The organism is Marinomonas sp. THO17 (assembly GCF_040436405.1).
Classification (GTDB): domain Bacteria; phylum Pseudomonadota; class Gammaproteobacteria; order Pseudomonadales; family Marinomonadaceae; genus Marinomonas.
The window spans coordinates 1692501-1750171 of the sequence record NZ_AP031575.1; the positions used below are offsets into that span (position 1 = coordinate 1692501).

Annotated in this window: 49 protein-coding genes, 7 tRNA genes and 3 rRNA genes (2 of these 59 cut by a window edge); 24 read left to right on the top strand and 35 right to left on the bottom strand. The window is 43.7% G+C overall.

Annotated elements, in window-relative coordinates:
- From ABXS85_RS07975 to tyrS, 3 genes are all read right to left on the bottom strand, one after another.
- A protein-coding gene (locus ABXS85_RS07975; RefSeq protein WP_353669508.1) for an acyl-CoA dehydrogenase family protein crosses the window boundary here: on the bottom strand, positions 1-1652 show its 5' portion. It extends 376 nt beyond the left edge of the window; the window shows 1652 of its 2028 coding nt (coding positions 1-1652); its start codon is at positions 1650-1652; its stop codon lies off the left edge, out of view.
- Positions 1653-1798: 146 nt separating this feature from the next.
- A complete protein-coding gene (locus ABXS85_RS07980) occupies positions 1799-2818 on the bottom strand; it encodes an AraC family transcriptional regulator (protein ID WP_353669509.1) in 1020 nt (339 codons plus the stop codon).
- A gap of 110 nt (positions 2819-2928) precedes the next feature.
- Complete coding sequence (gene tyrS, locus ABXS85_RS07985; RefSeq protein WP_353669510.1) at positions 2929-4233, bottom strand: tyrosine--tRNA ligase; 1305 nt, start codon at positions 4231-4233, stop codon at positions 2929-2931.
- A gap of 105 nt (positions 4234-4338) precedes the next feature.
- Here tyrS and ABXS85_RS07990 point away from each other — a divergent pair, with 105 nt between their 5' ends.
- A complete protein-coding gene (locus tag ABXS85_RS07990) occupies positions 4339-5739 on the top strand; it encodes a peptidoglycan DD-metalloendopeptidase family protein (protein WP_353669511.1) in 1401 nt (466 codons plus the stop codon).
- 85 nt (positions 5740-5824) lie between these two features.
- On the opposite strand, the gene trxA is transcribed toward ABXS85_RS07990, so the two are convergent.
- From trxA to ABXS85_RS08020, 6 genes are all read right to left on the bottom strand, one after another.
- Complete coding sequence (gene trxA, locus ABXS85_RS07995) at positions 5825-6151, bottom strand: thioredoxin TrxA (protein WP_353669512.1); 327 nt, start codon at positions 6149-6151, stop codon at positions 5825-5827.
- A 105-nt stretch (positions 6152-6256) separates the two neighbouring features.
- Positions 6257-6970: an HAD-IA family hydrolase gene (locus ABXS85_RS08000; RefSeq protein WP_353669513.1), complete on the bottom strand. Its 714-nt coding sequence runs from the start codon at positions 6968-6970 to the stop codon at positions 6257-6259.
- Positions 6967-7632: a DUF484 family protein gene (locus ABXS85_RS08005; protein WP_353669514.1), complete on the bottom strand. Its 666-nt coding sequence runs from the start codon at positions 7630-7632 to the stop codon at positions 6967-6969. The genes ABXS85_RS08000 and ABXS85_RS08005 overlap by 4 nt, the downstream gene beginning before the upstream one ends.
- Positions 7633-7640: 8 nt before the next feature.
- Entirely contained in the window at positions 7641-8471 is an 831-nt protein-coding gene (gene dapF / locus ABXS85_RS08010) for a diaminopimelate epimerase (RefSeq protein ID WP_353669515.1), read from the bottom strand.
- A gap of 11 nt (positions 8472-8482) precedes the next feature.
- On the bottom strand, positions 8483-9736 hold the full coding sequence (lysA, locus tag ABXS85_RS08015; protein ID WP_353669516.1) for a diaminopimelate decarboxylase: 1254 nt from the start codon (positions 9734-9736) through the stop codon (positions 8483-8485).
- Positions 9737-9746: 10 nt separating this feature from the next.
- Positions 9747-9869 carry a lipoprotein gene (locus ABXS85_RS08020; protein WP_353669517.1) on the bottom strand — a complete coding sequence of 41 codons (123 nt, stop codon included), beginning with the start codon at positions 9867-9869 and terminating at the stop codon, positions 9747-9749.
- A 177-nt stretch (positions 9870-10046) separates the two neighbouring features.
- Here ABXS85_RS08020 and ABXS85_RS08025 point away from each other — a divergent pair, with 177 nt between their 5' ends.
- A complete protein-coding gene (locus ABXS85_RS08025) occupies positions 10047-10682 on the top strand; it encodes a hypothetical protein (RefSeq protein WP_353669518.1) in 636 nt (211 codons plus the stop codon).
- A gap of 62 nt (positions 10683-10744) precedes the next feature.
- Here the strand turns inward: ABXS85_RS08025 and argH are convergent, their stop codons facing one another.
- Positions 10745-12145 (bottom strand): argininosuccinate lyase, encoded by a 1401-nt coding sequence (argH, locus tag ABXS85_RS08030; protein WP_353669519.1) that lies wholly within the window; start codon positions 12143-12145, stop codon positions 10745-10747.
- A 155-nt stretch (positions 12146-12300) separates the two neighbouring features.
- Here argH and hemC point away from each other — a divergent pair, with 155 nt between their 5' ends.
- Genes hemC through ABXS85_RS08050 form a run of 4 tightly spaced genes read left to right on the top strand, consistent with a single transcriptional unit; the run spans position 12301 to position 16543 of the window.
- On the top strand, positions 12301-13224 hold the full coding sequence (gene hemC / locus ABXS85_RS08035) for a hydroxymethylbilane synthase (RefSeq protein WP_353669520.1): 924 nt from the start codon (positions 12301-12303) through the stop codon (positions 13222-13224).
- Between the two features lie 25 nt (positions 13225-13249).
- Positions 13250-14002 carry a uroporphyrinogen-III synthase gene (locus ABXS85_RS08040; protein ID WP_353669521.1) on the top strand — a complete coding sequence of 251 codons (753 nt, stop codon included), beginning with the start codon at positions 13250-13252 and terminating at the stop codon, positions 14000-14002.
- A 1-nt stretch (position 14003) separates the two neighbouring features.
- On the top strand, positions 14004-15308 hold the full coding sequence (locus ABXS85_RS08045; RefSeq protein WP_353669522.1) for a uroporphyrinogen-III C-methyltransferase: 1305 nt from the start codon (positions 14004-14006) through the stop codon (positions 15306-15308).
- Entirely contained in the window at positions 15305-16543 is a 1239-nt protein-coding gene (locus ABXS85_RS08050; protein WP_353669523.1) for a heme biosynthesis HemY N-terminal domain-containing protein, read from the top strand. The genes ABXS85_RS08045 and ABXS85_RS08050 overlap by 4 nt, the downstream gene beginning before the upstream one ends.
- A 54-nt stretch (positions 16544-16597) precedes the next feature.
- Here the strand turns inward: ABXS85_RS08050 and ABXS85_RS08055 are convergent, their stop codons facing one another.
- From ABXS85_RS08055 to ABXS85_RS08065, 3 genes are all read right to left on the bottom strand, one after another.
- The gene (locus ABXS85_RS08055) at positions 16598-18145 is read right to left on the bottom strand and encodes a PAS domain-containing methyl-accepting chemotaxis protein (protein ID WP_353669524.1); all 1548 of its coding nucleotides are present in this window, start codon (positions 18143-18145) and stop codon (positions 16598-16600) included.
- Positions 18146-18239: 94 nt separating this feature from the next.
- Positions 18240-19151 carry a hypothetical protein gene (locus ABXS85_RS08060; protein ID WP_353669525.1) on the bottom strand — a complete coding sequence of 304 codons (912 nt, stop codon included), beginning with the start codon at positions 19149-19151 and terminating at the stop codon, positions 18240-18242.
- Positions 19152-19196: 45 nt separating this feature from the next.
- A complete protein-coding gene (locus ABXS85_RS08065) occupies positions 19197-19382 on the bottom strand; it encodes a hypothetical protein (RefSeq protein ID WP_353669526.1) in 186 nt (61 codons plus the stop codon).
- A 91-nt stretch (positions 19383-19473) separates the two neighbouring features.
- Between ABXS85_RS08065 and yaaA the strand changes: the two genes are divergently transcribed.
- Positions 19474-20256: a peroxide stress protein YaaA gene (gene yaaA, locus ABXS85_RS08070; RefSeq protein ID WP_353669527.1), complete on the top strand. Its 783-nt coding sequence runs from the start codon at positions 19474-19476 to the stop codon at positions 20254-20256.
- Between the two features lie 52 nt (positions 20257-20308).
- Here the strand turns inward: yaaA and prmC are convergent, their stop codons facing one another.
- From prmC to hemA, 3 genes are read right to left on the bottom strand one after another with little or no spacing between them, the layout of a single operon-like run.
- The gene (gene prmC / locus ABXS85_RS08075) at positions 20309-21151 is read right to left on the bottom strand and encodes a peptide chain release factor N(5)-glutamine methyltransferase (protein ID WP_353669528.1); all 843 of its coding nucleotides are present in this window, start codon (positions 21149-21151) and stop codon (positions 20309-20311) included.
- Between the two features lie 7 nt (positions 21152-21158).
- Entirely contained in the window at positions 21159-22247 is a 1089-nt protein-coding gene (gene prfA / locus ABXS85_RS08080; RefSeq protein WP_353669529.1) for a peptide chain release factor 1, read from the bottom strand.
- A 1-nt stretch (position 22248) separates the two neighbouring features.
- Positions 22249-23517 carry a glutamyl-tRNA reductase gene (gene hemA / locus ABXS85_RS08085; protein ID WP_353669530.1) on the bottom strand — a complete coding sequence of 423 codons (1269 nt, stop codon included), beginning with the start codon at positions 23515-23517 and terminating at the stop codon, positions 22249-22251.
- 251 nt (positions 23518-23768) lie between these two features.
- Between hemA and ABXS85_RS08090 the strand changes: the two genes are divergently transcribed.
- The 13 genes from ABXS85_RS08090 (at position 23769) to ABXS85_RS08150 (ending at position 31594) form a co-directional block, all read left to right on the top strand.
- Positions 23769-25544 (top strand): tetratricopeptide repeat protein, encoded by a 1776-nt coding sequence (locus tag ABXS85_RS08090; RefSeq protein ID WP_353669531.1) that lies wholly within the window; start codon positions 23769-23771, stop codon positions 25542-25544.
- A complete protein-coding gene (gene lolB / locus ABXS85_RS08095; RefSeq protein WP_353669532.1) occupies positions 25541-26119 on the top strand; it encodes a lipoprotein insertase outer membrane protein LolB in 579 nt (192 codons plus the stop codon). Before ABXS85_RS08090 ends, lolB begins: the two co-directional genes overlap by 4 nt.
- Before the next feature lie 5 nt (positions 26120-26124).
- Positions 26125-26982, top strand: coding sequence for a 4-(cytidine 5'-diphospho)-2-C-methyl-D-erythritol kinase (ispE, locus tag ABXS85_RS08100; protein ID WP_353669766.1), 858 nt, complete (start codon positions 26125-26127; stop codon positions 26980-26982).
- A gap of 60 nt (positions 26983-27042) precedes the next feature.
- Positions 27043-27990: a ribose-phosphate diphosphokinase gene (locus tag ABXS85_RS08105; protein WP_353669533.1), complete on the top strand. Its 948-nt coding sequence runs from the start codon at positions 27043-27045 to the stop codon at positions 27988-27990.
- A gap of 69 nt (positions 27991-28059) precedes the next feature.
- Complete coding sequence (locus ABXS85_RS08110; RefSeq protein WP_353669534.1) at positions 28060-28638, top strand: 50S ribosomal protein L25/general stress protein Ctc; 579 nt, start codon at positions 28060-28062, stop codon at positions 28636-28638.
- 17 nt (positions 28639-28655) lie between these two features.
- Positions 28656-29240, top strand: a complete 585-nt coding sequence (gene pth, locus ABXS85_RS08115; protein WP_353669535.1) for an aminoacyl-tRNA hydrolase — start codon at positions 28656-28658, stop codon at positions 29238-29240.
- A gap of 25 nt (positions 29241-29265) precedes the next feature.
- Positions 29266-30357, top strand: coding sequence for a redox-regulated ATPase YchF (gene ychF / locus ABXS85_RS08120; protein ID WP_353669536.1), 1092 nt, complete (start codon positions 29266-29268; stop codon positions 30355-30357).
- A gap of 111 nt (positions 30358-30468) precedes the next feature.
- A tRNA-Gln gene (locus ABXS85_RS08125) sits at positions 30469-30543 on the top strand.
- Positions 30544-30553: 10 nt separating this feature from the next.
- A tRNA-Met gene (locus tag ABXS85_RS08130) sits at positions 30554-30630 on the top strand.
- 13 nt (positions 30631-30643) lie between these two features.
- A tRNA-Gln gene (locus tag ABXS85_RS08135) sits at positions 30644-30718 on the top strand.
- A gap of 11 nt (positions 30719-30729) precedes the next feature.
- Positions 30730-30806, top strand: a tRNA-Met gene (locus tag ABXS85_RS08140).
- An 11-nt stretch (positions 30807-30817) separates the two neighbouring features.
- A tRNA-Gln gene (locus ABXS85_RS08145) sits at positions 30818-30892 on the top strand.
- 102 nt (positions 30893-30994) lie between these two features.
- Entirely contained in the window at positions 30995-31594 is a 600-nt protein-coding gene (locus tag ABXS85_RS08150) for a TIGR04219 family outer membrane beta-barrel protein (protein ID WP_353669537.1), read from the top strand.
- A gap of 70 nt (positions 31595-31664) precedes the next feature.
- On the opposite strand, the gene clpB is transcribed toward ABXS85_RS08150, so the two are convergent.
- The 3 genes from clpB to rluD all read right to left on the bottom strand — a co-directional run bounded on the left by clpB (position 31665) and on the right by rluD (position 36146).
- Positions 31665-34244, bottom strand: coding sequence for an ATP-dependent chaperone ClpB (gene clpB, locus ABXS85_RS08155; protein WP_353669538.1), 2580 nt, complete (start codon positions 34242-34244; stop codon positions 31665-31667).
- Positions 34245-34363: 119 nt separating this feature from the next.
- The gene (gene pgeF, locus ABXS85_RS08160) at positions 34364-35104 is read right to left on the bottom strand and encodes a peptidoglycan editing factor PgeF (RefSeq protein WP_353669539.1); all 741 of its coding nucleotides are present in this window, start codon (positions 35102-35104) and stop codon (positions 34364-34366) included.
- Between the two features lie 58 nt (positions 35105-35162).
- Positions 35163-36146, bottom strand: a complete 984-nt coding sequence (rluD, locus tag ABXS85_RS08165) for a 23S rRNA pseudouridine(1911/1915/1917) synthase RluD (protein ID WP_353669540.1) — start codon at positions 36144-36146, stop codon at positions 35163-35165.
- Between the two features lie 160 nt (positions 36147-36306).
- Between rluD and ABXS85_RS08170 the strand changes: the two genes are divergently transcribed.
- Positions 36307-37149, top strand: a complete 843-nt coding sequence (locus tag ABXS85_RS08170) for an outer membrane protein assembly factor BamD (protein ID WP_353669541.1) — start codon at positions 36307-36309, stop codon at positions 37147-37149.
- 18 nt (positions 37150-37167) lie between these two features.
- On the opposite strand, the gene ABXS85_RS08175 is transcribed toward ABXS85_RS08170, so the two are convergent.
- On the bottom strand, positions 37168-37833 hold the full coding sequence (locus ABXS85_RS08175) for a glutathione S-transferase (protein ID WP_353669542.1): 666 nt from the start codon (positions 37831-37833) through the stop codon (positions 37168-37170).
- Positions 37834-37934: 101 nt separating this feature from the next.
- A complete protein-coding gene (locus tag ABXS85_RS08180; protein ID WP_353669543.1) occupies positions 37935-38147 on the bottom strand; it encodes a cold-shock protein in 213 nt (70 codons plus the stop codon).
- 549 nt (positions 38148-38696) lie between these two features.
- On the opposite strand from ABXS85_RS08180, the gene ABXS85_RS08185 reads away from it, so the two are divergent.
- Positions 38697-39155 carry a tRNA-uridine aminocarboxypropyltransferase gene (locus ABXS85_RS08185; protein ID WP_353669544.1) on the top strand — a complete coding sequence of 153 codons (459 nt, stop codon included), beginning with the start codon at positions 38697-38699 and terminating at the stop codon, positions 39153-39155.
- Here ABXS85_RS08185 and ABXS85_RS08190 read toward each other — a convergent pair.
- From ABXS85_RS08190 to guaB, 14 genes are all read right to left on the bottom strand, one after another.
- The gene (locus ABXS85_RS08190; protein ID WP_353669545.1) at positions 39145-39852 is read right to left on the bottom strand and encodes a fumarylacetoacetate hydrolase family protein; all 708 of its coding nucleotides are present in this window, start codon (positions 39850-39852) and stop codon (positions 39145-39147) included. The genes ABXS85_RS08185 and ABXS85_RS08190 overlap by 11 nt on opposite strands.
- 16 nt (positions 39853-39868) lie before the next feature.
- Complete coding sequence (locus ABXS85_RS08195; RefSeq protein ID WP_353669546.1) at positions 39869-40504, bottom strand: cupin domain-containing protein; 636 nt, start codon at positions 40502-40504, stop codon at positions 39869-39871.
- Between the two features lie 276 nt (positions 40505-40780).
- Complete coding sequence (locus ABXS85_RS08200; protein WP_353669547.1) at positions 40781-41731, bottom strand: porin; 951 nt, start codon at positions 41729-41731, stop codon at positions 40781-40783.
- 377 nt (positions 41732-42108) lie between these two features.
- Positions 42109-42654 carry a DUF2058 domain-containing protein gene (locus ABXS85_RS08205; RefSeq protein ID WP_353669548.1) on the bottom strand — a complete coding sequence of 182 codons (546 nt, stop codon included), beginning with the start codon at positions 42652-42654 and terminating at the stop codon, positions 42109-42111.
- Positions 42655-42773: 119 nt separating this feature from the next.
- A complete protein-coding gene (locus ABXS85_RS08210) occupies positions 42774-42983 on the bottom strand; it encodes a cold-shock protein (RefSeq protein ID WP_013795215.1) in 210 nt (69 codons plus the stop codon).
- A gap of 1511 nt (positions 42984-44494) precedes the next feature.
- A 5S ribosomal RNA gene (gene rrf, locus ABXS85_RS08215) occupies positions 44495-44609 on the bottom strand.
- A gap of 236 nt (positions 44610-44845) precedes the next feature.
- Positions 44846-47739: ribosomal RNA gene (locus tag ABXS85_RS08220) — 23S ribosomal RNA — on the bottom strand.
- Between the two features lie 335 nt (positions 47740-48074).
- A tRNA-Ala gene (locus tag ABXS85_RS08225) sits at positions 48075-48150 on the bottom strand.
- Positions 48151-48633: 483 nt separating this feature from the next.
- Positions 48634-48710 (bottom strand) — tRNA-Ile (locus ABXS85_RS08230).
- Positions 48711-48898: 188 nt separating this feature from the next.
- Positions 48899-50439, bottom strand: a 16S ribosomal RNA gene (locus tag ABXS85_RS08235).
- Together the 16S, 23S and 5S rRNA genes with 2 tRNA genes alongside form the textbook arrangement of a ribosomal RNA operon.
- Positions 50440-50839: 400 nt before the next feature.
- On the bottom strand, positions 50840-51106 hold the full coding sequence (locus ABXS85_RS08240) for a hypothetical protein (RefSeq protein WP_353669549.1): 267 nt from the start codon (positions 51104-51106) through the stop codon (positions 50840-50842).
- 292 nt (positions 51107-51398) lie between these two features.
- Entirely contained in the window at positions 51399-52100 is a 702-nt protein-coding gene (sfsA, locus tag ABXS85_RS08245; protein WP_353669550.1) for a DNA/RNA nuclease SfsA, read from the bottom strand.
- Between the two features lie 101 nt (positions 52101-52201).
- Entirely contained in the window at positions 52202-53779 is a 1578-nt protein-coding gene (gene guaA / locus ABXS85_RS08250; RefSeq protein WP_353669551.1) for a glutamine-hydrolyzing GMP synthase, read from the bottom strand.
- A 132-nt stretch (positions 53780-53911) separates the two neighbouring features.
- Positions 53912-55378 (bottom strand): IMP dehydrogenase, encoded by a 1467-nt coding sequence (gene guaB, locus ABXS85_RS08255; RefSeq protein WP_353669552.1) that lies wholly within the window; start codon positions 55376-55378, stop codon positions 53912-53914.
- Between the two features lie 93 nt (positions 55379-55471).
- On the opposite strand from guaB, the gene xseA reads away from it, so the two are divergent.
- Both xseA and ABXS85_RS08265 read left to right on the top strand, forming a co-directional pair.
- Complete coding sequence (gene xseA, locus ABXS85_RS08260) at positions 55472-56821, top strand: exodeoxyribonuclease VII large subunit (RefSeq protein ID WP_353669553.1); 1350 nt, start codon at positions 55472-55474, stop codon at positions 56819-56821.
- Positions 56822-56936: 115 nt separating this feature from the next.
- Positions 56937-57671 carry the 5' portion of an EamA family transporter gene (locus ABXS85_RS08265; protein WP_353669554.1) on the top strand. The gene runs 159 nt beyond the window's last position, so only the first 735 of its 894 coding nucleotides appear in the window; its start codon is at positions 56937-56939; its stop codon lies off the right edge, out of view.

Consider the following 57671-nt stretch of genomic DNA (forward strand, 5'->3'; position numbering starts at 1 on the left):
AAATGCGGAGTTAAATGCGTGGGTATCTTTTGGTATCGACGACACCATTTACCGGGAATCCATTGAGCACACCGATCCACCAGACTCACTAAAGCATTACCAGCAATCCAGCCAAGCAATCGCCAAAAACCGCTCTTCAATACCAGAGATAACAAGATTTTTGACATTCTTTTAGGAGATTGAATAAAACCACCTAGCGACAGTTTTAATAGGCGTTTTTCGTGAGCAACAGGCTTACCCTCTTTGTCTGTGTTTGCTTGTTGTAAAATACCCAATAAGCCCGCCATATAATTTTCGGTAAATGACTTAGTTAAGTCCCTAACCATACCCAATCGAATCAGATCGTCTTCCCCCTCAACGATACCAAACGCATGGACAGTTGCTCTGATATCAGAAATACGAGACCCTTTATCTAGACTGCGGCCTCCCATGACTTTTTCACAAGCAATTAGGGAATCTAATAAAGACTGAGCACTGGCCGATTTAGTGATGTCCCTTAATCCTGCCAAATCTACTTTGTTTTGGTCCTGCGCCAAAGCCAAATGCGATAATGCTTGTGCTGTCAAAGCACCACCCAGCATTTTTACTAACGCCAGCTTAGGCAACTCATGCTTAATCACCTTACCGCCCACGCCTTCTCTTTGTTTTGCGTAATGCAAAGCATCGGCTGCCATCATACGTTGGAAACCAGCCGCTTGTGCTGCCAACATACAACGCCCCATTCTTAGACAGTAAAATAATACCTCTACGCCATTGCCTAAAATTTCTTGCTCATAGGGGATGGGAAAGTTCTTAAAATGCACTCGGGAATTAATATTTTGTGGGAAAGCACTCACATTGGAGCTTTCACAGCGAAACGAAACGTCACCCTCAAGGTCTTTATCTGGTAACTCAATCACAAATAAGGCCAGCTCTTTGCTAACTTTTCCCTTTCTAGCAACAATCGCCATTAAACCACCATGAGTCGCACTGGTGATGTAGAGTTTATTACACTCCCCTTCTGCGAAAAGCCGCCAGCAAGCATGGTCTTTGTCTTCTTCAACATAGGCCTTCACGCGCTTAGCATTTACCCCTACGCCCACCTCGGTCAAAGCAAATGCAATCAGCTGCCCACCACTTATTGCTGGCAAATAGTGGTTCTTTTGTGACTCTGTGCCATAACCCAATAAAGCACTGGAACCTATGGTCAATTGGCCTGAAATTTCAACCGATAAAGCTCCTAATCCATTGGCAGCAAAATCTTCGGTTAAACAAGCAAATTCACTGTAACGCTTGCCTTGACCACCATATTGAGTCGGCACAGTAAAACCATAAGCGCCTTCTTCTGCAACCGCATTACGTAATCTTGAGGTGATTTTCCCATCCTCTCCAAACGCTTGATCTTGCTCCAAGCATGCTAGGCCAGCTTGCAAAATCCTTGTTGCATCAGGGGTATAGGATTGCTTCATATTATTCACCCCAGACTGTAACTCTTCCATATCTGGCTTAGGGCCATAAATCATACGCTGAAGTAAGCTGGATTGAGTGGTATCAAGATGACGTCCTGCCGCATCTGCCGCCTGTTCTAACGCGGCAATGTCTTCCGCCTGAGAATGATCGCCCGCCGCTTTAAGTGCTTGAGCAGAAATGGAAGTGCGTGACTCTTTAGACATGACATATTCCTCAAACTTTTTTAGATAAAGTTACGTGAAGAAGTGCAGTAGAGGAATGGCACAAGATGCCGACTTAAAATGCTAAAAGTGACATTAAGATACATTGCGCATATAGAATGCGCATTACGAAATAAAAGAAGAACACCTTAATCGCGATCTTGCTGAGCTCTATACTGAGTTGGACTCAATCCCGTCCAACGTCGAAAAGCGCGAGCAAACACCGCCGCATCCGAGAAACCCACCTTCTCCGACACCATTGCAATGGGAATAGCCTCTTGCAGCAACCAATAACTGGCGCGATCTTGACGCATTCGATCTTTAATTTCTTGAAAAGACGTACCTTCTTTTTCTAACCTACGAATCAATGTTCGACGCGACATGTATAAACTTTTCGCCACCTCATCAATATCAGGGAAACCGTCAGCAAAAGCACGGTTCAATAATGCACGTACATCACTCGCTATACTGATGTCTACAGGCTGTTTTAGAAAGAGCTCGATAGGACAACGCTTCATGTAGGATTTTAATGCATCCAAGCTTTGGGTATTTTGTCGGTCCAGAAAATCTCGACCAAAGACCAACCTTAACGCCTTTTGGTTAAAGAGACGCTTACAAGGGTAGAGTTTTGCGTAATCATGACATTGAGGTTCAGCATAGGGAAAATGCACCGCCATTAAGGGGATACGCTGTTGAATCAACCAAGATGCGTAACTGTGCCAAGCCAATAAGGTGATATCGGCAAATAAGTGAGTTGGATCCAACTCTACATCGGCAAATTCAAATTCCAAGACAGCGCTTTTACCTTTTTCTATTAAGGTCATTTGGTATGCATCGGACACCATAGTGTAGAAACGACAAGCAAGCTGAAGAGCCTTACCCAATGTTGCTTCATGCACTGTAGCTCGACCCATCATAAAAAAAGCTCCCGCTGGCAAGGGTGAACGAGCCAGCCCCATGGCTTCGTCTTGCAACAAATTCCAAATACCTTCCACAATACCCGCTAACTTTTCAACCTCTATCTCAGCATGTAGATCATCAATCACACTTGGCGACAAATCAGCCTGTTTAAAAAGCGCATCTGCATCCAAGCCTTTTGCTCGTGCTAAATGATACAAACGACCTATATAGTGATTTGGTGTAGTTAAGGTTTGTCTATCGCGAGACATAAGGTTTCCTTTATAAGTCATTCCTTAGTTTATATAACATGTGTCCAAGAAAGGCCTCGCTAAAAATAAAAAAAGACGCCGTAGCGCCTTTTTCACATTACTAAAATAGCTTACAAAGTAAACAAGTGATGCTTTTTCTTACCCAATTTTACGAGGAAGAATTTGCCATAGTAACCTTTAACAGAAGAGAAGATGTCGGCAGCAGACATGTTATCGTCCATGCCTTTTGCTTCACCATTTACAAATACAGAGTTACGCTGCAATGCATCTTTTACCTGTTTACCAGAAGCTGCTAATCCAGCTTCTGCCAGCAAACTGGTTAAAGGCGTTTCTGCAAGATTTGCCTCAGCAAGTGAGCTGCTTGGCAAACCATCTAATTGAATTTGCTCAAGATCTTGCTCACTTAATTGTTCAGCTTCACCACTAAACAAGGCTTGAGTGATACGTTCAGCCGCTGCCAACCCCTCTTCACCATGCACCAAACGTGTTGCCTCACGCGCCAAGATAGACTGAGCTTGTGGCTTACCCATACTTTCTTTATCAGCTTGTTCAATGGCATCAATATCTTCCATGCTCAGGAAGGTGAAGTATTTCAAGAATTTATACACATCGGCGTCAGCTGTATTCATCCAGAACTGGTAGAAAGCATATTGAGAGGTTTTCTTCGGATCCAACCAAACAGCACCAGACTCAGTCTTACCAAATTTAGTGCCATCCGCTTTTGTCACCAGTGGAACTGTCATACCGAACACTTGAGCTTGGTTTTGACGGCGAGAAAGGTCAATACCACCCACTATGTTGCCCCATTGATCACTACCACCAATTTGAATTGTGCAATCGTATTCACGATTCAATTCAGCAAAGTCCATCCCTTGTAATAAGGCGTAAGAAAACTCAGTAAAAGAAATCCCAGCACCTTCTCGATTCAAACGCTGTTGTACCGATTCTTTATTGATCATGGCATTCACTGAAAAGTGCTTACCAATTTCACGTAGGAAATCAAGCACATTCATTTGCCCCGCCCAATCAAGATTATTGACCACACGAGCTGGGTTAGACACCTCATCAAACTTTACAAACTGACTGACTTGATCACGGATTTTCTGCGCCCAGCCTGCCACTACATCTGAGGTATTTAATTGACGTTCTGCCGCTTTAAAACTTGGGTCGCCAATCAAACCTGTCGCGCCACCAACAAGTGCAATCGGATTGTGTCCAGCATCTTGAAAACGCTTCAATACCAATAAGGGAACTAGGTGACCAAGGTGTAGGCTATCTGCAGTTGGATCAAAACCACAATAAAGCGTACGACTGCCACTCGCTAAATGGGATTTCAGCTCTTCTTCTGAGGTCATCTGCGCGATCAAACCACGAGCTTGCAAGTCGGTTAAAAGATCGTTACTGCTTACTGTCATTTTTTAGATCCACTTCTAATAGAGTTAATTTCGTCAAAGCATTCAATTATAAAAGTAATATTGGTACGATTACAGAGCTTTAATAAAGAATTTTAGGTACGTATTTTGATTAAATTTCTACCCACTAAGCACCTACTTCTTATTGCTGTGGTATGCGTCTTCTTAGCTATTGTCCTAATTGCTATTCCAGCAGACGAAGCTATTGAAGAAACACCCTTTTCTATCAGTGCCAACCTACAAATGGTGGATCAGTCTGAAATTAACTTATCAAATCAACAAGAATTAACCCCCAAAAGTCACATTATGCCGTCCATTACCAATACCGGCATTATTTCTGGCTACGATGTTCCAGCGCCTGAAAATCTCATAAAAAAGAATAGCCCTGCTACTTTTAAAGATCATTCTATTACCGTAAATGCTGGAGATTCTTTATCAAAACTGCTTTCCAGCAAAGGCATCACTCCCCAAGACATATACAAATTGTCTCAAGCAGACAAAAAACAAAAATCTTTACTGCGCATGATGCCGGGTCAAGTACTTAACTTCACGACCAATGAAAAAACCGGTGAACTCACCAAATTAATCTTGGTACAAAATCTTTTAAACAGTGTCACCTTTGAACGCCAAAACAATGCTTTCAAGCGCAGCGCTATTTCGCGCACGCCAGACATAGTACATACTTACAAAGAAGCTGAAATCAATAGTTCTTTATTTGTTGACGGTCTAAAAGCGGGCATTAGCCAACCTCTCATCATTGAAATTGCTAATATTTTTGGCTGGGACATCGACTTCGCCTTAGACATTCGTAAAGGAGATAGTCTAAGCGTGCTTTATGAAGAAAAATTTCTCGACGGAGAGAAAATCGGCAATGGCAACATCATAGCTGCCCAATTCATCAATAATGGTCGTACCTTTCAAGCCATTCGTTTTAAAACCAAAAAAGGTGCGCATTATTACACACCTGATGGTCTAGCGATGCGCAAAGCCTTTATTCGTACACCTGTCGATTTCACTCGTATTTCTTCAAAATTCAATCCAAACCGCTTACATCCAATCTTTAAAACCAGCCGTCCTCACCGGGGTGTTGATTATGCTGCTGCAAGTGGCACACCTGTCAAAGCAGCTGGTGATGGCAAAATATCTTTTGTTGGTAAGCAGAATGGCTATGGGAATGTGGTCATTATTGATCATGGTCGTGGCTACCAAACCCTTTACGCCCACCTAAGAGGCTTTGCTCGAGGCGTCAAACGCGGCGCGAGAGTCAAACAAGGTAAAATCATTGCCTATGTTGGACAGACAGGCTGGGCAACAGGCCCTCACCTACATTACGAATTCCGTATCAATGGTGTACATAAAAACCCTGTGACAGTAAAACTGCCTAACGACGATCCGATGCCAAAGAGTGATTTGAAAAGGTACTTGCCTTATGCTCAACAAGTAATTGCCACGTTAACCAATTCACATTCTCCCTCCTTTGCTCGTAAATTAGCGGCGCTGAAACAATAACGAGGCAAGCATACTCTCATGAACAAACACAAAAAAAGCAGCCGAAGCTGCTTTTTTTAATGAACGACAACAGGTTAATGCTTAATTAAAGTGCGCCGTTAACGAATTCGATCAATTGAGACTTAGAGACAGCGCCGACTTTTGTTGCTGCCACTTCACCACCTTTTACAACGATCAAGGTTGGAATACCACGAACATTGTATTTAGGTGCTGTTTCTGTGTTTTCATCAACGTTCAACTTAACCACTTTCAATTTGCCTGCGTACTCATCAGCAACATCTTCAAGAACAGGCGCAATCATTTTACAAGGGCCACACCAAGGTGCCCAGAAATCAACTAGTACAGGCACATCAGAGCTCAATACTTCTTCTGCGAATTGAGCGTCTGTGATTTGGCTAATATTCTCACTCATATACTTTTCCTTAAAATCTATATTGGATCAATGAATGCGGCCTAGTGTAACACTAAATCACTAGGGTAAAAATCGCTTCGCTTTAATTAACTTAATACAAAGAAACTATAGTGCTAATGATTGAATAGCGGAAGGCAACTCTAATAAAGAATGGACTTCAGCATGAGAACTTGTCCCCCAATCTTCCGCCCAGCGACGCGCGCCATGTCGGTTAAACCAGATACTTCTGGCGCCAGCGTTGGCAGCACCTTGTACATCATCAATAGGATGATCACCAATATGTATCACTTGCTCCGGCGTAACATCAGCCTGCTTCGCGGCGTGCAAAAACAATTGAGGTTCAGGCTTGGCAACACCAAGATGCTCAGCACGTACCGCAAATTCAAAATATTGTCCTAAGCCTACATAAGGATGGAAAACATCAGCATTACCATTGGTAATCACAGCAAGACGATAGTCTTGAACCAGTTCGCTCAGCACTTCATTCACATGAGGAAACAGATCCACTTTTTGACGCCACTCACAAAAATGCGCTAGAGCAGATTGTGCAACTAAATTCGCTTCTTCACTCGGCAAACCAAAAGATTTCAACACTTGCTGATACATTTTTAGACGTAAATTAGTTAAGTCCGCCGACAACTCAGGTTGCTTATTAAGTATATGTTGACGAACCGTCAGCTGATAGTCACCTCCGAAATTACGATAAAAGCCTGGGAAACGTTCTTCAAACCAAGACTCCATAGCATATTCTGCACGAGTAATCACCGGCATCACATCCCACAAGGTATTATCAAGATCAAAAGTAATCAGCAAACTCATGGTACTAGCCTCAATAAAAGAGCACTCAGCAAATCGGCTAAATGCTGAAGAAAGAAAGTACCCTTGTCTTTATCAAAGGCGGTGGCTTTTTCTGATCCTAGAACCAGTACACCACGCTTTTTCAATTCACCACCAGCGCGTGACAGCAATGGCAACACTGCAACCGATTGAATTAACTCGGCATGATCATCTAACAGATAAGCCATTTCTGCGGCCGGTAAAATACCACAATAACAATCCGTCATCTTAATGGTAAATGGTATTCGATTATCTGCTTCATTAAGACTTAACGAACGCACTGCACTATCAGGATGTTCACCAAATAACAATAAAGTATGAAAAGAGACTTCAAAGTCATCTCGTACCATATCATCTACTGCAACCGCCAGATCATCCAAACTGCGGCAATTTAAACCTGCTAAGATAAGGCGTCGACTTTTTTGCATGGTCGACTCATTTTCACGGGCGACCTCTACCAAGCGTTCAAACTGACTACGATATTGCGCAGTCGATTTCCGCATATGGTCAACCTGATACTCCAATAATGAAATCGCCCGTCCATTCACGGGATGAGGAATGGTAAGATCGTCCAATATCTCAGCATTACGTACAAAAAAATCTGGGGTACTGACTAAATACTGAATGACTTCCTCTTCGCTCATACCACTGCCTATAGGTAAATTTGACCTTCAAAAACTTTTTCGGCTGGGCCTGTCATTAAAATAGGATGGCCTTCGCCAGCCCATTCAATGTGCAAATCACCACCTCGTAGATGAGCGGTTACTTTCGGACTAAGCCAACCCTGTTTAATACCTGCCACAACAGCTGCGCAAGCACCTGTTCCACAGGCTTGTGTTTCACCAACCCCACGTTCAAACACGCGCAAATTAATTTCCTCTGGGTTTACTACTTGCATGAAGCCCACATTAACATTTTGAGGAAAGCGCTGATGACACTCAATTTTAGCACCAACAGATTGCACTTGTTCATCAACCAAAGTATCTACTTTCAATACCGCATGAGGATTACCCACAGACACTGGGGTTAGTTGGTATTCTGCGCCATCCACATCAATAGGGTACAAGCCTTGTGTTTCTTGTGCTTCGAAAGGTAAATCGTTTGGTATAAAACTCGGCGCCCCCATATCCACTGTCACCAAACCATCCTCCAGCACCCTCAGTTGTATGGCCCCACGCTTGGTTTCTACGTTAATAATACGTTTATTGGTCAACTCTCGATCCAACACGAACTTGGCAAAGCAACGAGCACCATTTCCACAATGCTCCACCTCGCTGCCATCGGAGTTATAAATACGATAACGAAAATCCATCTCTGGATCAGAAGGCGGCTCGACGACTAATAACTGATCAAAGCCGATTCCCCAATTACGATCACTTAAACGCTCAATTTGTGGTTTGTTAAAAAACACCTTGCGAGACACTGCGTCTACCACCACAAAGTCATTGCCCAGTCCATGCATTTTAGTAAATTTCAATAACACAACAGGATTCCTCAATCAGGCAATACTTGCTCACCAGCCAATTGATGCTCAATGGTTTCACGAGCACGAATCAAATACACTTTATCACCATCCACCATAACTTCGGCAGCTCGATTACGACTGTTGTAATTTGAAGCCATAGTGAAACCGTAAGCGCCCGCCGAACGTACAGCCAACAAATCTCCTGCTTGAATATCTAATTCACGCTCCTTACCAAGAAAGTCGCCCGTTTCACAAACTGGACCAACTAAGTCGTAAACACGTTTACCTTCTGGTGTCGCCTGTTGTGAAACAGGGACTATATCCATCCATGCGCTGTATAAAGATGGACGAATCAAATCATTCATCGCACCATCAATGATGGCAAAATTTTTATGATCATTACACTTAAGGAATTCCACCTGAGTCAACATAACGCCTGCGTTTGCTGCAATAGAACGACCTGGTTCAAACGCCAGCGTGACATCCATGTTTTTGACTTTTTCCAATAAGAGTTTGGCGTAGTCAGCAGGCTTTGGTGGCACTTCATCACGGTAACGAACACCAAGTCCCCCACCCAGATCCAAGTGCTTAATCTTGATGCCCACAGCAGCCAATTCGTCCAACAGGCCAACTAAACGATCAAAGGTATCCAAGAAAGGTTGCAGTTCTGTTAGCTGCGAACCTATGTGACAGTCCACTCCCATCACCTCTAAATTAGGCAGTTCGTTGGCGATTTGATAAATGCGTACGGCATCCTTGATATCGATACCAAACTTATTTTCTTTTAAACCAGTGGAAATATATGGGTGCGTTTTGGCATCCACATCTGGATTAACACGCAACGAAATCGGCGCTTTTTTACCCATTTCACCCGCCACTTTATCAAGGCGATACAGCTCGGCTTCCGATTCTACGTTGAAGCAATGTATACCCACTTCCAACGCACGACGCATTTCAACTTCTTGTTTGCCTAACCCAGAAAACATCACTTTGGCCGGATCGCCGCCAGCTTTTAACACTCGCTCTAACTCACCAATGGAAACAATATCAAAGCCTGCACCAAGGCGTGCCAAGACATTCAAAATGGCAATGTTTGAACAGGCTTTCACCGCATAACAAACTAAAGTGGGATGAGAGGCAAAGGCTTCCGCGTAATCTAAATAATGACGCTCAAACATAGCACGAGAATAGACATAACAAGGGGTGCCAAATTCTTTAGCAACATCAGACAATGACACTTTCTCAGCGTGTAATGTCTGATTAGAATAAGTAAATAAGTCCAAAAGGGGGTCCTCAATTAACCGATGATTCTTGCTGTGATAGGGTATTATTATCCGGCAAATACAGAGCGCCCTTGTTTCCACAAGCGACAATGAAAGCACTAAAGACCAACACCACAAACCACTTTAACATCATCTTATCTCTTTAAATTTTGATGCGCTTAGTATACCTTGCCACCAGCGGCATCCCAACCCTAGTGCACGAATTACATGGATATTCTTTACGCAGAAAGCAAGCATCATCGACTTGATTTTTATTCCCTTGTCACCAAATTAACAAAATGAATTCATATAAGGGTTGTCATACTGCGTAATGAAAAAAGCCATACTGCCACTTGGGATTGCTCTAAGCTTTGCAATCGGACTTCATCTCCTTGTATTAGAGCTCTCTCAACCTCAATTATGGTTACCCTCTAACACACCACCCAAAACCACTGAGCTCTTTCTTTTAAAGTCAGCAAGCCAGTCTTCCTTAAACAACAAAGCCGCAAACTCTTTGCAACACGACTCTCCATCGACGCCATTACCAGACACACAACAAGGCACAGATCAAAACCTTTCAGAATCAACTGACATGGACCTAAGCCGAAAACCGAATCTCCTAAAACTGGATAATATGGCTTCAACCTCTAAGGAAGATACCATTTTGATGCCCGAAGTGTTTTCCAATAAATTACGAGAGCAAATTGAGCAGGCCAAAAAAGATCAACAGGCCTATTTGAAAGGACAATTAAAAGAGACCGAATACCAAATTACCGAAGACGCTGACGGCACAAAATACGTCAATATTGAAGGCGTTTGTTGGCGTATTCCAGAACCCGGTAGTGAACAAGCTTGGGCGATAGTATTAGCAGGCTGCAATGGTCAAACTGACACCTTTCATTTCGAATTCAACATAGACCCTCGCACCTTCTTAGGCTCTGATGCCATTTTCCCCATCAATGAATAACATGAAAAAAGCGACTATAGTGTGTAGTCGCTTTTTGGGTATAACTTAGATGGTTTGAAATCTTAGCGAGCTGCTAACTCACTTTTGGCGCGCTCAACCGCTTTCAATACTTGCGCGGGCGCTGTACCACCAACGTGGTCACGAGCAGCAACAGAACCTTCAAGAGTCAATACTTCAAACACATCTTGTTGAATCATGTCGCCAAAGGATTGCAATTCTTCTAACGTCATTTCCGACAAATCCTTGCCTTCTTGAACACCATAACCTACTGCTTTACCAACGATTTCATGGGCATCACGGAAGGCGACACCTTGACGCACTAGATAGTCAGCTAAGTCTGTCGCCGTCGAGAAACCACGACGCGCGGCTTCATACATGTGTTCTTTGCGAGATTCTATCGCCGGAATCATATCGGCAAAGGAACGCAGAGATCCTTTTAAGGTATCTACAGTATCAAATAAAGGCTCTTTGTCTTCTTGATTATCTTTATTGTAGGCCAAGCACTGTGACTTCATAAGAGTCAACAGCCCCATCAAATGACCATACACTCGACCTGTTTTGCCGCGCACCAATTCAGGCACATCCGGATTTTTCTTCTGCGGCATAATAGAAGAGCCAGTGCAAAAACGATCAGGCAAGAAGATGAAGTTAAACTGTGCAGACGCCCACATAACCAACTCTTCCGCCCAACGGGACAAATGCATCATGATGATGGACGCTGTTGAGGTAAATTCAATAGCAAAATCACGATCACTAACGGAGTCAAGAGAGTTGTAAGTTGGACGCTCAAAGCCCAACAAATCCGCCGTCATATTCCGGTCAATTGGATAAGTGGTTCCTGCTAACGCCGCCGCACCGAGCGGCAAAATATTAATGCGTTTACGACAATCTATCAGACGCTCATAATCACGCTGCATCATTTCATACCAAGCCATCAAGTGATGCCCAAAGGTTACCGGCTGAGCGGTTTGCAAATGTGTAAAACCGGGCATGATGGTAGCGGCTTCTTTTTCCGCTAAACTCAAGATACCTTGTTGCAAACGTGTGATTTCTTCTAATAAAAAGTCCACTTCATCACGCATATACAAACGAATATCGGTCGCCACTTGATCGTTTCGAGAACGCCCCGTATGCAACTTTTTCCCAGTGATGCCAATTTTTTGTGTTAGGCGCGCTTCGATGTTCATGTGCACATCTTCTAGCTCAATCGACCATTGGAATTCACCACGTTCAATTTCACCTTCGATTTCCGTCAAGCCTTGAATAATCTGATCACGTTCTTCTTCTGTTAAAACCCCAACACTGGCCAGCATTTTACCATGAGCAATCGAGCCTTGGATGTCCTGCTTTGCCATGCGTTGATCAAATTCAACAGAAGCCGTAAAACGGGCAACAAAAGCATCAACAGGCTCAGAAAAACGACCACCCCATTGCTGGTTTGTGGTTTTATTAGCATCAGTCATTCAATTCATTCCTACACTCGGTTCAATTTGCTGCAAAGAGTACCTCAAGCGCCCCCACTTATAAAGCCTGAAAGATGACGAAGGCACCTCGAACGAGTATCATGGCGATTAAATTTTCCCGGTCTAAATTGACCGACAAGGCATTAGGAGACACAGTGAAAGAGAAACTTGTGATCGCTACCCGCGAAAGTCAACTCGCCCTTTGGCAAGCCAACAATGTAAAAGCCAAACTTGAGAGCCTATACCCTGAATTAACGGTGGAATTATTAGGCATGACAACCAAAGGTGATCAGATTCTCGATTCTCCCCTGTCCAAAATCGGTGGCAAAGGTTTATTTGTCAAAGAATTGGAAACGGCGTTACTCGATGGCCGTGCTGACATCGCCGTGCATTCCATGAAAGATGTACCTATGGCCTTTCCAGAAGGTCTTGACTTAGCCGTTATTTGTGAACGTGAAGAACCGACCGATGCCTTTGTCTCGAATCAGTATCAACAGCTTGATGAATTACCCGCAGGTGCCATTGTAGGAACTTCCAGTTTACGACGTTCTTGTCAGCTAAAAATGCAGCGACCAGATCTGCTCATTAAAGACTTACGCGGTAACGTGAATACTCGCCTTAGAAAATTAGACGAAGGGGAGTACGATGCTATCATTCTAGCGACCGCTGGCTTAATACGTCTTGACATGCCTCATCGCATCGCGCAAAAAATACCTACTGAGGTGAGTTTGCCAGCAGGCGGCCAAGGAGCAATGGGCATTGAGTGTCGCAATGATGATCAGGCTACGATCAAGATGCTAATGCCATTACAACATGAAGAAACCGCCCTAAGAGTAACCGCCGAGCGCGCCTTGAATAAGCGCTTAAATGGAGGCTGCCAAGCCCCCATTGCTTGCTTTGCCGTATTAGAAGGAATGGAATTATGGTTACGCGGATTGGTAGGTAGTCCAGATGGCAAACACATGATTCAAAGCGAAATTCGCGGCCCCAAAAAAGAGGCTAAACAACTGGGTATTACACTTGCTGAAACCCTATTAGAAAAAGGGGCTGACAAGATATTAGCAGACATCTACCACTAGCCTGAACGGATTAAAAAAACTTATCATGTCTCAATGCCATATTCTTATCACCAGACCACAACCTGAGAATCAACTCAGTTGCGAGCGTGTTAAACAGCAAGGTTGGCAAGCTGTACCCTTACCCATGCTGAACATTGAAGCCATTAAGGATCCAGCGCAAGTAGCTCTTATTCGTTCACAGATATTTAACATAGACGAATACAAGTATGTGATTTTTGTCAGCAAGAATGCCGCACGCCTCGCCTGCGAATGGCTTGATGAATGCTGGCCCATGTTGCCAATAGGAATAAACTGGATTGGCATTGGGCAAGGCACAACACAAAGTCTTTTGGCAGGAGGCGTGCCTGCCATAGCCAACCCGGGACACACTAGCGAAGCATTATTAGACTGGCTTAAGCCAGTAAAAATGCGCAACGAAAAAGTACTTATTATCCGCGGCTTGGGTGGGCGTCCTGAACTCGGCCAACAACTGCAAGACAGAGGCGCAAAAGTCAGTTATCTTTCTCTTTACGAAAGAAGGAAGCCGACGTATTACGCTCAAACTTTCTTTATGTTGCCCGATATAGATTTAATATGGGTCACCAGTGGTGAAAGCTTAACGCACCTGACCGACTATGCTAATGCACATAAACCAGAATGGAAGTCGTTGCCAATCTTGACGCCCAGTGCCAGAGTCAACCAAATCGCACAAGAACTCGGTTGGAATAAGGCAACTAATGCCAATGGCGCAGACGACAACAGCCTAATAAAAGCGACAGAAATTCAAACAGGAAAATAGAATGACTGACAAAAAAATTGAATCCACTGAATTGGATACAACTGAAAACACCGCCTCTACAACAGTGAATGAGGACAACAAAACAGACAGCGCTTCTATTTCTTCTACCGCAACGAATGATCAGGATGCTTCAATCAATACAAACACAGCAGGACAGGCCAATAACGCCTCTAAGATAGGATCCTCTATTGCGGTTTATCTTTCGCTGACAATTTCTGTCGCGGCGTTGGCAGCCAGTGCTTGGCTTTATTATCAAAGCCAAATAAGTACAGTTAAGCAAGAGCTGACTCAACTCAGTCAACAACAATCTGAGCTGGCCACTCAAGTTGACTCAGCGCAAAACACCAAAACTCAATTTGAACAGCTAGCCAGACAAGTCATCGAATCACAAAAATCCGCACAGAAAAATACACAGCAGCTCGCCCAACAACAGAATGCCCAAAACGACAAAATTCAGTCTTTGGAAGCCAAATTACAGCGCCTAAATAACACTACCAAAGAAGATTGGAAATTAGCCGAAAGTGAATATTTAATCCGCTTAGCCAACCAGCGCTTGTTATTAGAAGCAGACAGTAAAGGGGCGATTGCTCTTCTCACCAATGCCGACGATATTCTCAGGGAATTACAAGACCCAATCGTCTTCGAAACACGCAAAGCACTAGCCAAAGACATTCAGACACTGAATGCCATCAGTCAATTTGACCTAGAAGGCCGCTACTTACAATTAAGCGCCTTGTACGACAGCGTAACAGACTTACCTCAGAGAGAAGCTTCAAAAGAATGGCAAGCCACTCAGCAACAAGATGAAGTCACCAAAACCAATAACAGCAACCCATTTACTTCTGGCATAAAAAGTTTTTGGCAATCTTTACGCTCTTTAGTAGTAATCAATTACGATAACAAGCCAATTAAGGCATTATTACCTCCTACCGAATATCAAAAACTTATTTCCGGCTTACAGCTGCAACTGGACGTAGCACAAGTTTCCCTTCTAAAAGGTGAATCGGTTATTTATCACCAAGCTCTTTCACGTGTCGCCCAGGCCGTCACTGAGCATTTTGACACTCAAGCCAATAAGGTAGTGACGTTTCTTGCCAGCCTTACTGAATTACAACAATTGGAGCCCTCACCCAAGCTGCCTCTTCCACGCGCTTCTTTAGTGGAAATCAAATCACTAATGAAAGCTTGGAACCAAGAACAAAGCGAGCTTAAGCTTGTTGAAACCGATAACAAGGTCGATGAATCTGTCAGCAAAACTAACCAAGCAAGCTCTCAACAAACAACGTCAGAAGGAGTGACACAATGAGAAAACTGCTCTTCTTGTTGGTCATCATGATGGCCGTAGGCGGCGTGCTGGGGTTACTAATGCGCCAAGACACGGGTTACGTTTTAATTGCTTTCAATGGCGTTACCTTAGAAACCAGCATTTGGGTTTTGTTCGCGGCTATGATTGTCAGCTTATTCGTACTCAGCTGGATCAAGCGCATACTATTTATTACCCTACGACCAAGTAATTCCCTTGCAAAAATCACAGGTAATTTGGCTTTAAAAAGAGCATCACGAAATACCATTCGTGGCTTGTTAGAACTGGTCGGAGGCAATTGGAATCGAGCAGAAAAGTTGCTTACCAACAGCGCTGACAAAGTCCCTTACCCTTTAATCAACTATATTGGTGCGGCCTACGCTGCCAGTGAACAAGATGAACATGAACGTTCAAAATCCTTGTTACGTTCCGCACACCAATCCACCCCAGAAGCAGAATTTGCGATCGGCTTTGCCCAGAGCCAACTGCAACTAAAGCAAGAACATTATGAAGGTGCACTGGCCTCTCTATTACGTTTACATAAACTCAAGCCCAAACACAAACAAGTACTGAAAATGTTGGTTTCCGTGTACACCAAATTGAAAGATTGGGACGCTCTGTTGGCGCTAACGCCGACTCTGAAAAAAGACGGCATTTTCGATGAAGACAATATGCTCGAACTAGAAAGTAACGCGTTTCTCGCCCTATTAGATAAAATTAAATTCCGCAATAAATTAGGGCAAAGTGGCAAGGAACTGGTCTCCGAGGTGGAAACCTTATGGAACAAATTAGATACCTTGTCGCAAGATGATCGAATGCGTCAGCTATATGCTCAAACCTTGTTGCATTTTGGTGACGACAATAAGGCAGAACACTTCATTCGCAACAGCTTAAACCATCGTTGGTCTGATGATCTTATTTACGAATACGGCAACCTGAAACAAGGCAATATGAAAAAGCTCCTAGCCAATTGCGAAGTTTGGTTAAAGCGCGAGCCAGCGAGTGCCAATTTGTACCTTGTAGCTGGACGTTTGAGTCAAACCATGATGTTGTGGGGCAAAGCAAAAGACTATTATGAGCAAGCCCTGGCGCTTGATGGCCAAAGTGAAGCCCTGGCAGAATTGAGTAGATTATTGGAAGCCATGGGAGACATTAAAGCTAGCCAAAACCTGATGATGATCAATCTTAATCAAGCCAGTAACCAGTTAAAACCCCTACCTTTGCCCAACCATCACTGATGGCACCATGAATAACACAAGGCCAGCTTATAAGCTGGCCTTGTGTTATATTCACTATTTAAATCGAATCACCAGTTCATGCATGTCTTCTGCTACCTTCTGCAACAACCGAATACTATCGCTTGAACGCTGTGAGTTTTCGGCACTCTCTTCTGCCAAATCAGAGATCCTCACCACCTGACGATTAACATCTTCCGACACTTGTGATTGCTGCTCAACCGCCGCTGACATCTGAATAGACATGTCGGTAATGTTGGAAACGGAGGCAACAATTTCTTCAAACGCTTGCGCCATTTGCACTATTTTCTGCAACCCATGCTCAGCATCCTGCTTACCTTGTCCTGCTATGCTCACTGAGCTTGCTGCTCCAGCACGCAAGGTTTCAATGATTTTGTGGATATCCTGAGTAGAACCTTGAGTGCGCATGGCTAACTGACGAACTTCATCGGCAACCACAGCAAAACCTCGTCCATGTTCACCAGCACGTGCTGCCTCAATAGCCGCATTAAGCGCCAGTAAATTGGTCTGCTCAGCAATTTGGTCAATGACTTGTGCTACTTCAGCGATTTTCTCAGAATGATTTGCCAGATCTTGTACCGTCGCACTAATGTTATTTACAGTATCGCTTAGATCCTCAATGGAGGTTTGTACCTGAGTGATCTGCACCTGACCGGATTGTGCAGCCTGTAAAGATGACTTTGCACTTTCTGCCGTCGCTTGTACATTCAAAGAAACATCGCCTATGGTCGACGTCATTTGCTGCATCGCCGCCGCCACATCTTGGGTTTCATGTTGCTGACTGACCATGCCTTTCGTTGTTTCTTGCGTTAAAGCTAGCCCCACTCGCGACTGCTCCGAGACTTTCAGAGATTCATCTTCAAAACGTGTCAATACTGCATCGATTCTTGACATCATACTTTTCGCCCCGACTTCCAATTGAGCTATAGACATTGCCTCATCGGAATAGGTAACCGCCGCCAATGGATGCATAAAAGCTGACGACAAACGTTTCTTTAGCTGGATTTTCAAGTCTCGCTGGTGCTTCCAGAAAAGTGCATTACCGACCAAACTTGCCAATAATAAGAGCGATAATCCCAAATAGGTATTTTGTGAAGCCGCTAAGGCTGCGCAAACAACAATGATTAGAGGCAAAATAAATTGCCAATTCAGCAATGGATGAGCAAAGGCTCGCTTACCCTCGCGAATACTTTTATAGCGTTTTTCAGCACGTACCACGTCTTCACGTTTAGGCGAAGTACGGACAGATTCATATCCTATGACTTTACCGTTCTCAGTGACAGGCGTGACATAGGCATCCACCCAGTAAAAATCCCCATTTTTACAGCGATTCTTCACCAGCCCCATCCAAGCTTTACCTTGCTTTAAGGTATCCCACATAACTTGGAAAGCCTCAACTGGCATGTCAGGGTGTCGAACAATATTGTGTGGACTACCAATAAGCTCTTCTTTGCTAAAGCCACTTATTTTAATAAATGCATCATTGCAATGAAGAATTTTGCCTTTCAGATCGGTAGTAGAAACCAGCTTTTCATTAACCTCAAAGCGTCTCTCTTGATCTGTCACCGGTGTGTTGTTGCGCATTGTCTTATCCTTAACGAGTTTTTATTATCTCCTTCACCCTAAGTAGAACTTAAGGAACTTCGAGGATAGCAATTCATAAACTACGAATTAAGAATTAACTTAGTAAACTTTTATGTAACCAGCGAGTAATGACCGGCAGAAGATATGTAGGAATTTGTAATGCGCCCGCCAGCGGTAAAAAAGCAGGCCCTAATAAAACACCCGCTACACTGTAAGTCAGCAGCACATTACGATTTCCAGAAGTGATGGCGGCACTGAGCGCTATCTCAACGCCTTGCTTGCGGTATAACAAAAAAGCTGTGACAAAAAACACCAAACAGATTATCAATGCAATAAGAAAGTATCCCATTGCATGCAGCATATTGGCATCAAACATCTCCCTAAAACTGCCCACCAATCCCAGAGGGAAAGCAAACACCAACAAAATTGTATAAGGCGACACAGTGAGTAAAACACGATTCAAAATGACCACAGGCACCAATCTATGAACCAGATAAGAAAATGCCATTGGCCCAAAAATAAACACCACCAAGCGTATGAGATAAGTTTCCCAATCTAAACCAACTTCGGCTATAGGCTTAATAAGCAAGGCTAAACTCAAATTAATAGGCAACAGCAAGGTTGTGGTAATGGTCATTGCCATCGCTTGAATATGATCAAATCCTAAGGCTCGAACGATAGCCGGCGTAGCAAATAGTGAACCGGTCGCGGCAATGGCTAACATAGCCAGCAGCAAATCATCACTCATAGGAAGAAAATACGATAAGCCAAGTACCAACACCATGAAAAAAAGCGAGTGAAGCAAGGCATAAAGCCACACGGACAAACGACTCAATCGACGCATGAGTTCACTCTGTTTGATACTCAACAGGGTAAGAGTCATCAAACTAAATAGCACATAAGGGAGATAAGGAAATACCCAAGCAGAAACACGAGGAAAGAAAAAACCTACCAAGGCAAAGAAAAACATAAAAGGCAACGAATAACGCACTAAAAAGGACAACATCAACATCCCTTACTTTGTCGCCCTGAAAATGGTTACGTTTTGACGCTATTTTTTCGAGCCACAATAGAATTTATTATTTTCTGGTAACTCAGCCATTTCCAATGGCCAACCCTGTCGTGCTTGATCAAATTTGGCCCGTAGGGCAATCAACTCAGCCTGCTTTTCAGCAGTCAAACGGGCTTCCTTCCTTCGTTGATTTACTTTGGGAAACAATATCAGATTATCCTTCATAAATTATCTCTATTAATACATTGTCTGGATATCTATCGACACTCTATGGATAATCTTTAGCATACGCAAACACAACGCAAATGAGCAGACTATGAAATTTTTAATCTCACCAGCAAAAACACTGGATCTAACATCAACGCCAAGTTCTGATGAGTTCAGCGTGCCTGAATTAACGCAGGAATCTAAATTACTGATCAAACAATTACAAGACTATACACCAGCTGACATTGCCAGTCTTATGAAATTAAGCGACAAATTGTCCACATTAAACGTGTCTCGTTACCAAGCATGGCAAGAAGAACATAACCCGGACAACAGTCGTCCTGCCGTTTTCACCTTTATGGGAGATGTCTACACTGGATTGGATGCCTATTCATTAAGTCAAGATGACTTACAATATGCTCAGCAAAATCTGCGCATCCTAAGCGGCTTGTACGGTGTTTTAAAACCACTGGACCTGATGCAAGCCTACCGTCTTGAAATGGGCACTAAACTCAACAATGATCGTGGTAGTAATCTATATCAGTTCTGGGGAGACATTATCGTCGACAAACTAAATGACGAATTAACCAATGACGAGCTGTTGGTGAATCTTGCTTCCAATGAGTATTTCAAAGCGGTAAACAAAAAGAAATTAACGGCACGTTTGATCAGCCCAAACTTCTTGGACGAGAAAAATGGACAATTTAAAGTCATCAGTTTCTATGCCAAAAAAGCACGTGGTCTGATGGCACGTTACCTGATCGAAAATCGCTGCCAGACTGAGCAAGAATTAATCCAATTCGATGTGGCGGGTTACCGTTACGATGCCGAGCGCTCAACTGCGAATGAACCTGTCTTTATTCGACCAGAAAGTGCCCAACCGAAAAAATAGTCATTCCTAAAAACAAAAACGGAGCTTATTTCATTGCTCCGTTTTTGTTTCATTAAAAAGGTTTTCGTCCCATAGTGACTCTGTCATTGCCCCCAAAATCCTGTACGCTTTTCACACCAATGAACCCAGCACCCAACAGACAATCACGAACCGCTTGCGCTTGATCAAAACCATGTTCAAACATAAGAAAGCCACCCGCTAGAAGAAACCACTGAGCTTGCTTAACAATATGCTCAATATCTGCCATGCCCTTGTTATCTGCAACCAAGGCTGTTTTAGGTTCGAACCGAACGTCTCCTTGAGAAAGGTGCTGATCTTCAAGATCGATATAGGGCGGATTAGATACAATCAGATCATACCTACTGTCTTTTGGTATTTGTTCAAACCAGCTACTTTGCAAAAATTGAACATTATCAATGCCATTAGTCAGGGCGTTCTGCTGAGCTAAGGTAACTGCTTCAGCAATCACATCCACCCCTGTCACCTTTGCTTCGGGGCATTCTTTTGCTAAAGCCAAGGCAATCGCTCCCGTTCCTGTTCCTAAGTCCAAAACCTTTGCTTGAACTTTATCCGCTAACACCACTAATGCTTGCTCAACCAAGCATTCCGTGTCGGCTCGCGGAATCAAGGTACAAGGCGCAACCGCCAACTCCAGTGACCAGAAAGCTTGCTTACCCATGATATAAGCAATGGGCTCACCCAACTCGCGTCGTTTAAGCAAGATATCAAACTCTGCTAATTCTTGATCTGTAAGTGTTTTCTCCGGCCAAGAATAAAAATATGCAGTGGTGACATTGAGCACATGCCCTAACAATAATTGGGCATCCAACAAGGCCGTGTCGGACATAAAACGAAGGCGCTCAGAGGCGCCTTGCAGGGATTCATCTATGCGCATAGGCAAATCAATTATCACCGCTTAGTGTGGCAAGCTGTTCTGCTTGGAACTCGTTTACCAAAGGGTTAACCAACACATCCAAATCCCCGGTAACAATTTCATCCAACTTGTATAAAGTCAGGTTAATACGGTGATCTGTAACACGCCCTTGAGGATAGTTGTAGGTACGGATACGTTCCGAACGATCACCACTGCCTACCAGAGATTTGCGCGCTTCGGATTGTTCACTGGCGGCTTTTTCTTGTTCTGCTGCCAACAATCGAGATGCCAACAGAGACATGGCCTTGGCACGGTTTTTATGTTGCGAACGCTCATCCTGACATTCAACGACCACGCCAGTTGGAATATGCGTAATACGAATCGCCGAATCGGTTTTGTTAACGTGCTGACCACCCGCGCCTGACGCTCGAAAGGTATCAATACGCAAGTCTGCTTTATTAATATCAATGGCTTCCACTTCATCCATTTCCGGCATGATAGCAACCGTACAAGCTGAGGTATGAATACGACCTTGTGACTCTGTGGCAGGCACACGCTGTACACGATGTGCGCCAGATTCAAACTTTAATTTAGAGTATGCGCCATCACCCACAATTCGTGCGATGATTTCTTTATAACCACCGTGTTCACCTTCGCTAGCACTGACAATTTCCACTTTCCAACGTTGGGTTTCTGCGTACCGTGAATACATACGAAATAAGTCACCAGAAAAAATAGAAGCTTCATCCCCACCCGTTCCAGCACGAACTTCTAAGAAAACATTACGAGAATCATTTGGGTCTTTTGGCAGCAATAGCTTCTGCAGGGTGAGTTGCAATTCTTCTTGTTGCTCTTGACCCGCCTTCATTTCTTCCACACCCATTTCTTTAATATCCGGATCCGAATCCGTCATCATGAGCTCCGCTTCTTCAATGTTTTCCAACACTTGTTGGTATTCATTGAAACATTTCACTACTGGCTCAAGTTCTGCGTATTCTTTTGAATATGCACGAAACAAATCCTGATCCATGATCACATCTGCTTCACTTAGCAAGGCTGCTAATTCTTCGTAACGTTCTGCCAAACTTTCTAATTTTAATTTAATCGATTCTTTCATTTTAATTATCTTTATCTTCATTTATGCCGAGTACATTCGCGGCAATCGTTAAGGCTTCTTGATCCGCTTCACTGCCTGCTTCACGCAAATATTGCGTGGGAGCATGAATCAATTTATTCATTAAACCGTGGGCCAGTTTGTTAAGTACTTGTTCTGATGCTTGTCCACTTTGCAAACTTTTCAATGCTTTCTCCAATTCTGTTTGCTTAATGCTCTCTGCAGATTGGCGGTAATTCACAATGAGATCAGAGACTTTACGTGATTCTAGTGTTTTGCGATAAGCGTCTACACCTTCGTCAATTAAAGCTTCCGCAGCTCTAGCTGCTTCTTGTCTGGCGCGAACATTTTCCTCAATGACCGAATGAAGGTCGTCTACCGTATATAAATAAGCATCAGAGACGTCTTCTACTTCGGGTTCGATGTCTCTTGGAACAGCAATATCCACTAGCAACATGGGCGAATGTCGACGTCGTGCTGTCGCTCTCTCTACCATGCCTTTACCAATAATGGGCAACTGACTGGCGGTGGATGATATAACGATATCGGCCTGTGGCAAATAGTCACCAAGATCTCCGAGCATAATGGCTTCCGCCTTCAGCTCACTTGCCAATGTTTGCGCTCTGGCTAAGGTACGGTTGGCAACGATAATACGCTTCACGCCATTTTCTTTCAGATGTCTCGCCACCAACTCAATGGTTTGTCCAGCCCCTATCAGCAACGCAGTACTACGACGAATATCAGCAAAGATACGTTGCGCCAAACTGACTGCAGCAAAAGCAATGGAAACAGGGTTTTCACCGATGGCTGTGTCTGTACGAACGCGCTTTGCTACTGAAAAAGTACGTTGAAATAAGGATTCTAACTCAGGCCCAATGCAATCTCCTTCCTGGGAAACCGCATATGCTGACTTTACCTGTCCTAAAATCTGCGGTTCTCCCAATATAAGAGAATCTAATCCAGAAGCCACGCGCATAATGTGTCGCACACTATCATCGGCAATGTGGGTGTAGCAATACTGCTTCAACTCTTCTAATTCAATACCATGATACTGTCCCAACCAAGCGATTACTTGATCAATTTTATGCAGATCTTCTACTGAACAATACAATTCAGTGCGATTACAAGTAGAGACAATTATGGCTTCTTGCGCGCGTTGATCGGTTACCAAAGAAGATAAAGCTTCAATCATTTTTTCTGGCGCAAACGCCACCTGCTCGCGAATCGCAATTGGAGCAGTTTTATGATTGACACCCACAGTAATTAGCGGCATTCAGGACTCTTCTCAAAAAATCGAGATATTAAGGTAATGATAGGACAAAACCGTCTCTACGTGACTCTTTACATAAAGAAGACGCATTATACGAGAAATTCGCTTTTTTGCGCACCCCATAAAGTCAATAAAAGTAATAGGATTAGTCTATTGTGATATAAGTTTTGTCGGCAATGCTGGCACAAAGGACTGACTTTCCACGCAACCAAGGATACCATAAGCCATCTATGATTATTTTATTTAGAAGTTTTATGCTGTTGGACCAACGAAAATCCATTCGCCTCGCGAGTTTGCTCAATGGCAACCAGTTGCGAGTTTGGCTGACATTCATCTGCTTGCCTTTATTGGTCGCGTGCAGCACGATAAAACCCGAACAACAAAGCCTTACTATAGAAAACCAAGCACAACCACTGGTCGCACAAGACGCAAAACAAATCAGTGCTTTACTGAATGCCGAATTCAAACTGCAACGAGAAGGGCCAAATAAAGCTTTTGACGATTTCTATGTTTTGGCACAACAAACCCAAGACCTCGAGCTTATTAAGCGCCTAACCAACATTGCAGTCGCTTCGCGTAATAAGGTTTACATTGAACAAAGTACAAACCTCTGGCTGGCTGTCGAACCCACCTCAGAACAAGCTTATGCTTTGGCTTTGCAAGTATATACACAAGGCAACAGACCATCCGATATTGCTCAATTAATTGATCAAGCCATGAGCCATCAAGTGTCTCTGCAATTTTTGCCTGTCTATCTGGATGATAATGTGCGCAACAGTCAATTGATTACGACATTGGAAAGAGGTATTTCTCAAAGTTCACCGGCTAGCCAGCAAGATCAATACGTTTGCCTCAGTATGGCACACATCAAACTGTTGAGTGGCGACTATCAAGCAGCTAAATCCTTAGCTCAAGCTTTACTTATGGATAAACAAGCCGACAACAGCCAGGCTGTGTACCTCATTCTTGCCTACAGTGAAAAGAACCTAGAACAGCTTGATGAGGCTATTAGTACTTTACAGACAGCGTCGAAACGCTTCCCACAAAGTCCTAATATTCTCTCGCAATTACTTGATTTTTTATTGCTAGCCGGGCGGACAGATGCGGCGTTTAAACTTTATCAAACAGCCGAGATTGAGCATACAGAAGGCATTCAAGTTGGCTTAAACTTTGCGCGTTCCTTAATGGAATTAGATCAAGCACAACCTGCTTTTGAAGTACTCAATGCATTACCATTGCAAGCACAGGCTTATACTAACCAAATTCTCTATCTAAAAGCTTTGTCTTTAGCGGAACTAAATCGTATCAATGATGCTGTATCGACTATGACTCAAGTACATGGTGCATTACAAGACAGTGCGACCAATCAATTAGCATTGTGGTTCTATCAGCTAGGAAAACAAGATACCATTAATGAAATGGTACTTGAGCGGACTCACCGAGAAAATATTCCAGAACAAGTTGCCACCATCAGTCAATTGCATCAAGAAAAAGGGCATCCGAAGTTGGCTTATGCCTTGCTGACCGAGGCTGTCGAAGCATTTCCAGAGTCCGATACTTTACGCTATCAAAAAGCCTTGATTGCGGACTCCTTAAACGCATGGCAAGTTACACTAAATGAATTGCAATTACTGGCTGACAAGCACCCACAAAATGCACAGTATCTGAATGCCCTTGGATACACCTTGTTAACTCGAACAAAACAACTTGATCTGGCCATGCAATATATTGAAAAAGCTTATTCTCTTTCCGATCAAGATCCAGCCATCATTGACAGTTTGGGTTGGGGAATGTTTCTAAAAGGTGAATACGAGCAATCTTCGTATTATCTTGAGAAAGCTTGGTCCCTCCTACAAGATGCAGAAATAGCCGCGCACTATGGCGAATCCTTATGGCAACAAAAACATTACGAACAAGCCATTAGGATATGGCGAACCGCTTTACAAGAATCGCCCACGTCACCCATACTTTTAGACACCATCAAGCGATTATCCCCTTCATTGCTTGAAAAACAGGATACAACGTCATGATGCACCGCGTTACTAGCCTTATTATCCTTGCTCTTGTTTTAGCCGCTTGCAGTTCCCAACCAAGAGGCCCTGTTACGCCACCACCAGAAAGCGCTCTTGCTATCAGTCAATGGGAAACCTCAGGGAGAGTTGGTATTCGTACACCAGACGATGCCATTTCAGGAAACTTTACTTGGCAGCACACCCCAGAAACCTACACATTAAATATCGTTGGCCCTTTCGGACAAGGTGCTACCAAACTTTCCAAAGACGTTTCACAGCAAATAACTTTATCTTATGAAGATAAAACCTTAGTAGGTAAGGATGCCAGACAGTTACTGTATCAGGAACTTGGCTGGGATTTCCCTGTGGAGCAGGTAAATTATTGGATTCGCGGCCTAGCTTCCCCAAATACTAAGGCTACCGTTGTGCTTGAAGATGACTCATTGCGTCCCACCTCCATCAAACAAGATGGTTGGCTAGTAAATTATCGTCGCTACACCCAAGTAGATGGATTGGATCTACCGCAAAGAATACAAGTCAGCAAACCACCCTTTAAAGTGAATCTCATCATTAATCAATGGACCATCCAATAAGCATGATGCAACTTCCCTCACCGGCAAAATTAAATTTGTTTTTGCACATCACAGGTCAACGCTCAGACGGCTATCATGAATTACAGACTGTATTTCAATTCATTGACCTCTGCGACACCTTAGAGTTTCAACTGACGCAAGATAAACAAATCCATATCTCTCCAGATATTGATGGTGTTGCGACTCATGACAATCTCATTTTTAAAGCCGCTGAAAAATTACTCAAATTTCGTCAAGATGCGATGATGGGTGTCCACATAAAATTGGATAAGCGTCTTCCTATGGGCGGTGGAATTGGTGGTGGCAGCTCCAACGCTGCCACCACCTTATTAGCTTTAAATCACTTATGGCAGTGTGACTTGAGTCTGCCACAATTGGCTGATATCGGGCTGCAATTGGGCGCGGATGTGCCCGTCTTTGTGATGGGTTTTTCCGCTTTTGCTGAAGGCGTTGGTGAACGCCTGCAAGAAGTAAAACCAGATACCTCCTATTATTTACTTTTAAAACCCAATTGCCATGTGGCAACTGGTCAAATTTTTACCGATAAACATTTGACAAGAGACACCCCTCCCATCAAAATATCGCACGCCTTGAAGCTGGGTGGGCATAATGACTGTTTGGACATAGTTAGAAAGCATAATCCCGAAGTCAATGATGCGTATTTATGGCTGAAAAACCATGGCGATGCAAAGTTAACTGGGACTGGGGCCTGTCTCTTTATAGCCTTTAAAAATCAGCAAGATGCCGAGCGAGTAAAACGATCCGTACCATCTAAATGGCAAGCTTGGGTTTGTCGAGGGTGTAATGTTTCTCCGACTCATGAAGCGCTAAACCAGTGGATAAAGCAACACAAAGTCAAATGATGGCTGATCATTTGCCTTGCCAGTCTATTAGATCGCTATGAAAAACAAAGGGTATACAAAGTGTCCAAGTTAATGGTTTTTACCGGTAACGCTAATCCTGAACTCGCTCGCAGGGTGGTGCGCCGCCTAGGACTTCCGATCGGTAATGCAACCGTTGGTAAGTTTAGCGACGGTGAGATTACGGTTGAGATCAATGAAAATGTGCGTGGTAAAGACGTTTTTATTATTCAGTCTACCTGCGCACCAAGTAATGACAATCTAATGGAACTGATTGTAATGGCAGACGCTCTGCGCCGAGCTTCTGCGACTCGAGTCACTGCAGTTATTCCTTATTTTGGATACGCTCGACAAGACCGTCGAGTTCGCTCGGCACGAGTACCTATTACAGCGAAAGTAGTAGCGGATATGATTTCAGCAGTGGGAATCAATCGAGTGCTAACAGTGGATTTGCACGCGGACCAAATTCAAGGATTTTTCGATATTCCTGTGGACAATGTGTATGCCACACCATTATTGCTGGATGATTTGCAAAGACAAGGCCATGAAAACATTACCGTTGTCTCACCTGATGTAGGTGGTGTTGTTAGAGCGCGAGCCTTTGCAAAGCTGCTTGAAGATGCAGATTTAGCCATTATAGATAAACGCCGCCCGCGTGCCAACGAAGCACAAATCATGCATTTGATTGGTGACGTTGAAGGCAAAACTTGTGTTTTGGTGGATGACATGTGTGATACAGGTGGAACCTTGTGCGCCGCCGCTAAAGCTCTGAAAGAACATGGGGCTGCTAAAGTATTGGCTTACTGTACACACCCAGTATTATCTGGCAAAGCCATTGAGAACATTAAAAATTCTGTGCTTGATGAATTGGTTGTCACAGACACCATTCCATTAACACAAGAGGCGCTTAACTGCCCTCAAATTCGCCAATTGTCGATGTCTGACATTTTGGCCGAGGCTGTTCGTCGCGTTTGCAACGAAGAGTCAATCAGTGCCATGTTTGGGGCCTAAACCAAACACTAACGCTCGGGACGGGTCGCAGTTCTGGGCATTCATTTTGATCATTACTAGGAAAAAATCATGTCATTATCTATTAATGCCGTAGCACGTTCTGAAGAAGGTAAAGGTGCGAGCCGCCGCCTTCGTAACCAAGGTCTAGTGCCTGCCGTTATCTACGGTGGCGATGCTGAACCAACTTCTGTTTCTTTCAAAAACAACGAACTATTGAAAGCCGTTACTACTGATGGCTTCCTAACTTCTGTTGTTGAAGTAAGTCTAGATGGTAAAGCACAAAAAGTACTTGTTAAAGCACTTCAACGTCACCCAGCAACTGGCGATGTTATGCACATAGATCTACTACGTGTAAAAGAAGATAAAGCGATCACAACTCGTGTTCCTTTAAACTTCATCAATGCTGCTAAAAGTGATGGTGTTGCTAAGCAAGGTGGTCGCTTGACCATCGAATCTAAGCTAGCAGAAGTACGTTGTCTACCAGCTAACCTTCCAGAAGTATTGACAGTTGACACTGCCAACGGTCAACTAGGCGATATCTTCCACCTATCTGACGTTATCATTCCTGAAGGCGTTGAGTTGGTTGCTTTGCTAAAAGGCGAAGACCACAACCAACCTATCGCTCGTATCGGTAAGGCGAAACGTTAAGCATTGAAGGCAGTATTGTGACAGGTTTCAAACTATTAGTCGGCCTAGGTAATCCGGGTAGCGAATACGAAAACACTCGTCACAATGCTGGTGCTCAATGGATTGAGGCACTGGCTCGTCAGAGTCAGTGCCTTCTTCGTTCTGAAAAGAAGTTTTTTGGCCACTTCGGTAAAGTTTCTATAGCTGGTGAAGAATGTTATCTACTGATTCCCACCACCTATATGAATTTAAGCGGCAAAGCCGTTCAGGCTGTGTGCCAGTTTTATAAAATCCCTCCTGAACAAGTATTGGTCATTCACGATGAATTAGACATTCCGCCAGGTACTGCCAAATTAAAAAAAGGTGGCGGTCATGGCGGCCACAATGGTTTAAAAGACATCATTGCAAAACTCAGTAACAATCGTGAATTTGGCCGCTTACGCATTGGCATAGGTCATCCGGGTCATGCCAGTCAGGTAGCAAATTACGTTCTCAAAAAAGCGGCGCCACAAGAGTACGCTAAAATAGAACAAACCATTGACGAATCATTGCGCTACGTAGAAGACATAGTAATGGGTAATCTCAATCCTGTTATGAACCAACTGCATAGCTTCAAGGCATAATCACTTATTTATTAGGAATTTCATTATGGGCTTTAATTGCGGCATCGTTGGTCTACCTAACGTTGGTAAATCTACCCTTTTCAATGCTTTGACAAAGGCTGGCATTGGCGCTGAAAACTTCCCTTTCTGTACCATAGAACCTAACGCAGGCGTCGTGGCAATGCCAGATCCTCGTCTTGATGCTTTAGCAGAAATCGTGAAGCCAGAAAAAGTGTTAGCAACCACTATGGAGTTTGTTGATATTGCAGGTCTTGTTGAAGGAGCCTCTAAAGGTGAAGGTTTAGGCAATAAGTTTCTAGCCAATATTCGTGAAACGGATGCCATTGCCCATGTTGTGCGCTGCTTCGAAGACGATAACGTCATTCACGTTGCTAACCAAGTCAACCCTAAAGCTGACATTGAAGTCATTAACCTTGAATTGATTTTCGCCGACCTTGAGTCCATCGAGAAGCAAATTCTTCGTACCGCAAAAAATGCCAAAAGCGGCAATAAAGAAGCCATTGCTCACAAGGCGTTTCTTGAGACAGTAAAACAACATCTTGAAAATGGAAAGCCTGTCCGCACTATGGCTTTGACGGACGACCAAGCAAAAGAAATCAAACAACTGCATTTGTTGACCACTAAGCCTACCATGTACATTGCCAACGTGTCAGAAGATGGCTTTGATAACAACCCACATTTAGATGTTGTCAAAGAAATTGCTGCTGCAGAAGGCGCCATGGTGGTTCCAATCTGTAATCAACTAGAAGCAGAAATCTCTGAACTTGACGCGGAAGAGATGCAAGACTTCCTAGCTGAAATGGGCATGGAAGAACCTGGTCTAGACCGTGTTATTCGCGCTGGATACGAACTACTGGGCTTACAAACCTACTTCACTGCAGGTGTAAAAGAGGTACGCGCTTGGACAGTAAAACAAAGTGCTACCGCTCCTCAAGCAGCTGGTGTTATCCACACTGACTTTGAAAAAGGTTTCATCCGTGCAGAGGTTGTAAGCTACCAAGATTTTATTCAATACAAAGGGGAAAGTGGCGCTAAAGAAGCCGGTAAATGGCGACTTGAAGGCAAGGAGTATATTGTTAAAGATGGCGATGTGATGCATTTCCGTTTCAATGTTTGATAATTTGCAAAACATGTAAGAAAACACTTGACCCATGAAAGGGTTATATGAATAATATCGCGCCACAGAGACAGAGTATGTACTTCAAATTTCTGTTTTTGTGTTGTCTGTTGGGGTATAGCCAAGCGGTAAGGCAACGGGTTTTGATCCCGTCATGCGTTGGTTCGAATCCAGCTACCCCAGCCAACAGACAAATGGCTATGTAGCTCAGTTGGTTAGAGCACATCACTCATAATGATGGGGTCACTAGTTCGAATCTAGTCATAGCCACCACCTTTCAGAGTATTGGGGTATAGCCAAGCGGTAAGGCAACGGGTTTTGATCCCGTCATGCGTTGGTTCGAATCCAGCTACCCCAGCCACTCTCCTCAAAGGCTATGTAGCTCAGTTGGTTAGAGCACATCACTCATAATGATGGGGTCACTAGTTCGAATCTAGTCATAGCCACCAGGGCATAATATTGGGGTATAGCCAAGCGGTAAGGCAACGGGTTTTGATCCCGTCATGCGTTGGTTCGAATCCAGCTACCCCAGCCACCTTAATCAGCCATACACAAACAGTGCCATTTTTTACTGGATTTTACCTCACTAAAATTTATAATTAGTTAAAACTATCAACCAAGATATGGATTACTGATTATGAAAAATGCACTTTTACTCTCTACTGCTTTATTAGCAAGTGCTGCACAAGCCGACGTGCTTGGATTAACCGCTGAAGTGGGTACCTTTCTTACTGATGATGCGGATGATTCCAATTCATATTTTGGTGTTGCTTTTGAGCATCCTATTCCATTGATTCCTAACCTTAGAATTCAGAATCAAAGTTTAGAAGGAAGATTTAGCGGTACAAAAATAGATTCTTCCTACAACGATTACACACTGTATTACGAACTTTTGGATGGCCTACTTTGGTTAGATCTAGATGCCGGTATCACCTTAAGAAGTATTGATGGCTCAGTTGGTGCTGCCAATATAAGTGATTCATACCCTCTTACCTATGTGTCTGCATATGTTAGTTTTCCAGGCACTAACCTTTCTATTGGTGGTGAGTTTAAAAATGGTGGTGGCAGTGATGCAGACATTACTGATACAACATTCAAAATCAAATACCAAGCACTTTATTTTGCAGGCTTAGAAGCGGGATACCGTAATGTAGAAGAAGACATCGACGACATTGATGGTTCTGCATTTGACGTTGAATTCAAAGGCGCCTTTATTGGTGCTTTCCTAGATTTCTAATATATTCTATTTATAAAAAAATCCCCGACTCCTTAAGGCGTCGGGGATTTTTTATGACCAACCTAAAGCATCAAGCCCTGCAAAACACAATATTCTCATCTTTCACATCAGCATTAATATGGTCTCCTGCAACAAAGTTTGCAGCCAACAACTCATTTGCTAATGGGTTTTCAATCCACTGTTGAATAGCTCGCTTAAGAGGCCGTGCCCCATATACTGGATCATAACCAACTTCAGCTAGACGCTCTTGAGCTGCTTCGGTCAAGGTTAAGTTCATCCCCATGTCAGCTAATCTTTCATTCAAATGCATTAACTGAATAGCAGCAATTCCCTTGATCTGAGAACGCATCAATGGGTGGAACACTACAGTTTCGTCAATACGGTTTATAAACTCTGGTCGGAAATGCGTTCCTACCACAGACATTACCTTAGCCTTAATCGCCTCGTATTCATCATCAGATTGGTATTCTTGAATCAAATCCGACCCTAAATTAGACGTCATCACAATCACTGTGTTTCTAAAGTCTACCGTTCTACCTTGGCCGTCAGTTAAACGTCCATCATCCAATACCTGTAATAAAATATTAAAGACATCAGGGTGCGCTTTCTCCACTTCATCCAATAATAAAACGGAATAAGGTCGACGCCTAACCGCTTCGGTTAAATAGCCGCCCTCTTCATAACCCACGTACCCCGGCGGAGCACCAATTAGACGTGCAACTGAATGCTTTTCCATAAACTCAGACATATCAACACGCACCATCGCCTGCTCAGTATCAAACAGAAATTTAGCAAGCGACTTACACAACTCTGTTTTCCCAACACCAGTGGGCCCCAAGAAAAGAAAAGAGCCATTGGGTTTATTTGGATCAGCCAAACCAGAACGAGAACGCCTAACCGCATGAGAAACGGCCGACACTGCTTCGTTTTGTCCCATAACAGACTCATGCAAAGCGCTTTCCATACGCAACAGCTTATCGCGTTCGCCTTCCAGCATCTTATCTACTGGAATCCCTGTCCATCGAGACACCACAGTGGCAATTTCCTCTTCAGATACGTGTTTTTTCAACAATCTCGTTTCTGTGCTTTCTTCTTCATTACCAACCTTCTCGATTTCCGCCTCTAACATAGGAATCACACCATATTGCAGTTCCGACATTTTGGCTAAGTTACCATTCCGTCTGGCTTCTTCCATTTCATGGCGCACATTTTCTAACTCTTCTTTTAGCTTTTGCGTGCCTTGAACTGTCGCTTTTTCCGCATTCCAAATCTCTTCAAGATCAGAGAACTCCTTTTGTAAGCGATCAATTTCACTGTTTAATTCCTCAAGGCGCATTTTAGAGGCTTTATCTTTTTCCTTTTTCAGTGCTTCTTTTTCTATTTTGAATTGAATCAGTTTACGTTCTAAACGATCCATATCTTCTGGCTTAGAGTCCATTTCCATGCGTATACGACTGGCTGCCTCATCGATTAGGTCAATGGCTTTATCAGGTAACTGTCTATCCGTAATATAACGTTGCGACAATTTTGCCGCAGCGATGATAGCAGAGTCGGTAATATCAACGCCGTGGTGCACTTCATAACGCTCCTTCAGACCACGTAAAATGGCAATCGAATCCAGTACACTCGGTTCATCCACCAAAACTTTTTGGAAGCGCCTTTCTAAAGCAGCGTCTTTTTCAATGAATTGACGGTATTCATCCAAGGTCGTCGCCCCAACACAATGTAACTCACCACGAGCCAACGCTGGCTTCAACATATTACCTGCATCCATAGAACCTTCTGATTTACCAGCACCTACCATGGTATGAATCTCATCGATAAACAGAATGATTTGCCCTTCTTGCTTAGACAACTCGCTCAGTAGTGCTTTTAACCTTTCTTCAAATTCTCCTCGGTATTTGGCACCTGCAATTAAGGCTCCCATATCCAATGACAACACACGCTTATTTTTCAACCCTTCCGGCACTTCACCGTTAATAATTCGCTGCGCCAATCCTTCCACAATCGCAGTCTTACCAACACCAGGCTCACCAATCAGTACGGGGTTATTTTTGCGACGACGCTGTAATACTTGAATGGTTCGACGAATTTCATCATCACGCCCAATGACAGGATCCAAACGACCTTCTGCTGCTCTGGCTGTTAGATCTACCGTGTATTTATCCAATGCCTGACGACTTTCTTCTGCATCAGGGTCATTCACCGATGCTCCACCACGAATACTGTCTATCACACTAATAATATCGGCTTTGGTCACTCCAGTACTTTTCAGTTTTTTAGCTAGATCATCTTTGCCTTCAAACATCGCCAACAAAACTAACTCTGAAGAGATATATTGATCTTTACGCTTTTGCGCTTCTTTATCCGCGAGATTCAATAAACGCCCCAATTCAGGAGACATTTGTACATTACCATCATGATCTTGAATTTTTGGCAAACGATTCAGCAATTCATCTAAGCCATCACGAAACTTAGCAACAGGAATACCTGCTTGCTGAAGAATTGGACGAACACCCCCACCCTGCTGATCTATCAAAGCAATCATTAAATGTAACGGCTCAATGTATGAGTGATCTTGTCCTAGTGCAACTGACTGGGCATCTGAAAGAGCCAGTTGCAATTTACTTGTTAACCTATCTATACGCATAATCTGACATCCTTTAAAAAAAATAAGGTCAAACATCAATTAATGACTTTATGGTTATCAAAAAATACTTTTCAAGATACTAACTGTCATTTTTTTGACACCCATCAAAAAAATGCGTTTTAATCCTCTTCAAACCAAATAACAGAAGCCATTCGGCCCGTTACACCATCCCGACGATAGGAGAAAAACTCTTCTTCGTCACTAAAGGTACAATAATCACCACCATAAACCTGCAACACTCCATAGGCAGACAACCTTTGCTTAGCTAATAAGTAGATGTCCGCCAGCCATTTACCATTTTCACCTTGTCTAAAAGCAGTCTTTGCCAGACTATCTTTCTCACAAAATGCATTGTATACATCTTGACCTACTTCAAACGCTTGTGGACCTATCGCCGGTCCTAACCAAGCTATTATGCGATGGGGTGAAGAAAAATATTTCAGACAGGATTCAATAACACCTTCACATAAACCACGCCACCCCGCATGCACTACTGCAACTTCCTGTGCCTGTGGGTCACATAAAAACACCGGCAAACAATCTGCTGTCAGTACGGCACACACTTGCTCCACCTGACAGCTAAAAGCAGCGTCTGCGGATTCAACGACATCTGTAAGAGGTAGCTTAACAACATTCGTACCATGTACCTGATTAAGCCAAATCACAGTATCTGGCATAGATATTTGCTCAGCAAATATTTGACGATTACGGGCAACTAAAGCAACATCATCACCAACATGATTCCCTAAATTTAGAGAAAGGTACGGCGCAGCACTATTGCCACCATGACGAGTTGAAACATAAGCTTTGATTGAGGCAGGAACGGGCCAGTTTGGCGTAATCAAATCAATTGTCGACATATTTTACAACCTATTGTGTCATAACAAAAAAGCAGCCTAAGCTGCTTTTTTTGTATCCCTAAAAATACTCTGAGTCATCACTACCAGACGCTTGCATATCCTGTTTGAGAACCTCGAGCAATTGCTGCATATCCTCGGGCAAATCGACTTCCCATTCCATCCACTCACCAGTGGATGGATGCGCTAATTCCAATTTTTTAGCGTGTAAAGCCTGTCGACGGAAGTTACGTAATGCCTCCTGCAACTCTGGCGAGCAAGCCTTTGGCATTTTGAGACGACCACCATATTGTGGGTCACCAACTAATGGATATTGAATGTGTGCCATGTGCACTCGAATCTGATGTGTTCTGCCCGTCTCTAATTTAAGACGAATATGTGTATGGTTTTTATAACGCTGAACCAAACGATAATGTGTCACGGCTTCTTTACCATTAATAGGCTCAACCGCTTGCTTTTGACGATTGTGCGGATGACGGCCAATTGGCTCATCCACAACACCGCCACCCGTCATTACTCCAATGCTAATAGCTTCATACTCTCGCCCCATACTGCGTTCCTGCAATTGGGCGACCAAATCGGTTTGAGCTGCTAGGGTTTTCGCAACCACCATCAAACCAGTGGTTTCCTTGTCCAGACGATGTACAATTCCTGCTCGCGGAACATGTGCTGTTTCTGGAGCATAATGCAAAATTGCATTCATCAAGGTACCATCACGATTACCAACCGCTGGATGCACTACCAAACCAGCAGGTTTATTAATGATCATTATGTCTTCGTCTTCATAAACAATGTTCAAATCCATTTGTTGCGCTTGATGCTCTTCTTGCGCTTCAATCTCAACATTTAAACTGACGGTTTCACCACCAAACAACTTCTCTTTGGCTTTCATAGACTTACCATCTACTTGGATCACACCTTCTTTGATCCAGGCTTGAATTCGCGAACGCGAATAATCACTGAATAACTCCGTGGCGATTTGATCCAAACGGTTTCCTCCCAAGTCAAACGGAACTTGGGCTTCTTTTACTATACGCTCTGCCATACAATACACTTTGACTCATTAATTTCAGCACTCGCTTTTGTCAGCATGACGTCTGAAAGTGAATAAAAATGTGTAGCATCTTGCACCAAGTTAGGTTTCGCAATATAACGCTATAAACGCCAACCAAGGCCAATTAACTACATCAAGGTTTTGATTATACATGGGATTTTACCACTCATTACGCCGCTTTACAGGAATACTCTGTTTTTCTTTTTTGATCGTTGCTTGCTCCAGCCAGAAAGTTCAAGAGCCCGATTTACCAGAACGCGTTTATTACGATAAAGCGCAACAAGCCTTATCGGAAGACTTACCGTCAACAGCGATTAAGCATCTTAAAGATCTTGACTCCCGCTATCCGTTTGGCAAATTTAGTACTCGAGCAGAACTGGATTTAATATATGCACAGGTGGAAGCTGGAGAATACATTGCAGCTCATGCTACTGCTGAACGCTTTATTAAAAATCATCCTGATAATGATGCTATTGATTACGCTTATTACATGCGCGCACTGTCCACTTACAAAGGTGCAGAAAGCTTATTATCTCGCTACCTTGGTCTAGACCCAAGTGAACGTGACTCAAAGGAGCTAACCAAAGCGTTCCAAGAGTTGGCAGATTTCACCTCACGCTTCCCTGATAGCCAATATGCCCCAGATGCCAAAGCCAGAATGTACTTCTTACGAGAGATGGTCGCTCGTCACGAGCTTCAGGTAGCCCATTATTATCTCAAACGCAAAGCACCGATATCTGCTCTGCGTCGAGGACAAGAAGTATTACAGCATTATCCAAGTACCAATTCCGTTGAAGAAGCCTTAGCAATCACAATCCAGTCATATCAAGATCTAAATCAGGAGAAGTTAGCAAATCTAAACCTTGAGGTATTAAAAGCTAACTTCCCCAACTCAAATTATATTAACCAAGATGGAAACTTTAGAAGATTTAAATTAACAAATGATGCTGATCCTGGTTTTTGGTACTGGGTTTCATTTGGTCTAATTGATTAATATAATGTGATATATGCCTCATTGGCAAAATGGAAACACCAATTCTTTTTGTCCATTTTGCCAAAATGGCAATTTTCGCATTACTTCATCTTTAAAAAATATATCTTCAATGAATGAATCAAGCCATTTTTTCACGCATTTGTAATCTGAATCCGCAAACCAAACTCTATTTACTAAAGAAAACTGCCTAATAAAAGGAAATATTGCAATATCCGCCAAACTGATTTTATTAGATAAAATATAGTTTGATTGACTTAACCGACTGTTCAGTCGTCGTAAAAATATTTCGGCCTTATTACGATAAAATATCTCATCCATCTCAGGATAACGATCTGCGTATTTATAACGATCAAGCCAGTATTTAAATCGTCCATCATTATATTTTACCCAAGCTAGAATCCGAGCTCGTTCACGCTGTGCCTTTGGCCATAACTGGTCTGCAAGCTCTTTTTTCTCTGAGCGAATAATAGCCCACTGCATAATATCCCAGCTTTCTGACAATCTATTACCCTTCTCATCAAGCCACTGCGGAACCGTACTAGGGCCACCAAGTGCCAGTAAAGCTTCAGGTTTTGCTTTCAAACTGACTTCTCGTAGTCTCACCTGACAAGCCAATAAGGCTATGGTATACCTCGCTCTAATCGCATAAGGACAACGTCTAAAGCTATATAAATAGGGTAACAAAAACTTTCTCTCCTAAAATAAAAAACCACCTTGCCTAAACTGTCTATTTAGACAACTTAGGCAAGATGGTTTGGTGTTTCTATAATGACAAGTTATGTCAATTATACAATCGTTACGTTTTCTGCTTGAGGGCCCTTTTGACCTTGAGTTACCTCAAAAGTTACTTGCTGTCCTTCAAGCAAAGTTCTACGACCCGTTCCATTGATTGCTCGAAAATGAACAAACACATCAGAACCACCTTCACGTTCAATAAAACCAAAACCCTTTTCGTCGTTAAACCATTTAACAACGCCAGAAACTAACTGATCTGACATAATAACCTCGTTATTATAAATATTTCCATAAAATTTAATTACTTCAAATTTAAGAAGCAACTTAATGTTAAGCTTACATAAGATAATGTTAATCTTAATAAATTTAACAATAGCCAGATAATATGATTTCAGTAGAAAAATATAAAGGGAATAACACATAAGTATTGTTAAAAAAAGTAAACAAAAATTACATTCATCTTTACAAACAATCAGTTCTCTCTCTTTTTAATATTAATTTTCATAGGAAAATGATCCTTTATCCATGAATACACCTATCCCATGAGCATCTGCTCTTTGCCTAATTACTTAATTCACTACAGCCGCGTTTAGATAGAAAAATCATTTAGATCCTAACCAAAAGTAGAATGCGCTTGTCTAAAACAATCTCATTAATTCATTTCCCTTAATACCACCACACTCTTTACCGAGCCTACTAGTTTTCTCTATCATCAATAATCTAAGCACGCACTTCTAGCAACTCGTCAGACTCCCACTTCAAGACGCTTTATACCGTCATCAAACATGACTATACTTTTGGGATTTGGAATCATGATGAAAGTATGGCTTGTGACACATTCAGAAGAACTCAAAAAATCAACAGGAACAGGTAGGTTAGTAAAATCAGCGCTGAAAGAAGAATGTGAAATAATTGAATGGTCTCGTGTTGAGCCTAATCCAACACTGCTGGCATTAGATCCGCAGCAGACCATACTGGTTTATCCAAACCAAGGAAAGCAGATTGTCAATCTTGAGAATGACGCTTATATAAAAAATATCATTCTTATTGATGGGACCTGGCAGCAAGCAAAAAAAATGTACAATCACTCACCCTATTTACAGCATTTCTCACATCTGACGATTGAAGGCATACAGTCGACCTATCGGAAGCGTCGTAATCAAAAGTCCACTGGGCTATGTACTGCTGAGAGTGTAATTTATCTGCTGGAAAAGTTTAAACACCCTGCAAAAATATCATTGCAGACAATGTATGATAATTTTAATCAATAACCTTTACTTTTATACTCCCTAGTCCATCAATCCAAGCATGCATTTCATCACCTACTACTACTGAGCCGACATTTTCTGGTGTTCCCGTCATAATCAGATCTCCAGGTCGCAACTCATATACCTCTGAAAGTTTACAAATGACTTCTTCAATTGACCAAGTTAGATGCGCAAGCGTACTCAGTTGTTTTGTCTGGCCATTTACTTGAAGGCCAATTTCTGTACCTTTCATTTTTTCATTTAAAGGATCATTCGATAATAGGATTGGACTGATTGGAGCCGATTGTTCAAAAGACTTTCCAACTTCCCATGGACGACCTTTTTTCTTTGCCTGAGATTGCAAATCTCGACGTGTCATATCCAAACCAACGGCATAACCTAAAATAGCTTCACGCGCTTGTTGTATGCTCAAGTTCACACCACCTTTTCCAAGGGCCACCACAAGCTCGACCTCATATTCAAGCTGAGAGGTAGCTAAAGGGTAATGGATAGCAACAGACTGGAAAAAATCAACACACACCAAATCGCTTGGGTCTTTCTTAAAAAAGAAAGGTGGATCACGATCAGGATCATCTCCCATTTCTCTGGCATGCGCGGCATAGTTCCTTCCGACACAAAATACCCGACTTACGGGAAAAAGGCGGTCATCACCCTCAATCGGTAAAGTAACCACTTGTTGAAGAGGAATTATAAATGCCATGTATTTACCTTATTATTTAAAAGTGACCTGTTTTCAACCAAATAAAACACTTATCCATCACTTGCCAAGATGACAATGAAAAATTAGGATCGCGCAACCAATGGCCCGATGTAAGAGAATGACCTTGATAACGGGCCTCCCCAGAGAGCAAAAGTATCTCTACTGAACTTGATAAAGATAAATCTGGAAACATATGCGCTTGATCCATTCGAACTAAGTAAACCCTCTCCTCATCGAATTGATATAGAGGCAATATTTGAGCGTCTTTAGACTGCCATATTGATGAGGTATCGATACTTATCTGATTTAAGTCTTGTAATTGAAACTGATGTAATTTGACTAACAACAAACAACCATCGTGGCTATGTGGTGCGTGACTGGTTCCTGGAGGATTTCGAAAATAAGTGCCTTCATGATAATCACCCGTTTCATCCGAAAAGGTGCCTTCTAGAACCAAAATTTCTTCACCTAATGGATGAGGATGAGGACGAAATACTGAGCCAGGTTGATACTGCACTATACTGGTCGCATGCCCTCTTTCTGCTTCTTCACGAGCAAGCGGTTTACGAAACACTCCTGTCATAGGGCTGCCAATCCACTCAACATTATCGGTATCGATCAAGACCGCTTGTGAGAAATCCATATTAAGCATACACAACAACCAATTGCATAAAATAAAATCAGTGTAACGGCTAGCTCAAATTTCAATCAAGCTAAAAAGCTCATATTGGTGTTATTGATTACCATAACAAGATAATAACAGGCATAAAAAAGGCACCAAATGTTTCCACTTGGTGCCAAAAGAGTTCCAATAATCCGCCTACAAGAGAAGAAACATGGAACCTTGAATGATCGTACTTAACATAAGGTTCCAACCCAGCAGAGAATTGAAACCTTAGAGTAAATAAAATCAATCCATTAGATGATTTTAGAAACCGTAGTAAACACCAACAGCAGTTTGCGTATCTGTGTCGCTGTTGTTAGCATTTTCAAAGCTACCAACTTCGCCGTACACGTAAACATTCGAAGCTAGGCTATATGTAACACCAGCACCATATTCGTTGTAGTCATCACCGTCTTCAGGAGAAATAGTTTGCGCAGAAGCGTAAATATCACCAGCACCATAACCATAGCGTGCAGCTAGACCAACGATGTCTTGAAAATCGTCTGTAGTCTCATATTTTGCAGTTACATTTAGATTATCAGCAATTGCATAGCCCACTGACAAACCAGTAGTGTCCGCATCACCTTGATAATTATTTAAATCATCGTAACCAACAGCAAAAGATAAAGGACCAGAGGTATACTTAACTACGGCTGTAACAGCATTGCCGTCTTCAAGAGTAACGGTTTGACCATCAATATCAGTTGTTTCAGGATTATCAGCACTTTCAGCATCGCCCTTTACCTGAGTAGATACTTGTACTTCCAAACCGTTCATTGAAGGAGAAAAATAGGCAATCGTATCGCCTTCTACTGTTGTGGTCGTAGATCTAAAACCTAGGTTCTCAAACTGATCTACAGAATCTTGGATTGCATTGTTGTAGATGCTATCAAACGAGCCTACTTGTATCTTACCAAAACCGCCTTTAAGACCAACAAAAGCTTGATCAAGCCCGATACTCACATCACTTGATTTTTCATCTGCATCGGCTTCAAGCTCATATTTGAAGAAAGCAGTTAGATCTTGGTCAATTTGTGTTTCACCTTTGAAACCAAAAGTAGAGCCATTGTCTCCAAAAGCATCACCAGAATCTGAATCTGTGTACGCATACTGAATGTTACCGTATGCATCAAAAGTTGATCCCTCTGCCGCTTGAGCGGAAACAGAAGCAAGGGCTGCACTGGATACAGCAATAGCAATAATCGATTTTTTCATTCTCGTTTTCCCTTAAATGTGTACAAAGTTTCTTGTAGGCGCTTGATACATGCAAGCAACATCAAAACAATCTAAACACTATTCAAAAATAAACAATATAGAGAAATATAATTGCATCAGCTATCCATATAACATGCAATATTGATGAGAATTTAGAGAAAAAATGAACTTACAATTTCACAGGAATATCTTCTTATCTCTTAGATTTCGGTATGTTAAAAAAATTATAACGATATAATTGCAATAAATGAGGAAAAGCAAATCTAGTACATATGAAATTTAGCGAAAGAAAATTGTAAAACTGAATAGAATTAAGAAGAAAAATAGCAATGGTTTTTATAAAAAAGGGGCTTTATAAGAATTAAGCCCCTTCATTATTACCACATTAAATCATCTGGTATCTTAAAATCGGCATAAGGATCATCTTCTTCACTTTCTTCATGCCGATTGTTACAAACCAAAATATAGCTAGTATCTCGCTCACTGATTTTGTTAGCCACAGGCTCAGGAATAATTTCATACTCGCCATCTAAGAGTACTATGGCCAAACGACCATCACTCAAATCTTTATGCATCTGATTACTGATGTACAACTTCTTTACCTTTTTGTCATCGGTAAAATGATACGCTATGTCGCCATCTTCTTTAACAATACGATTCTGAATTATCATCTGGCGAATTTGCCCTTGTACCGCCTTCCATTCAAGCTCTTGTTGTCGTTCTAGGTTTAACTGGCGATCTTTTTCTGCCTTTTGTTGCTTTTGCAAAATAAGATCAGCTTGTCTTTTCTCTTGATCTGCATTATCTGCTTTGCCATTTTTAACTTTCTGTTTATGTTGTAGCTTTTCGGCTTTTATCTTTTTTGCTTTTTTCTTGTCAACTAAACCAGCACCAAGCAATTGCTCTTGAAGAGACTTAGCCATCACAACCTCCATACAAAAAAATACGACTATCTTCAGAAATACACAAAAACAAAAAAAGCGACTCGAAAGCCGCTTTTACAATCACTAAGAGATCAAATCTCCTAAACGAAACCCTTATCTTATAGAGGTGTTACGTTTTGAGCTTCAGGGCCTTTTTTGCCTTGAGCTACTTGGAATTCTACTTTTTGACCTTCAGCCAAAGTCTTGAAACCAGAGCTGTTGATTGCAGAGAAGTGAACGAAAACATCAGGACCTTGATCCTGAGTAATGAAACCGAAACCTTTAGTTTCGTTAAAGAATTTTACTGTACCAGTAACTACGTCAGACATGACTGTTTATCCTGTGGGTTAAGTTAATTTACACGGAAGAATTCCGATTTAGTGCTAAAAAAACTCGGTATTACTTATGACTTAACAGGACCGAACATACTCACGTAACATTCGCAACTCTGGACATAAATATTGCCAACTCTTTTAAACGATCTTGATTGTAGACCCCTTACATCATTAGGGTCAATCACCAATTGAACAATTTTGATTCAAATTGTAAACAGAGTGCACTTGATTGATGCAATTATAGCCACTAATAAAAAACTAGTTTTAAATAACAGCGACCAAAAACCTAATGAATATATGGAAACACGGAACTTCCCGCCGCATCCATGCGGCTATTATTCATCCTAGAGGTAGACAGAGCCCCCATCCTAGGGGCTTTAGGCATTCCATTGCCCTCTGTCTAAAAAACATACTATCGTTTAGAAAAATAAATTGCACGCTTTTTTTACAAGTTTTTGTACTCATTTATAAATAACAATAATTTGAGAACACTATCAAAAAATATTCTATAAGACCGCACATCCCTAACTAGCGCTTTTATAGCATCATAAACTTAGTTCTGAATGATAAGACTTGTTGGGGAGTGAAGATTGCTTGGCCAGATACTTGTCCCATCTCAGGGCTCAGATCCCTTTTGCACTTAAAAGGTAGTAACGAGCTAGATGCCAAGACAATAAAAAAGCCTACTCCGCTTTGTGGGTGGGCCTTTTTTAATTTAGAAGCTTGACGATGCTTATACCCATGCGATACGACCTATGCTTATCCCCTTGTGGGACTCTTATATACCCTTGGGGTACACATAGGATCTCCCAAACTACTATAGGCGATGGCGAACGCCTGTGGCGTATAAAGAGCCACTTCTGAGTTCGGGATAGGATCAGGTGGTTCAATCATACCCTTCATTCAGATCCAATGCAGCATGACTCGCTGACAACCACAGTGACACAAGGAATCTGCTTGGATCTGATTATGTGAATAAAGAAGGTTTGACTTTCTTACAGACGTAAAAAAGCCCCAACCGTTTCCGATCAGGGCTTTCTCTATGAGAAGCTTGACGATTATTGGTACGACCTACTCTCACATGGGATCTCCCAAACTACCATAGACATGGCGAGCGCCTGCGGCGAATAAAAAGCCACTTCTGAGTTCGGGATGGGATTAGGTGGTTCAATCATATCCTTCGTTCAGATCCAATGCAGCATGAGTCGCTGACGACGTCAGTAACGTAAGGCGTCGCGCTTGGATCGGATTATGATGTGAACAAGGAAGGTTTGGGTTTCTTTCAAACGAGACGACCTATATATGCCCTTTGGGTACAATGATCTGAAGCTTCGCTTCAGCCTGCTTCGCAGCGCCATTCGGCGTCCTGAGCTGGTTCCTTCGGAACATCGCTCAGTCACATGTATCCAAAGGTAGTAACAAGCTAGATGCCGTGGTTCACTCTTTAATTCAGGCAATAAAAAACCCCGCCCAGCTTCGCTGGACGAGGTTCTTTTCATTTAGAAGCTTGACGACGACCTACTCTCACATGGGATCTCCCACACTACCATCGGCGATGGCGCTTTTCACTTCTGAGTTCGGGATGGAATCAGGTGGTTCAACGCCTCTGTGATCGTCAAGCAAACGGGTTTGCGTTCGTCCTGGATGGCGCTTTCGCCTTCTCCAAAACACGCAAGTTCGTCAACTTGATGTCTTTAACAATCAACTTCTGAAACAGCGATAATCAAGTATCAAACCGGAACCTCCAAGGATGGAGGAAATACTGAAAATTGTCTGGAACAATTTCAGTACTATCGTAAATTCTTTGTAGTTCACTCTGTTTTCTTCAGAGTTCACCAAAACCACTTTGGTGTTATATGGTCAAGCCTCACGAGCAATTAGTATTGGTTAGCTCAACGCCTCACAACGCTTACACACCCAACCTATCAACGTCCTAGTCTCGAACGGCTCTTTAGGGGACTCAAGTCCCAGTGAGATCTTATCTTGAGGGAGGCTTCCCGCTTAGATGCTTTCAGCGGTTATCCCGTCCGAACGTAGCTACCCGGCAATGCCACTGGCGTGACAACCGGAACACCAGAGGTTCGTCCACTCCGGTCCTCTCGTACTAGGAGCAGCTCCTCTCAAATCTCAAACGTCCACGGCAGATAGGGACCGAACTGTCTCACGACGTTCTAAACCCAGCTCGCGTACCACTTTAAATGGCGAACAGCCATACCCTTGGGACCGGCTTCAGCCCCAGGATGTGATGAGCCGACATCGAGGTGCCAAACACCGCCGTCGATGTGAACTCTTGGGCGGTATCAGCCTGTTATCCCCGGAGTACCTTTTATCCGTTGAGCGATGGCCCTTCCATACAGAACCACCGGATCACTAAGACCTACTTTCGTACCTGCTCGACGTGTCTGTCTCGCAGTTAAGCGTGCTTTTGCCTTTACACTCTATGCATGATTTCCGACCATGCTGAGCACACCTTCGTGCTCCTCCGTTACTCTTTGGGAGGAGACCGCCCCAGTCAAACTACCCACCACACAGTGTCCTCGATCCCGATAAGGGACCTGAGTTAGAACCTCAAACATACCAGGGTGGTATTTCAAGATCGGCTCCACTAAAACTGGCGTCTTAGTTTCAAAGCCTCCCACCTATCCTACACAAGTAGGTTCAAAGTTCACTGTGAAGCTATAGTAAAGGTTCACGGGGTCTTTCCGTCTAGCCGCGGATACACAGCATCTTCACTGCGATTTCAATTTCACTGAGTCTCGGGTGGAGACAGTGTGGCCATCGTTACGCCATTCGTGCAGGTCGGAACTTACCCGACAAGGAATTTCGCTACCTTAGGACCGTTATAGTTACGGCCGCCGTTTACTTGGGCTTCGATCAAGAGCTTCGCCTAAGCTAACCCCATCAATTAACCTTCAAGCACCGGGCAGGCGTCACACCCTATACGTCCACTTTCGTGTTTGCAGAGTGCTGTGTTTTTAATAAACAGTCGCAGCCACCTGGTATCTTCGACCGACCAGTGCTTACGGAGCAAGTCCTTCACACCGGTCGGCGTACCTTCTCCCGAAGTTACGGTACCATTTTGCCTAGTTCCTTCACCCGAGTTCTCTCAAGCGCCTTGGTATTCTCTACCTGACCACCTGTGTCGGTTTGGGGTACGGTTCACACATATCTGACGCTTAGAAGTTTTTCCTGGAAGCAGGGCATCAACCACTTCGTCCAAAAGAGGACTCGTCATCAATTCTCAGCCTTAGGATCCCGGATTTGCCTAAGATCCCAGCCTACAACCTTAAACGCGGACAACCATCGCCGCGCTGGCCTAGCCTTCTCCGTCTCTCCATCGCAATATGCATAAGTACAGGAATATTAACCTGTTTCCCATCGACTACGCTTTTCAGCCTCGCCTTAGGGGCCGACTCACCCTGCCCTGATTAACATGGGACAGGAAACCTTGGTCTTCCGGCGAGGGAGGTTTTCACTCCCTTTATCGTTACTCATGTCAACATTCGCACTTCTGATACCTCCAGGGTGCCTTACAGCTTCCCCTTCAACGGCTTACAGAACGCTCCTCTACCATACATAAACAGCAAAACCATCTACATATCCGTAGCTTCGGTGTACAGTTTGAGCCCCGTTATATCTTCCGCGCAGGCCGACTCGACTAGTGAGCTATTACGCTTTCTTTAAAGGGTGGCTGCTTCTAAGCCAACCTCCTAGCTGTCTAAGCCTTCCCACATCGTTTCCCACTTAACTGTAACTTGGGGACCTTAGCTGACGGTCTGGGTTGTTTCCCTTTCCACGACGGACGTTAGCACCCGCCGTGTGTCTCCCGTGCTCATACTCATTGGTATTCGGAGTTTGCATGGGGTTGGTAAGTCGGGATGACCCCCTAGCCCAAACAGTGCTCTACCCCCAATGGCAATACACGAGGCGCTACCTAAATAGCTTTCGAGGAGAACCAGCTATCTCCGAGCTTGATTAGCCTTTCACTCCTATCCACAAGTCATCCCCGGACTTTTCAACGTACGTGGGTTCGGTCCTCCAGTTAGTGTTACCCAACCTTCAACCTGCTCATGGATAGATCGCCCGGTTTCGGGTCTATTCCCAGCAACTATACGCCCTATTAAGACTCGGTTTCCCTACGGCTCCACTACATGCTTAACCTTGCTACTGAAAATAAGTCGTTGACCCATTATACAAAAGGTACGCAGTCACCGAACAAGTCGGCTCCCACTGCTTGTACGTACACGGATTCAGGTTCTATTTCACTCCCCTCACTGGGGTTCTTTTCGCCTTTCCCTCACGGTACTGGTTCACTATCGGTCAGTCAGGAGTATTTAGCCTTGGAGGATGGTCCCCCCATGTTCAGACAGGATAACACGTGTCCCGTCCTACTCGTTTTCATTCAAAAGGCGTTTTCGTATACGAGGCTATCACTCTCTACGGCCGCTCTTTCCAGAGCCTTCTACTAACACCAATTAAACTTAAGGGCTAATCCCCTTTCGCTCGCCGCTACTCAGGGAATCTCGGTTGATTTCTTTTCCTCCGGGTACTTAGATGTTTCAGTTCCCCGGGTTCGCCTCGTATGGCTATGGATTCACCATACGATACCCGCAAGCGGGTGGGTTTCCCCATTCGGACATGTTCGGATCACAGCGTGTTTATCCACTCCCCGAACCTTTTCGCAGATTACCACGTCCTTCATCGCCTCTGACTGCCAAGGCATCCACCGTGCACGCTTAGTCACTTGACCATATAACCCAAAATAGTTTTTTAACTTTCTAAGTGATACTTAGTCCGTCACTACTCTGAACTACATACCAACGCCGCTTTTGTCTCAGCATTGGATTTACGATCTTAGATTGTCGCTACTCTTAATCAGAAGGAAGTAAGATTAAGCACAACGCAATCCACCGGTTTGACGCTTGATTATCGTCTATTTCAAAAATTAAATTGTTAAAGAGCAAGTTTAGTGCAAAGCACTAAGTCAGAGACTAATCATCCCTCCACATAAACTTTATGTAGGGTCTTAGCATCTTGCTTAAGGCTTTGATTGTGTCGTGTTGTTTCTTTTCTAAGAACAAGAAATGGTGGAGCTATGCGGGATCGAACCGCAGACCTCCTGCGTGCAAAGCAGGCGCTCTCCCAGCTGAGCTATAGCCCCATTTTTTAGTCTTTCTTTTTACACCGAATTTTTCTTAGAACGAGGCATGAAGTTTTGACGCATAGTTCACTATGCGAGGAACTTCATAACGAAGTTATAAGGAAAATTGGTGGGTCTGGGCCGATTTGAACGGAAAGACATGACCTCACCACTCTCTATAAGTGATTGGGGTGCGCTCCAACAAACAGCTTAAACCAAGAACATTAAATCCTATCCAAAATGTCAAGAACAAGGCTTTTCAGTTTGACGTTTAGCCTGCTAAACGAAAACTTAAATAACGCCCTTATTGAGATTTTGGTGGGTCTGGGCCGATTTGAACGGAAAGACATGACCTCACCACTCTCTATAAGTGATTGGGGTACGCTCCAACAAACAGCTTAAACCAAAAACATTAAATCCTATCCAAAATGTCAAGAACAAGGCTTTTCAGTTAGACGTTTAGCCCGCTAAACGAAAACTTAAATAACGCCGTTATTGAGATTTTGGTGGGTCTGGGCCGATTTGAACGGCCGACCTCACCCTTATCAGGGGTGCGCTCTAACCAACTGAGCTACAGACCCATACTCATTAGATTTACCACCAAGTCGGCTGCCGACCTCACCCTGCTCTCTACCTTAGTAAAGGGGGTGCGCTCTAACCAACTGAGCTACCAATCTAATTGTGCTAAATCAAATCGATTCAGACTACGACACTCTAAACTACAGACATCAGATAATTTGTGTGAACGCTCACCAGAACTTTCATCGTTTAAGGAGGTGATCCAGCCCCAGGTTCCCCTAGGGCTACCTTGTTACGACTTCACCCCAGTCATTGACCACTCCGTGGTAACCGCCATCCCGAAGGTTAAGCTAGCTACTTCTGGAGCAATCAACTCCCATGGTGTGACGGGCGGTGTGTACAAGGCCCGGGAACGTATTCACCGTGGCATTCTGATCCACGATTACTAGCGATTCCGACTTCATGGAGTCGAGTTGCAGACTCCAATCCGGACTACGACGCACTTTATGGGATTCGCTTACTATCGCTAGTTCGCAACCCTTTGTATACGCCATTGTAGCACGTGTGTAGCCCTACTCGTAAGGGCCATGATGACTTGACGTCGTCCCCACCTTCCTCCGGTTTGTCACCGGCAGTCTCCTTAAAGTTCTCGGCATTACCCGCTAGCAAGTAAGGATAAGGGTTGCGCTCGTTACGGGACTTAACCCAACATTTCACAACACGAGCTGACGACAGCCATGCAGCACCTGTCTCAGAGCTCCCGAAGGCACCAAAGCATCTCTGCTAAGTTCTCTGGATGTCAAGAGTAGGTAAGGTTCTTCGCGTTGCTTCGAATTAAACCACATGCTCCACCGCTTGTGCGGGCCCCCGTCAATTCATTTGAGTTTTAACCTTGCGGCCGTACTCCCCAGGCGGTCTACTTATTGCGTTAGCTGCGCCACTAAGTCATTACAACCCAACGGCTAGTAGACATCGTTTACGGCGTGGACTACCAGGGTATCTAATCCTGTTTGCTCCCCACGCTTTCGCACCTCAGTGTCAGTATCAGTCCAGGGTGTCGCCTTCGCCACTGATGTTCCTTCCTATATCTACGCATTTCACCGCTACACAGGAAATTCCACACCCCTCTACCGTACTCTAGCCTGCCAGTATCCGGTGCCATTCCAAGGTTGAGCCCTGGGATTTCACATCAGACTTAACAAACCACCTACGCGCGCTTTACGCCCAGTAATTCCGATTAACGCTCGCACCCTCTGTATTACCGCGGCTGCTGGCACAGAGTTAGCCGGTGCTTCTTCTGGAGCTAACGTCAAAATACTTGGGTATTAACCAAGCACCCTTCCTCACTCCTGAAAGTGCTTTACAACCCTAAGGCCTTCTTCACACACGCGGCATGGCTGGATCAGGCTTGCGCCCATTGTCCAATATTCCCCACTGCTGCCTCCCGTAGGAGTCTGGGCCGTGTCTCAGTCCCAGTGTGACTGGTCATCCTCTCAGACCAGTTAGAGATCGTCGCCTTGGTAGGCCTTTACCCCACCAACTAGCTAATCTCACGCAGGCTCATCTAATAGCGGAAGGCTCAAAAGAGTCCCCTCCTTTCCCCCTAAGGGCGTATGCGGTATTAGCATGCGTTTCCACATGTTGTCCCCCTCTACTAGGCAGATTCCTACGCGTTACTCACCCGTCCGCCGCTCGTCGGCAAGAAGCAAGCTTCTCCCGTTACCGCTCGACTTGCATGTGTTAAGCCTGCCGCCAGCGTTCAATCTGAGCCATGATCAAACTCTTCAGTTAAAAGTTTTTTAACTCAATGCCAAAAAGCAAAAAGTTTGCTTACTCAAATATCGAAACACTAACAATTACTTAATAAAGCGAATTGACGTGTTTGACTCTCGTAAGACTTCAAGTTTTCGAAGCCCCAGCGAGCGCCCACACAAATTATCTGATTATCTATTTTAAAGAGCGTTGCTGTGACACTTAAACATAAACACTTCATTCTCTAAAAGAGATGAAAACACTGTCCGTGTCAGCGGTGGCGTATATTAAGGATATACAGATTTTTAGCAAGCCATTTTTTCGTTTTTTTCGGGTTTTGCTAAGGTTTATTTCTGTCCTGTACAAAGAACAAACAAAAATGCCATTCTGTTCCTCAGAATGGCATTTTGTGTTGAAGCTAAGATGTGCTGATACTGTCTTATTCAGCTGTTTGTGCTTGTAGGCTTTCTAGCTGCGCTTGAAGCTCATCGTATTTAGCGCTTAGAGCCGCTTCCTTTTCAATCGGTGTTGCTGCTTCGTTGAAGTCAACAGTGGCATCTACTTCTGCGCCCATGCTTTCCAACTGTGATGCAATGGCATCCACTCGAGATTGTGCTTCAGCTAGCGCATCTTCATTTGCAAATGCAGCAGTAGATAATGCAGCAGCAGTGAACAATGTTAGAGCTGATTTAGTGAATGTCTTCATAACGTATCTCCATTTGTTGGTAAATTTTCAAACCCTGTTATTTGGGTTCGATTAGGAACCATCTCGTTCCATGGAAGAGATACTAGACAAGCCAATTAGCAAAAAAAAGTCTTTGAATAGCGCTTCCCAGTTTGATTCAGAAAGACCACAATGCACTTGCAAAACCAGCCATAACGTAAGGAAAACAAAGCACTTTCTGACAAAGACCCTTTTCTGCAGACACTTCCTTTAGAGATTCATGAATCCCTCAACATCCTCTGACAACTCACTGACAAGAAATATCAAAGATGCCTCAAACAACCTCAATAGAACGTACGACACTCATAGCTTGTGGTGAAATATCCACTTGATACGCTAGTACCTCAACACCTTTTTGCAATGCCTGATAAAAGGTTTCTGCGTAAGCAGGATCAATATGTTGCGCGGGAGAAACTTGATTGATGCCGGTATGACTCACACAAAAAAACAGCACGGCGCGATGACCTTGCTCCACCATAGCCATCATTTCACGCAGATGCTTTCGACCTCGCTCTGTTACGGCATCAGGAAAATACCCTTTACCATCTTCTTCTAGTAAGGTGACATTTTTCACTTCCACATAGCAAAGCGCGCCATCCTCTTTCGTCAACAGCAAATCAATACGACTTTTCTCACCGTATTTCACTTCGGCTTTCATTGCGTCGTAACCTATCAACTCAGCAACGACACCTTGCTCTATGGCTTCTCCCACCAATTTATTCGGCATCCCAGTGTTGATACAAGCCAAATGCTCTTCATCGACTTCAACCAATTCCCAGGTATAGGCTAACTTACGTTTTGGGTTATCACTTTTTGATAACCAAACACGAGCGTTTTCCTGCTGATATCGCTTCATTGATCCTGTATTAGGACAATGCGCCACCACCACTTCACCGTTTGGCAACAGAATATCCGATAAAAAGCGTTTGTAGCGTTTAACCAATCGCCCTTCAATTAGGGGTGTAGGAAATTCCATCGATTACCTCTTCTATGTTATTTCTTGCACAAACAAAAACGACCCTCTGCTCATAACATAAAGAACAGAAGGCCGTTTTTTAAGCGACTAAAAAGCGAGAACTACTCCCACTCAATGGTTGCTGGCGGCTTAGAGGACACATCGTAAGTCACACGGGAAATGTGTTCGATCTCGTTGATGATGCGACTTGAAACCGTTTCTAAAAGTTCGTATGGCAAGTGTGCCCAACGGGCTGTCATGAAGTCGATGGTTTCAACCGCACGGAGTGCGACAACGTATTCGTAACGACGGCCATCACCCACCACACCTACCGATTTAACGGGTAGGAAGACGGCGAAAGCTTGGCTGGTTTTTTCGTAGTAGCCAGCTTTGCGAAGTTCTTCAATGAAGATAGCATCAGCACGACGTAAAATGTCCGCATACTCTTTTTTCACTTCACCCAAGATACGTACACCAAGACCTGGCCCTGGGAATGGGTGACGGTAAACCATGTCGTAAGGCAGGCCAAGCTCTAGACCCAATTTACGCACTTCGTCTTTAAACAATTCGCGCAGCGGTTCCACCAGCTCAAATTGCATATCTTCTGGTAAACCACCTACATTGTGATGAGATTTGATCACGTGTGCTTTACCGGTTTTCGACGCCGCGGATTCAATCACATCAGGATAAATCGTTCCCTGTGCAAGGAAGTCGACGTCCGTCAGCTTAGCTGCTTCTTCATCAAAGACATCGATAAAGGTATTACCAATAATCTTACGTTTCTTCTCAGGGTCCGCTTCACCAGCTAATTTACCCAAGAATAAGTTTTCTGCATCAACACGGATAACTTTTACGCCCATGTTGTCTGCAAACATTTTCATCACTTGATCGCCTTCGTTTAAACGAAGCAAACCGTTGTCAACGAATACACAAGTCAGTTGGTCGCCAATGGCTTTGTGCAGTAATGCCGCCACAACGGAAGAATCTACGCCACCAGACAAAGCCAACAAGACCTTGCGATCACCGACTTGTTCTTGCATACGTTCGATTGCATCTTGCGCTATATTCGCAGGCGTCCACAGGGTATCACAACCACAGATGTCCACCACAAAGCGAGACAGAATACGACCACCCTGTAGGGTGTGAGTCACTTCTGGGTGGAATTGTACGCCGTAGAATTTTTTTGCTTCATTGGCCATGGCAGCAATTGGACAGCTGTCAGTAGAGGCCATCAAGGTAAAATCTTGTGGCATTTCTACTACTTTGTCGCCGTGACTCATCCATACGTCCAACAAAGCAATGCCGTTATTCGCAACATGGTCTTGGATATCTTCAAACAAGCTTGGACCATCGTGTTTGCGAATTTGCGCGTAACCAAATTCACGCAATTCAGAACCTTGTACTTTACCGCCAAGCTGTTCTGCCATGGTTTGCATACCGTAGCAGATACCAAATACTGGCACGCCCAAAGTAAATACCGCTTCTGGAGCACGTGGTGAACCTGGCTCTGGTACAGATTCTGGACCACCCGCAAGGATAATACCTTTTGGATCAAAATCGATAACCTCTTGATCTTCCATATCAAAAGCACGAACTTCACAGTAAACACCGATTTCACGAACACGACGCGCAATCAATTGCGTGTACTGAGAACCAAAATCTAGGATAAGAATTTTATGAGCGTGGATATCTTGCGACATTGTTAGCCATTCCTCTCACTCTAGGCAAAAGACGCACTCTTTTATCTAGAAATCATCAATTTAAAAAATAAAAGCAATAAATAAAGAAGGGGCGTGTTGTACGCCCCATCTCAATCCGCCACTATCTGCGAATTAACCCGCGTGATAGTTTGGCGCTTCTTTGGTGATGGTCACATCATGAACGTGACTCTCACGCATACCCGCGCCAGTAATTTTCGAGAACTGTGTTTTAGTTCGCATTGTTTCAATATCAGCCGAACCAGTGTAACCCATTGAAGAACGAACACCGCCCATCAATTGGTGCACAACCGCTGCCATTGGTCCCTTCGATGGAACACGACCTTCGATGCCTTCCGGCACCAATTTTTCCACGCTACTAGAGTCCTGGAAATAACGATCACTGGAACCTTGAGATTGTGACATAGCACCTAATGATCCCATACCGCGGTACGCTTTAAATGAACGACCTTGGAACAAGACCACTTCACCTGGCGCTTCATCAGTACCAGCCAACAAACCGCCCACCATGATAACACTGGCACCAGCGGCAATGGCTTTGGCAATATCACCAGAGAAACGCACACCACCGTCTGCGATCACTGGAATGCCACGAGAGTTCATGGCTTCAGCAACGTTAGCAACCGCACTGATCTGAGGCACACCCACACCAGCCACGATACGAGTCGTACAGATAGAACCTGGGCCGATACCCACTTTCACACCGTCAGCACCCGCATCCGCTAAAGCAATCGCAGCCTCTGCTGTGGCAATGTTGCCACCAATGACCTGAATATGAGGGAAGTTTTCCTTTACCCATCGAACACGATCAATAACACCTTTTGAATGACCGTGTGCAGTATCCACGACAATGATGTCGACACCAGCATCAGACAAAGCACGAACTCGATCTGGTGTATCAGCACCAGTACCAACCGCGGCGCCAACACGAAGACGGCCATGCTCATCTTTACAAGCATTTGGGTAAGTCGTTGCTTTGTTGAAGTCGGTTACTGTTACCATGCCACGTAATTCGAATTGATCATTAACGATCAAGACTTTTTCAATGCGGTTTTCATGAAGTAATTTACGGATAGAACCGGAAGAAGCATCTTCTGGCGCAGTGATCAAACGCTCTTTTGGCGTCATGATGTCCGCAACGGTTTTTTCAAAATCTTTAACAAAGCGAACGTCACGGCTGGTTACGATACCAACCAGGTCGTCACCTTGAACAACAGGCACGCTGGAAATGCTGTTCGCTGCGGTTAATGCCATCAGTTCATTCACTGTGGCCTCTGGATTGATGGTCACCAGATCACGAACAATACCGCTTTCGAATTTCTTCACTTTACGAACTTCACGAGCCTGCTCTTCTATGGTCAAGTTTTTGTGCACAATGCCAATGCCACCTTCTTGAGCCAATGCTATCGCCATACGATGTTCAGTTACCGTATCCATAGCTGAAGACGTAAGAGGAATATTTAATTCAATGTCTTTAGTGATTTTTGTTTTAAGGCTAACATCCTTTGGTAGAACTTCAGAATAGCCGGGGATAAGCAATACGTCGTCAAACGTTAAAGCTTCTTGCACGATTCGTAACATAATGGGGAGTTTCCAATGCCAACTAGGGTGTTAAGATGGCAGGTAATTCTACTTCAATAGTTGCTTTCGGTAAATCAAAACCACGAGAGATTGATGAAAAATTTTACAACTAGCCACTCACAAGAAACGGCATTAACCGTCTCGCAGTTAAATAGACAAATTCAACAACTTTTAGAAGCCAGTTTGCCTTGGATTTTAGTGGAAGGTGAGATCTCTAATTTAGCCAAACCTGGTTCTGGCCATTGGTATTTTTCCCTAAAGGATGATCGTGCTCAAATTCACTGCGCCATGTTCAAAAACAAAAATATAGCAGTACGTTTTCGTCCCAAAGATGGTGACATGGTTCGTTTGCGTGCCCGTGTAACTTTTTATGGCCCCAGAGGCGATTGCCAGCTCAGTGTGGAAGGCATGGAATCCGCTGGGGAAGGCGCATTACAACAAGCTTTTGAACGTTTAAAGAACCAGTTACAAGCAGAAGGCTTATTTGATGAAGCTCACAAAAAACATTTACCCGTTCGCCCAGAACGGGTCGCTATTATCACATCACCAGTCGGTGCCGCGATTCGCGATATGATTATCGCTTTTCGTCGTCGCTTCCCGCTCACAGAACTGACCATATTACCCTCATTAGTTCAAGGACAAGATGCTGCAAACAACCTACTCAAGCAGTTAACTCGTGCCGATGCCAGCGGTCATTTTGACGCCATTATTCTAGGCCGTGGTGGCGGCTCCTTGGAAGACTTGTGGAGCTTCAATGACGAAGCCCTGGCGCGCGCCATTTTCCATGCCCAAACCCCCATAGTCTCTGCCGTTGGTCACGAAACCGATTTCACCATAGCGGATTTCGTCGCCGACGTTCGTGCTGCCACCCCAACGGCAGCGGCAGAGTTACTCAGTCCCGACCGCCATCAGCTGATTCGCCAATTAGAGCAAATGGAAAAGCAGTTCGGCTTACGCTTATCACGCAAACTTGAACAGTGCCAACAACAATTAGATTTTTTGATTCGTCGCATTCGTCATCCAAAAGAACGCATAGAGCGGCAACAACAGCAACTAAATCAGCTACAACGACGCTTACAACAAGCGGTAACGCAAAAGCTCAATCAGCAGCAAGTGCGAACAACCAATATCCAACAAAGGTTGCTGCACAATAACCCAAGTAAAAAATTGCAACAGCATGATGCCAAAATCCAAGACCTGAACGCTAGATTAAGCTTGGCACTTCGCAACACCTTAACCAATAAGCAACATCAATTTGCTCGTTTGATGGACAAGCTTAATTTGGTCAGCCCGCTAAACACCCTTTCTCGAGGTTACGCCATTGCCAGAAAAGACGAGCAAGTGGTTCGCTCTATAAGTGAAGTAAATCAAGGTGAAAACATGAGTGTTCGTGTACAAGACGGTATCATATTCTGTCGCGTTGAGGACACTAAACCAAGTTAAACACCTAGCAATAACTTATCTGTCTCTTTGATTTTTTCTCAATCTGTATCTGTGGGAATGCCACAAAACAACGTACAGTAAGCTTCCAATGGACGTATCTTGTAAGGCGTAACGCATGACACCTAAGCACATGTTACTAGGGCTGGCGATTATCTTCGCATGGGGTTTTAACTTTGTGGTGATTCGCTGGGGGCTAGATGATTTAACGCCTATGATGCTAGGCGGCATGCGCTTTTTAGTCATCGCGGTAATTGGTTCCGTTTTCTTCGCCCGTCCTAACACCCCTTTTAAATGGATCCTGACTTACGCCTTGTCGTTGAACTTTGGTCAGTTTGCCTTTTTGTTTACCGGCATGGTGTTTGGCATGCCCGCTGGATTAGCGTCTCTGGTGCTGCAATCTCAAGCTTTATTCACGCTGATCTTCGCCGTCTTTTTACTCAAAGAAGTAGTGCGCCCCTATCAGATTCTTGCCATTGCCATTGCCGCTTCAGGACTCAGTGTTATTGGTATAGCGGGTGATAATGCCAGTATGACGGTATTAGGATTTGCGCTCACGTTAGCGGCTGCCTCCAGTTGGGCGCTGGGTAACATCACCACCAAAGCCATGATTCAAAAAGGCTATGACGCTAACATCAACTTAATAGTTTGGGCTTGCTGGATTCCACCTGTGCCCTTTTTTATCTGTGCTTATTTTGTCGATGGCAGTGATGTGATCTGGTCCAATTTAACCAACATGGGCTGGAAAACGTTTGCTACTCTGGCGTATCTGTCCATATTTGCCACACTAGGCGGTTATGGCTTATGGAGTTTTCTAATGTCTCGCTACCCTGCTGGAACTGTCGCACCATTA

Excerpts from the sequence above, each read along its gene's own strand:
- ABXS85_RS08205 (WP_353669548.1), bottom strand. The coding sequence starts at position 42,654 with ATGGCTAAGTCTCTTCAAGAGCAATTGCTTGGTGCTGGTTTAGTTGAC.
- ABXS85_RS07980 (WP_353669509.1), bottom strand. The coding sequence starts at position 2,818 with ATGTCTCGCGATAGACAAACCTTAACTACACCAAATCACTATATAGGT.
- sfsA (WP_353669550.1), bottom strand. The coding sequence starts at position 52,100 with ATGGAATTTCCTACACCCCTAATTGAAGGGCGATTGGTTAAACGCTAC.
- ABXS85_RS08020 (WP_353669517.1), bottom strand. The coding sequence starts at position 9,869 with ATGATGTTAAAGTGGTTTGTGGTGTTGGTCTTTAGTGCTTTCATTGTC.
- ABXS85_RS08045 (WP_353669522.1), top strand. The coding sequence starts at position 14,004 with ATGACTGACAAAAAAATTGAATCCACTGAATTGGATACAACTGAAAAC.
- hemA (WP_353669530.1), bottom strand. The coding sequence starts at position 23,517 with ATGCCGCTAATTACTGTGGGTGTCAATCATAAAACTGCTCCAATTGCG.
- ABXS85_RS08065 (WP_353669526.1), bottom strand. The coding sequence starts at position 19,382 with ATGAAGGATAATCTGATATTGTTTCCCAAAGTAAATCAACGAAGGAAG.
- ABXS85_RS08005 (WP_353669514.1), bottom strand. The coding sequence starts at position 7,632 with ATGAGCGAAGAGGAAGTCATTCAGTATTTAGTCAGTACCCCAGATTTT.
- argH (WP_353669519.1), bottom strand. The coding sequence starts at position 12,145 with ATGACTGATGCTAATAAAACCACAAACCAGCAATGGGGTGGTCGTTTT.
- pgeF (WP_353669539.1), bottom strand. The coding sequence starts at position 35,104 with ATGTCGACAATTGATTTGATTACGCCAAACTGGCCCGTTCCTGCCTCA.
- guaB (WP_353669552.1), bottom strand. The coding sequence starts at position 55,378 with ATGTTACGAATCGTGCAAGAAGCTTTAACGTTTGACGACGTATTGCTT.
- ABXS85_RS08190 (WP_353669545.1), bottom strand. The coding sequence starts at position 39,852 with ATGGCATTTATAATTCCTCTTCAACAAGTGGTTACTTTACCGATTGAG.
- ABXS85_RS08040 (WP_353669521.1), top strand. The coding sequence starts at position 13,250 with ATGTCTCAATGCCATATTCTTATCACCAGACCACAACCTGAGAATCAA.
- clpB (WP_353669538.1), bottom strand. The coding sequence starts at position 34,244 with ATGCGTATAGATAGGTTAACAAGTAAATTGCAACTGGCTCTTTCAGAT.
- lolB (WP_353669532.1), top strand. The coding sequence starts at position 25,541 with ATGATGCACCGCGTTACTAGCCTTATTATCCTTGCTCTTGTTTTAGCC.
- rluD (WP_353669540.1), bottom strand. The coding sequence starts at position 36,146 with ATGGCAGAGCGTATAGTAAAAGAAGCCCAAGTTCCGTTTGACTTGGGA.
- ispE (WP_353669766.1), top strand. The coding sequence starts at position 26,125 with ATGCAACTTCCCTCACCGGCAAAATTAAATTTGTTTTTGCACATCACA.
- ABXS85_RS08185 (WP_353669544.1), top strand. The coding sequence starts at position 38,697 with ATGATGAAAGTATGGCTTGTGACACATTCAGAAGAACTCAAAAAATCA.
- xseA (WP_353669553.1), top strand. The coding sequence starts at position 55,472 with ATGAAAAATTTTACAACTAGCCACTCACAAGAAACGGCATTAACCGTC.
- prmC (WP_353669528.1), bottom strand. The coding sequence starts at position 21,151 with ATGCGCATAGATGAATCCCTGCAAGGCGCCTCTGAGCGCCTTCGTTTT.
- ABXS85_RS08180 (WP_353669543.1), bottom strand. The coding sequence starts at position 38,147 with ATGTCAGATCAGTTAGTTTCTGGCGTTGTTAAATGGTTTAACGACGAA.
- ABXS85_RS08050 (WP_353669523.1), top strand. The coding sequence starts at position 15,305 with ATGAGAAAACTGCTCTTCTTGTTGGTCATCATGATGGCCGTAGGCGGC.
- ABXS85_RS08055 (WP_353669524.1), bottom strand. The coding sequence starts at position 18,145 with ATGCGCAACAACACACCGGTGACAGATCAAGAGAGACGCTTTGAGGTT.
- ABXS85_RS08090 (WP_353669531.1), top strand. The coding sequence starts at position 23,769 with ATGCTGTTGGACCAACGAAAATCCATTCGCCTCGCGAGTTTGCTCAAT.
- ABXS85_RS08195 (WP_353669546.1), bottom strand. The coding sequence starts at position 40,504 with ATGCTTAATATGGATTTCTCACAAGCGGTCTTGATCGATACCGATAAT.
- trxA (WP_353669512.1), bottom strand. The coding sequence starts at position 6,151 with ATGAGTGAGAATATTAGCCAAATCACAGACGCTCAATTCGCAGAAGAA.
- ABXS85_RS08025 (WP_353669518.1), top strand. The coding sequence starts at position 10,047 with ATGAAAAAAGCCATACTGCCACTTGGGATTGCTCTAAGCTTTGCAATC.
- yaaA (WP_353669527.1), top strand. The coding sequence starts at position 19,474 with ATGAAATTTTTAATCTCACCAGCAAAAACACTGGATCTAACATCAACG.
- tyrS (WP_353669510.1), bottom strand. The coding sequence starts at position 4,233 with ATGACAGTAAGCAGTAACGATCTTTTAACCGACTTGCAAGCTCGTGGT.
- ABXS85_RS08200 (WP_353669547.1), bottom strand. The coding sequence starts at position 41,731 with ATGAAAAAATCGATTATTGCTATTGCTGTATCCAGTGCAGCCCTTGCT.
- ychF (WP_353669536.1), top strand. The coding sequence starts at position 29,266 with ATGGGCTTTAATTGCGGCATCGTTGGTCTACCTAACGTTGGTAAATCT.
- ABXS85_RS08150 (WP_353669537.1), top strand. The coding sequence starts at position 30,995 with ATGAAAAATGCACTTTTACTCTCTACTGCTTTATTAGCAAGTGCTGCA.
- ABXS85_RS08110 (WP_353669534.1), top strand. The coding sequence starts at position 28,060 with ATGTCATTATCTATTAATGCCGTAGCACGTTCTGAAGAAGGTAAAGGT.
- ABXS85_RS08210 (WP_013795215.1), bottom strand. The coding sequence starts at position 42,983 with ATGTCTGACGTAGTTACTGGTACAGTAAAATTCTTTAACGAAACTAAA.
- guaA (WP_353669551.1), bottom strand. The coding sequence starts at position 53,779 with ATGTCGCAAGATATCCACGCTCATAAAATTCTTATCCTAGATTTTGGT.
- prfA (WP_353669529.1), bottom strand. The coding sequence starts at position 22,247 with ATGAAAGAATCGATTAAATTAAAATTAGAAAGTTTGGCAGAACGTTAC.
- ABXS85_RS08000 (WP_353669513.1), bottom strand. The coding sequence starts at position 6,970 with ATGAGTTTGCTGATTACTTTTGATCTTGATAATACCTTGTGGGATGTG.
- ABXS85_RS08170 (WP_353669541.1), top strand. The coding sequence starts at position 36,307 with ATGGGATTTTACCACTCATTACGCCGCTTTACAGGAATACTCTGTTTT.
- ABXS85_RS08060 (WP_353669525.1), bottom strand. The coding sequence starts at position 19,151 with ATGTTGTCCTTTTTAGTGCGTTATTCGTTGCCTTTTATGTTTTTCTTT.
- ABXS85_RS08240 (WP_353669549.1), bottom strand. The coding sequence starts at position 51,106 with ATGAAGACATTCACTAAATCAGCTCTAACATTGTTCACTGCTGCTGCA.